48 protein-coding genes and 1 tRNA gene (2 of these 49 running past the window's edge) are annotated in these 57,671 nt (G+C 60.5%); 23 read left to right on the forward strand and 26 right to left on the reverse strand.

The features are described from left to right. The 5 genes from ACQK2L_RS27300 to ACQK2L_RS27320 all read right to left on the reverse strand — a co-directional run. On the reverse strand, positions 1 to 294 hold the 5' portion of the coding sequence (locus tag ACQK2L_RS27300) for a helix-turn-helix domain-containing protein (RefSeq protein WP_425400214.1). 564 nt of this gene lie to the left of the window's left edge; the window shows 294 of its 858 coding nt (coding positions 1-294); it begins with the start codon at positions 292 to 294; its stop codon lies off the left edge, out of view. Positions 295 to 1,054: 760 nt separating this feature from the next. Further along, positions 1,055 to 1,225: a hypothetical protein gene (locus tag ACQK2L_RS27305; protein ID WP_425400215.1), complete on the reverse strand. Its 171-nt coding sequence runs from the start codon at positions 1,223 to 1,225 to the stop codon at positions 1,055 to 1,057. After that, positions 1,209 to 1,772 carry a hypothetical protein gene (locus ACQK2L_RS27310; RefSeq protein WP_425400216.1) on the reverse strand — a complete coding sequence of 188 codons (564 nt, stop codon included), beginning with the start codon at positions 1,770 to 1,772 and terminating at the stop codon, positions 1,209 to 1,211. The genes ACQK2L_RS27305 and ACQK2L_RS27310 overlap by 17 nt, the downstream gene beginning before the upstream one ends. Before the next feature lie 129 nt (positions 1,773 to 1,901). After that, positions 1,902 to 2,093 carry a hypothetical protein gene (locus ACQK2L_RS27315; protein ID WP_425400217.1) on the reverse strand — a complete coding sequence of 64 codons (192 nt, stop codon included), beginning with the start codon at positions 2,091 to 2,093 and terminating at the stop codon, positions 1,902 to 1,904. 113 nt (positions 2,094 to 2,206) lie between these two features. After that, a complete protein-coding gene (locus ACQK2L_RS27320; RefSeq protein WP_425400218.1) occupies positions 2,207 to 3,415 on the reverse strand; it encodes a CCA tRNA nucleotidyltransferase in 1,209 nt (402 codons plus the stop codon). A gap of 334 nt (positions 3,416 to 3,749) precedes the next feature. Here ACQK2L_RS27320 and ACQK2L_RS27325 point away from each other — a divergent pair, with 334 nt between their 5' ends. The 9 genes from ACQK2L_RS27325 to ACQK2L_RS27365 all read left to right on the forward strand — a co-directional run bounded on the left by ACQK2L_RS27325 (position 3,750) and on the right by ACQK2L_RS27365 (position 10,758). Then, positions 3,750 to 4,787 carry a reverse transcriptase family protein gene (locus tag ACQK2L_RS27325; RefSeq protein WP_425400219.1) on the forward strand — a complete coding sequence of 346 codons (1,038 nt, stop codon included), beginning with the start codon at positions 3,750 to 3,752 and terminating at the stop codon, positions 4,785 to 4,787. Positions 4,788 to 4,852: 65 nt separating this feature from the next. Further along, the gene (locus ACQK2L_RS27330; RefSeq protein WP_425400220.1) at positions 4,853 to 6,097 is read left to right on the forward strand and encodes a glycosyltransferase; all 1,245 of its coding nucleotides are present in this window, start codon (positions 4,853 to 4,855) and stop codon (positions 6,095 to 6,097) included. 86 nt (positions 6,098 to 6,183) lie between these two features. Next, positions 6,184 to 6,903 carry a 3-keto-disaccharide hydrolase gene (locus ACQK2L_RS27335; RefSeq protein ID WP_425400221.1) on the forward strand — a complete coding sequence of 240 codons (720 nt, stop codon included), beginning with the start codon at positions 6,184 to 6,186 and terminating at the stop codon, positions 6,901 to 6,903. 53 nt (positions 6,904 to 6,956) lie between these two features. Then, complete coding sequence (locus ACQK2L_RS27340; RefSeq protein WP_425400222.1) at positions 6,957 to 7,805, forward strand: phytanoyl-CoA dioxygenase family protein; 849 nt, start codon at positions 6,957 to 6,959, stop codon at positions 7,803 to 7,805. A 38-nt stretch (positions 7,806 to 7,843) separates the two neighbouring features. Then, positions 7,844 to 8,734 carry an alpha/beta fold hydrolase gene (locus tag ACQK2L_RS27345; RefSeq protein WP_425400223.1) on the forward strand — a complete coding sequence of 297 codons (891 nt, stop codon included), beginning with the start codon at positions 7,844 to 7,846 and terminating at the stop codon, positions 8,732 to 8,734. A 61-nt stretch (positions 8,735 to 8,795) separates the two neighbouring features. After that, positions 8,796 to 9,227, forward strand: a complete 432-nt coding sequence (locus tag ACQK2L_RS27350; protein ID WP_425400224.1) for a hypothetical protein — start codon at positions 8,796 to 8,798, stop codon at positions 9,225 to 9,227. Positions 9,228 to 9,356: 129 nt separating this feature from the next. Then, a complete protein-coding gene (locus ACQK2L_RS27355) occupies positions 9,357 to 9,821 on the forward strand; it encodes a DUF6985 domain-containing protein (RefSeq protein ID WP_425400225.1) in 465 nt (154 codons plus the stop codon). Between the two features lie 168 nt (positions 9,822 to 9,989). Beyond that, positions 9,990 to 10,412 (forward strand): SMI1/KNR4 family protein, encoded by a 423-nt coding sequence (locus ACQK2L_RS27360; protein WP_425400226.1) that lies wholly within the window; start codon positions 9,990 to 9,992, stop codon positions 10,410 to 10,412. A 94-nt stretch (positions 10,413 to 10,506) separates the two neighbouring features. Beyond that, entirely contained in the window at positions 10,507 to 10,758 is a 252-nt protein-coding gene (locus ACQK2L_RS27365; protein WP_425400227.1) for a hypothetical protein, read from the forward strand. 275 nt (positions 10,759 to 11,033) lie between these two features. Here the strand turns inward: ACQK2L_RS27365 and ACQK2L_RS27370 are convergent, their stop codons facing one another. From ACQK2L_RS27370 to csrA, 16 genes are all read right to left on the reverse strand, one after another. After that, a complete protein-coding gene (locus tag ACQK2L_RS27370; protein ID WP_425400228.1) occupies positions 11,034 to 15,866 on the reverse strand; it encodes an SdrD B-like domain-containing protein in 4,833 nt (1,610 codons plus the stop codon). An 82-nt stretch (positions 15,867 to 15,948) separates the two neighbouring features. After that, on the reverse strand, positions 15,949 to 17,007 hold the full coding sequence (locus tag ACQK2L_RS27375) for a WD40 repeat domain-containing protein (RefSeq protein WP_425400229.1): 1,059 nt from the start codon (positions 17,005 to 17,007) through the stop codon (positions 15,949 to 15,951). A 174-nt stretch (positions 17,008 to 17,181) separates the two neighbouring features. Then, a complete protein-coding gene (locus tag ACQK2L_RS27380; protein ID WP_425400230.1) occupies positions 17,182 to 17,856 on the reverse strand; it encodes a hypothetical protein in 675 nt (224 codons plus the stop codon). Between the two features lie 43 nt (positions 17,857 to 17,899). After that, positions 17,900 to 20,191, reverse strand: a complete 2,292-nt coding sequence (locus ACQK2L_RS27385; protein WP_425400231.1) for a CehA/McbA family metallohydrolase — start codon at positions 20,189 to 20,191, stop codon at positions 17,900 to 17,902. Between the two features lie 161 nt (positions 20,192 to 20,352). Further along, a complete protein-coding gene (locus tag ACQK2L_RS27390) occupies positions 20,353 to 21,948 on the reverse strand; it encodes a TrkH family potassium uptake protein (protein WP_425400232.1) in 1,596 nt (531 codons plus the stop codon). A 12-nt stretch (positions 21,949 to 21,960) separates the two neighbouring features. Continuing rightward, complete coding sequence (gene trkA / locus ACQK2L_RS27395) at positions 21,961 to 23,301, reverse strand: Trk system potassium transporter TrkA (RefSeq protein WP_425400233.1); 1,341 nt, start codon at positions 23,299 to 23,301, stop codon at positions 21,961 to 21,963. A 129-nt stretch (positions 23,302 to 23,430) separates the two neighbouring features. Then, a complete protein-coding gene (locus tag ACQK2L_RS27400) occupies positions 23,431 to 25,260 on the reverse strand; it encodes a hypothetical protein (protein ID WP_425400234.1) in 1,830 nt (609 codons plus the stop codon). Next, positions 25,257 to 27,044 (reverse strand): ABC transporter permease, encoded by a 1,788-nt coding sequence (locus tag ACQK2L_RS27405; protein WP_425400235.1) that lies wholly within the window; start codon positions 27,042 to 27,044, stop codon positions 25,257 to 25,259. Before ACQK2L_RS27405 ends, ACQK2L_RS27400 begins: the two co-directional genes overlap by 4 nt. A 63-nt stretch (positions 27,045 to 27,107) precedes the next feature. After that, entirely contained in the window at positions 27,108 to 28,058 is a 951-nt protein-coding gene (locus ACQK2L_RS27410; protein ID WP_425400236.1) for an ABC transporter ATP-binding protein, read from the reverse strand. Between the two features lie 201 nt (positions 28,059 to 28,259). Beyond that, positions 28,260 to 29,537 (reverse strand): tyrosine--tRNA ligase, encoded by a 1,278-nt coding sequence (gene tyrS, locus ACQK2L_RS27415; protein WP_425400237.1) that lies wholly within the window; start codon positions 29,535 to 29,537, stop codon positions 28,260 to 28,262. Positions 29,538 to 29,575: 38 nt separating this feature from the next. Continuing rightward, positions 29,576 to 30,319, reverse strand: a complete 744-nt coding sequence (ispD, locus tag ACQK2L_RS27420; RefSeq protein WP_425400238.1) for a 2-C-methyl-D-erythritol 4-phosphate cytidylyltransferase — start codon at positions 30,317 to 30,319, stop codon at positions 29,576 to 29,578. 9 nt (positions 30,320 to 30,328) lie between these two features. Next, positions 30,329 to 30,940 carry a pyroglutamyl-peptidase I gene (locus ACQK2L_RS27425; RefSeq protein ID WP_425400239.1) on the reverse strand — a complete coding sequence of 204 codons (612 nt, stop codon included), beginning with the start codon at positions 30,938 to 30,940 and terminating at the stop codon, positions 30,329 to 30,331. Between the two features lie 102 nt (positions 30,941 to 31,042). After that, positions 31,043 to 32,017, reverse strand: a complete 975-nt coding sequence (locus tag ACQK2L_RS27430; protein ID WP_425400240.1) for an aldo/keto reductase — start codon at positions 32,015 to 32,017, stop codon at positions 31,043 to 31,045. Then, a complete protein-coding gene (locus ACQK2L_RS27435) occupies positions 32,018 to 33,052 on the reverse strand; it encodes a ferrochelatase (protein WP_425400241.1) in 1,035 nt (344 codons plus the stop codon). A 127-nt stretch (positions 33,053 to 33,179) separates the two neighbouring features. Then, positions 33,180 to 33,252 (reverse strand) — tRNA-Glu (locus tag ACQK2L_RS27440). A 225-nt stretch (positions 33,253 to 33,477) separates the two neighbouring features. Beyond that, on the reverse strand, positions 33,478 to 33,687 hold the full coding sequence (gene csrA / locus ACQK2L_RS27445; protein ID WP_425400242.1) for a carbon storage regulator CsrA: 210 nt from the start codon (positions 33,685 to 33,687) through the stop codon (positions 33,478 to 33,480). Positions 33,688 to 34,114: 427 nt separating this feature from the next. Here csrA and ACQK2L_RS27450 point away from each other — a divergent pair, with 427 nt between their 5' ends. From ACQK2L_RS27450 to ACQK2L_RS27505, 12 genes are all read left to right on the forward strand, one after another. After that, positions 34,115 to 34,669 (forward strand): 4Fe-4S binding protein, encoded by a 555-nt coding sequence (locus tag ACQK2L_RS27450; protein ID WP_425400243.1) that lies wholly within the window; start codon positions 34,115 to 34,117, stop codon positions 34,667 to 34,669. Between the two features lie 27 nt (positions 34,670 to 34,696). Next, entirely contained in the window at positions 34,697 to 35,362 is a 666-nt protein-coding gene (locus ACQK2L_RS27455; protein WP_425400244.1) for an NADH-quinone oxidoreductase subunit A, read from the forward strand. A gap of 13 nt (positions 35,363 to 35,375) precedes the next feature. Continuing rightward, the gene (locus ACQK2L_RS27460) at positions 35,376 to 35,906 is read left to right on the forward strand and encodes an NADH-quinone oxidoreductase subunit C (protein WP_425400245.1); all 531 of its coding nucleotides are present in this window, start codon (positions 35,376 to 35,378) and stop codon (positions 35,904 to 35,906) included. 48 nt (positions 35,907 to 35,954) lie between these two features. Continuing rightward, positions 35,955 to 37,154 carry an NADH-quinone oxidoreductase subunit D gene (locus ACQK2L_RS27465; RefSeq protein ID WP_425400246.1) on the forward strand — a complete coding sequence of 400 codons (1,200 nt, stop codon included), beginning with the start codon at positions 35,955 to 35,957 and terminating at the stop codon, positions 37,152 to 37,154. A gap of 122 nt (positions 37,155 to 37,276) precedes the next feature. Then, positions 37,277 to 38,524 (forward strand): NADH-quinone oxidoreductase subunit NuoH, encoded by a 1,248-nt coding sequence (nuoH, locus tag ACQK2L_RS27470; protein ID WP_425400247.1) that lies wholly within the window; start codon positions 37,277 to 37,279, stop codon positions 38,522 to 38,524. After that, entirely contained in the window at positions 38,521 to 39,105 is a 585-nt protein-coding gene (locus ACQK2L_RS27475) for an NADH-quinone oxidoreductase subunit J family protein (protein ID WP_425400248.1), read from the forward strand. The genes nuoH and ACQK2L_RS27475 overlap by 4 nt, the downstream gene beginning before the upstream one ends. Before the next feature lie 3 nt (positions 39,106 to 39,108). Further along, on the forward strand, positions 39,109 to 39,477 hold the full coding sequence (nuoK, locus tag ACQK2L_RS27480; RefSeq protein ID WP_425400249.1) for an NADH-quinone oxidoreductase subunit NuoK: 369 nt from the start codon (positions 39,109 to 39,111) through the stop codon (positions 39,475 to 39,477). An 18-nt stretch (positions 39,478 to 39,495) separates the two neighbouring features. Beyond that, positions 39,496 to 41,799 (forward strand): NADH-quinone oxidoreductase subunit L, encoded by a 2,304-nt coding sequence (gene nuoL, locus ACQK2L_RS27485; RefSeq protein WP_425400250.1) that lies wholly within the window; start codon positions 39,496 to 39,498, stop codon positions 41,797 to 41,799. 27 nt (positions 41,800 to 41,826) lie between these two features. Continuing rightward, entirely contained in the window at positions 41,827 to 43,560 is a 1,734-nt protein-coding gene (locus ACQK2L_RS27490) for a complex I subunit 4 family protein (RefSeq protein ID WP_425400251.1), read from the forward strand. Positions 43,561 to 43,576: 16 nt separating this feature from the next. Continuing rightward, the gene (locus ACQK2L_RS27495) at positions 43,577 to 45,247 is read left to right on the forward strand and encodes an NADH-quinone oxidoreductase subunit N (protein ID WP_425400252.1); all 1,671 of its coding nucleotides are present in this window, start codon (positions 43,577 to 43,579) and stop codon (positions 45,245 to 45,247) included. Next, entirely contained in the window at positions 45,244 to 45,687 is a 444-nt protein-coding gene (locus tag ACQK2L_RS27500) for a hypothetical protein (RefSeq protein WP_425400253.1), read from the forward strand. Before ACQK2L_RS27495 ends, ACQK2L_RS27500 begins: the two co-directional genes overlap by 4 nt. A 37-nt stretch (positions 45,688 to 45,724) precedes the next feature. After that, positions 45,725 to 46,495, forward strand: a complete 771-nt coding sequence (locus ACQK2L_RS27505; RefSeq protein WP_425400254.1) for a TatD family hydrolase — start codon at positions 45,725 to 45,727, stop codon at positions 46,493 to 46,495. Positions 46,496 to 46,503: 8 nt separating this feature from the next. Here the strand turns inward: ACQK2L_RS27505 and ACQK2L_RS27510 are convergent, their stop codons facing one another. Next, positions 46,504 to 46,794: a hypothetical protein gene (locus tag ACQK2L_RS27510; RefSeq protein ID WP_425400255.1), complete on the reverse strand. Its 291-nt coding sequence runs from the start codon at positions 46,792 to 46,794 to the stop codon at positions 46,504 to 46,506. Positions 46,795 to 47,724: 930 nt separating this feature from the next. Between ACQK2L_RS27510 and ACQK2L_RS27515 the strand changes: the two genes are divergently transcribed. Next, positions 47,725 to 48,153 (forward strand): VOC family protein, encoded by a 429-nt coding sequence (locus ACQK2L_RS27515; protein ID WP_425400256.1) that lies wholly within the window; start codon positions 47,725 to 47,727, stop codon positions 48,151 to 48,153. Positions 48,154 to 48,231: 78 nt separating this feature from the next. Continuing rightward, a complete protein-coding gene (locus ACQK2L_RS27520; protein WP_425400257.1) occupies positions 48,232 to 49,296 on the forward strand; it encodes a M42 family metallopeptidase in 1,065 nt (354 codons plus the stop codon). An 84-nt stretch (positions 49,297 to 49,380) separates the two neighbouring features. Here ACQK2L_RS27520 and ACQK2L_RS27525 read toward each other — a convergent pair whose 3' ends face one another. From ACQK2L_RS27525 to ACQK2L_RS27540, 4 genes are all read right to left on the reverse strand, one after another. After that, positions 49,381 to 51,252 (reverse strand): PEP-CTERM sorting domain-containing protein, encoded by a 1,872-nt coding sequence (locus tag ACQK2L_RS27525; protein ID WP_425400258.1) that lies wholly within the window; start codon positions 51,250 to 51,252, stop codon positions 49,381 to 49,383. A 318-nt stretch (positions 51,253 to 51,570) separates the two neighbouring features. Continuing rightward, complete coding sequence (locus ACQK2L_RS27530; RefSeq protein ID WP_425400259.1) at positions 51,571 to 55,980, reverse strand: CotH kinase family protein; 4,410 nt, start codon at positions 55,978 to 55,980, stop codon at positions 51,571 to 51,573. Between the two features lie 410 nt (positions 55,981 to 56,390). Further along, entirely contained in the window at positions 56,391 to 57,119 is a 729-nt protein-coding gene (locus ACQK2L_RS27535) for a PEP-CTERM sorting domain-containing protein (protein ID WP_425400260.1), read from the reverse strand. Positions 57,120 to 57,454: 335 nt separating this feature from the next. Then, positions 57,455 to 57,671, reverse strand: partial view of a PEP-CTERM sorting domain-containing protein gene (locus tag ACQK2L_RS27540; protein WP_425400261.1) — the 3' portion only. The gene runs 2,462 nt beyond the window's last position; 217 of the gene's 2,679 nt are visible here — the last part of the coding sequence; its start codon lies off the right edge, out of view; it ends in the stop codon at positions 57,455 to 57,457.

Here is a 57,671-nt window from a genome sequence, read left to right on the forward strand (position 1 = left end):
CGCCTTCGCCTTCCGCCGCTCGGCCCGCTGCTTATCCTTCCGCTCAATGAGCCAAGCCGCCGCCCGCCAATGCGTCGACGCCGCGTTGCGAATTGCCTGCAGCGACCTCAGCTCGACGCCCATCTCCGCCTTGCGAATCCGCTCGTCAAACGCCTCGTCCACGGACCTTTCCCGCCGAATCGTCTTCCGATCGCAACCCACGTACCGAGCAATGCTCGCCATACTCATCCCCGCCGAAACAAGCGCAGCGATTTCGCCTTTTTTCACATCATCCAAAACCCGTGGCCGAGCCATGTCAACTTCTCCTGCAATTCGTGGAATGTAAACACGCGTACACTATTCGTAGCACCCCGTTTATACCACGCCGAGTGTAAGAAAAAGAGACGCACGAAAGCAGAAAACCAAAAGTACTATGGCCGCCCCCGACCGTAGCCAAAACGACCCACAGGGTGCCTGGGGACGAGTGGGTAGCACGGACAGTTGGCCGGAGTTGATCCGGCCACTTGTGACGTTCACCACGGCCAGCTGTCCGTGTGCGCAGCACAGGAGGTTGTGAAGCTTCACCATGGACAGTGTGAACACCTCTTGTCGCAAGCGACACCGACAATCGGTCGAACAAGCGTGTTGGATGTAGCACTACTGCGCGCGACCGACTGTCGGTGCTACCCGCTTCGTAGGGCGTAGGAACGTGGGGTGGGCGGTTCCATCGGCGGCGACAACGTGTATCGGCTGAGGAGCATCGCTGCCGGTGGGTTCACCCACCAATGGTCATGGCTCTAGACGGTGGGTGAACCTGCGGGTGGAACATCGTGTAAAACGGCCAAGCGCCGCGCCGGCAGAACCACCCACCCTGCGGACTATCACGACATGGATTCCGTACCGAATCCGAGATCGTGCGCTCGCGAAGTTTGGTGCTGTAGACCAGATGCACCAAGTTTTTGACCAACGATTGGGCCATGTTGGGCCCCTTCGGGGCAGGATTTGGCCGGGAACACATATTCGCACGGACGCTCGCAATGGTGCGCGACTCTGGACGCGACGTCCGTCACGCGCCCTAACTCGCCTTGAGCTTCTCGATCTCTTCCTTGGCGGCGGCGATTTGAGATTCGTATTGCTGCACTTCGTCGGGGTCGTCCATTTGTTGCTTGGCCCCGGCCAGTTGTTGCTCGAGTTGCTTGAGCTTCTTACGCAATACTTCGATACGTTTCTTAGCTTTCTTGTCCATTGTCTCCGTCTGCCATTGGTTGTGCGGCGGGAATGTCTTCGATCGGTCGAGGCTCTTTAGGGAACGTTCGCATCGTGGCGCCCAGGACGAACACCAATAGGGCGGCCGCGATGCCCAGGTTGAGCCACTTTTGCAGGTCTTGTTGCATCTTGATCGCCATCGGCGACCTGCCCCCGGTGCCGGCCGCGACGAAGAATACGAACAATGCCAGCAGGAACTTGATGCCAAACAGCATGTGGTAAGCGGATGGCAGTTTCTCGTGCGCCGACGTGATGTAATACAGATTGTAGAACCCGCTCAGGATCAGCAGAGTGGTGGTGAGCATCACCAGCCCCGCCCAGGTCGAACGCCGGCCGCCGAACAACACCTCGTTGGGGTCGCCCTCGCCGGTGGCCAGCGGCGCGACGAGCTTCTTCAAGTAGACCAAGCCGCCCAGCAGCACACCGGCGCTGGCGACGTGCATCACGCGAGTCAACAGCAGCACGAACCATCCCGCATCGATTACCGGGGCCGGCGAATCGGCCAGTAGCAGTCCGTCGGTCAACAAATCACACCTCTCGCGTTTGTCGTGGTCATCACGGCGCCAGACTAACCGCCGCGCAGGCGCCGGCCGTAAACCACCATTAGAGCAAGTCTGCCGCGGTTTTCTACGGTGCGTCGTAGCAGTTCGTGCGAGCTACTTTTTAGCCGACTTCTTCTTGGCGGTGGCTAGCCCCTTGGCGAGCGTGTCGGCCAGGTCGGCCGCGTCCATTTTCGACATCACCAGGAACGCTTCGCTCAGCACGCGCTTGGTGTCGGCCACGTTAATCGCGGTCTTGGCGGTGTCGGTCCGGCGGGATACCTGGTTGTAAAAATCCGAAAGCTTCATGGCTATCTGCTCCATGCAATGAGAAAAGTAGCCAGCGCGGGCTGCCCACGCTGTGGTTGCCCTTGTTATGCACGATGAGGGGGAACCTGCCAACCGCGATGTGCAGATTGACACTACTGCTTGGCCATCGCGATCGCCTCGTCGCGCGTCGTGATCTGGCCGTCGAGTTGGGCGTCGCGGATTTGCTCGAGCAGCGCGCCGAAGTGCGGGCCCGGCTGGAGGCCCTCGGCGATCAGGTCTCCGCCGTTGACCAGGGGCCGCGGATTGAGCACCTCGGGCGGCAGCGCCAAACGCTCTCGGCAGTGTACGACGGCCGGCGAGTCGTCGCCGGCCAGCGCGGCGGCCAGCGCGACCAACTCCTGTGCGCCGTCCTCGATCAACACCCGCTGCAGCTTGGGCCACGGAGTGCTGTCGGCCGCCAGGGCAGTTGGCCGGTTGTCCAGGATCCAATCGGCGCGATCGGCGTCGCGGTTGGCAAGCTTCCAGCGCGAGGTGATGCTGTCCCCAGCGCGCAGGTCGCCAACTTGTGAAAGCACCGCCGCCAAAACGAGCGCGTAAGATGGTTCTTCGAGTCGACCGACCAAGCCGGTGAGCTCTTGCCACGTGTCGCCGGTAAGCTCCACGGTCTCAGGCAGCACGTGCGGTTCAAGTTCGCTGGTGCGAAGCAGCGTGAGCGCGGCGGCGCGGTTCGGGTGCACCAGCATCGCCCGCATTTCGGCGCCGATGCGTTCGCCGCTTACCTGGTTGATCTCGGCGGCGTGATCGCGGACTGCTTGGAGCGTTGCCGGTTCGATGGCGAAATCGAACCGCGCAGCAAACCGTACCGCCCGCAGCATCCGCAGCTTGTCCTCGGCGATCCGCGCTTCCGGATCGCCAATCGCCCGGACAATGCCCGCCAGCAAATCGGCCTCTCCGCCGACGAAGTCGTGAATCTGTTCGCTTTGCGGATCGTAGAACAGCCCGTTGATCGTAAAGTCGCGCCGCTGCGCATCGTGCTCCGGCGTGGAGAACTGCACCTGGTCGGGATGGCGGCCGTCGCTGTAGCCGCCATCGGTGCGGAACGTGGCCACCTCGATCTGCCCGGCCTTTTTAGGTCCGAGCACGGTCATCACGCCGAACGACGCTCCCACCGGAATAGTCTTCCGCCGGCCGAACACCTTGCGCACTTCATCGGGCGTGGCGCTGGTGGCGACGTCGTAGTCCTTCGGCGCGAGCCCCAGCAACTGATCGCGCACGCAACCCCCGGCCCACAGCGCGGTGTATCCGGCCTCGCGCAACTGGGCGACCACGTCGCAGGCGAATTGTCGTTGGGGGGTGGCCATGGATAAAGCGATTAGCAGTTTATCGGGAGTTTCTGTAAGAACGACATGCAAATAGCGGCAGGTGTTCGCAATTCTACACGACCAGCCGGTGAGCAACAGATAGAGCAGTGCCGGTAACTGTTGACGTACACAGGGCCCGGCCGCAGAATCGATCTAGCGGCGGCGAGGCACTTCAAGCGGATGAGCGACGGATTTCGGTCGGCCGCTTGTCACTCTGGGGATACCCCAGGGGTGTTTGAAGGATTCGCATTTCGTCGCGCGAGCAATTCTATGCTCCACATAGTGCAGCTCGCGCCCAACCCGACTTGTTGAAGTGCCTCGCCGCCGGTTTGTCATGGCCCGCAACCTGATCCGCCGTTTCCGCCTGCCGGCCATTCAAAACGACTTCGATTTGGCGGAGTGGTTTCGCATGCCACTGAAGCAACTTGCCTGGTACGCCGATTGTCGCAACATCGAGCGCACCACCCACCGCGAGCCACTGCGTCACTATCGCTATCGGTTGCTCACCAAGCGCTTCGGGCAGCTGCGATTGATCGAATCGCCTAAGCCCAGGCTCAAATCGCTGCAGCGCGATTTGCTCGAAGAGATCATCGGCCGCCTTCCACCGCACAGCGCAGCGCACGGTTTCCGCCGCGGGCGGTCGATCAAGACCAACGCCATGGAGCATGTGGGGCGGAGAGTGGTGATTCGCATGGACCTCGAAGATTTCTTCCCTTCGATCACTGCTGCTCGCGTGCGCGCGGTGTTCCTGGGAGTTGGCTATCCGCGCGACGTGGCGGAACTTCTCACGGGTCTCTGCACCAATGCCGCGCCCAGCGCGGTGTGGCGGGACGTGACTACCGGCGACCGGCTGGCATTTAATCAAGCGAGCCGCTACGCGGTGCCGCACTTGCCGCAAGGCTCGCCGACCTCGCCGGCGCTGGCGAACCTGGTCACGCTGCACCTCGACCGCCGCCTTTCGGGCTTGGCAACCGCAGTGGGCGGGGCGTACACCCGCTACGCGGACGACCTGGTGTTCTCCGGCGACGATCAACTGGCCCGCAGCGCCAAACGGTTTTGCACCCACGTGGCCGCCACCGCCATGGAGGAGGGCTTCCAGGTGAACTTCCGCAAGACACGCATCATGCACGCCAGCGGGCGGCAACAAGTGGCCGGCGTGGTGGTAAATGCTCATCCCAACGTCTCGCGGCGCGAGTTCGACCTGCTGAAGGCCACGCTCACCAACTGCCTACGCCACGGCCCAGAGAGCCAGAACCGCACCGAGCATCCCCACTACCGGCAGCACCTCGCCGGTCGCGTGGCGCACTTCGAGATGCTCAATCCCGCGCGGGGGGCGAAGCTGCGCGAATTGTTCGAGAAGATCGCTTGGTAGCTCGTTGCCACTCGATACAATGTCAAACCGGCATCAAGTCTACTCGCAAAGGATCTCCACGCTTCATGCACTACGGTCTGGTCGCCCCCGCACTACATGGGCATTTGAATCCGATTTCCACGCTTGGGCAGGAGCTCGCTAGCAGAGGGCATCGCGTCACCTTACTGAGTTCGCAGCGCGCGCGGCCGTTCGCCGAGCGGGCGGGCATCGAGTGGGCACCACTGTGCGACGTGCCCGAGATTGCCGAGGGATGGGACCAGTTGGGCGAGATGTCGGGTCTGGCGGCGATGCGTTTCACCGGGAAGCTGCTGAAGCGGTCGATGGAACTCACCTACGCCGAACTCGGCCCGGTGGTTCGCGAGCAACAACTCGACGCGCTGGTGATCGATCAACTCGCACCGTCGGCTGCGGCCGTGGCCGAGGAGCAAGGCTTGCCGTACGCGGTCGCCTGCAACGCCATCGCAATTCACTTGTGCCCCGAGATTCCGCCGCCGCCACTCGACTGGGCGTACCGCTGCGACGCGTGGGGGCGGATCCGCAATCGGTTCGGCAACTGGTTGTGCCGCACGTTGTTTGTGCGCTTGAGCGCTGCTTCGACTGCCAGCGGCATCGATCCCACGATGCTGGCCGATATCAACAGCCAGCACGGCGTAGCGATTCTCTCACAGCAGCCGGCTTGCTTCGATTTTCCCAACCACCCGCGGCCCGCGCACTTTCATTACACGGCTCCCTGGCACACCGCGGGGCGCGATCGCGATGTGCCATTCCCGTGGGAAAAGCTCGACGACACGCGGCCGCTGGTCTACGCTTCGCTCGGCACGCTGCAGAACAAGTTGAAGCACGTGTACGCGGCGATTGCCGAGTCGACCCGCGGCCTCGACATGCAGATGGTGCTTTCGCTGGGCAGTGCGGACGCGAAGCTCGGCGTCGCGCCACCTGAGAATGTGATCGTCGTGCCCTTCGCACCGCAGCTTCAATTGCTCGATCGCGCGTCGGCCGTGGTGACACACGCCGGGCTGAACACGACGCTCGAATCGCTCTCCCGTGGCTTGCCAATGCTGTGCCTGCCGATCACTAACGACCAACCCGGCGTCGCCAGCCGCGTGCAGTACCTCGGCGCGGGGCAGATGCTTCCCATCGCCAGGGCGAATGCAGATCGCGTTCGTCGGGCGCTCGAGCAACTGCTGGCTGACGATAGCTATCGCCAGGCGGCCGAGCGACTTCAGAGCCAGTTTGCTGGTGAAAATGGGCCCGCCATGGCGGTCGACATCATCGAGCGGGAAGTGGCCGCTTTCGCACAGCCGAAGTAGGCGACCGCCAGCCGGCGATGCATGACAACCACTCCGCCGCGCGGGTATACTGTCAGCCAGACTCGACTATTCCCCAGGAGGCAACCATGATTCGCAGCATCCTTTCACTTGTTCTTCTCGTTAGTGTGGCCAGCGTCGCGTGGGCGGAGGAGAAGACGGAGACCGAAGAGAAAAAAGAGACCGTGTCTTTGTTCAACGGCACCGACCTCGAAGGCTGGCACGCCGACGTGCCTGAACTCGACAAGAATCCCGATGGCAAGAACCCCTTCATCGTTCGCGATGAAAAGTTGGTGAGCCTCGGCACGCCGGGTGGGCATTTGATTACCGATAAGAAGTACGAGAACTATCGTCTGGAGGTCGAGTACCGCTTTGCGGGCAAGCCGGGCAATTGCGGGGTGCTGGTGCATAGCTCGAAGCCGCGGCGGCTCTATGGCATGTTCCCTCAGTCGCTCGAAGTGCAGATGATGCACGAGAGCGCTGGCGACTTCTGGTGCATTGGCGAAGACATCGCCGTGGAGAACATGGTCGAGCGGCGCGGCCCCCAGAGCGCGTGGGGTGTCGATGCTGGTAAGAAACGTCAGATACTCAACCTGACCGACGGCTCGGAGAAGCCGCTCGGCGAGTGGAACAACATGGTCATCGAGTGCGTAGGCGACGAAGTGAAAGTGTGGGTGAATGGCGACCTGGTGAACCATGGCTTCGACTGCACCGCCAAAAAGGGCCAGATTGCCGTGCAAGCCGAGGGCTCCGAGGTCGAGTTTCGCAAGCTGGAACTGACGCCCATCAAGGAACTCACGGCAGAGTAAGCGAAACGCATCCAACCCTCGAAACGTCCGTATTCAATCGAGGAGATTAGCGAATGGTGGATCTATCGACAACGCATGAGCCGGTATCGAATCTGTTCGACCACGGTGAACCGAGTGACGTGCTCACCGCCGAGCAGGTGGAAAAGTTTCACCAGGACGGGTACATCGATGGCATCCCGCTGCTCGACGACCAGCAGTGCGATGCGTTGTGCAACGAGCTGTCGAACTTTTTTCAGCCGGAGCACGAAGGTCGCGAGCTATGGCATGAGTACCACACCAACGAATCGACCATTCCCGAGCAGACGCTATTCCACGCGCTCGGCGCATGGCGTTTGCGGCCGGGCTTTCACGACTTGCTGTGGCACGCGCCGGTTGTGGCCGCGGCGCGTCAGCTGCTCGGCGCGCCGCCGCGGTTCTGGCACGATCAACTCTTTTGCAAGCCGGCGCATCACGGCGGCGTCGTGGCCTGGCATCAGGACTATTCCTACTGGACCCGCACGCAGCCGATGCAACACCTTACCTGCTGGATTCCGCTCGACGATTGCGACGAAGAGAACGGCTCCATCCAGTACGTTGCCCAAAGCCACCGCTGGGACTTGATCGCCAAGCCCGAACTGGCCGGCGAGATGGACGGAATTCGCGAGAATCTCACCGCCGAGCAGCGAGAAGCGATGGACCACCCGCACCAAGTGATCGCCCGGCGGGGCCACGCTGCTTTTCATCACCCGCTCACAGTACATGGTTCGCAGGCCAACGCCAGCGATCGTCCGCGGCGCGTGGCGGTGCTAAATTTCATCGCCGACGGGGTGACCAGCGCGACCGACGAACCGTTGCTCGAAGGGGTGCCGGTCGTTCCGCCGGGCGAGCCGCTCGCCGGGCAGTTCTTTCCGCGGTTGGGGTGATGGTCTGGGCGAAGTTCAATTCTGAGGGAGAGTTAGCAATGAAAACCGTGTTGGCAGTCCTTGTGTTGTCGTTATGTGCGGCGCCGTGGTGCGGAGCCGAGCCAGCGGTGGAAGTAGCTCCGCCGCAGATCGAGCCCGACGTGGTTTACGGCCACAAAGACGGCCTGGCGATGACCATGGACGTGTTTCGCCCCGAGGGCGAAGCGAACAAGGCGGCCATTCTATTCATGGTCTCGGGCGGTTGGTACTCGCGTTGGGCTCCGCCCGAGCAGACGCGCGCGTTCTTCGGCTTCTACCTGAAGGAAGGCTACACGGTGTTCGCCGTGCGGCATGGCAGCAGCCCGAAGTACACCATCCCCGAGGCGGTGTCGGACGTCCGCCGCGCGGTGCGATTCGTTCGCCAGAACGCCGAACGCTTCGACATCGACTCGGAGCGAATCGGCGTCACCGGCGCGAGCGCCGGCGGTCACTTGTCACTGATGCTCGGCACCACCGGTGAAGACGGCCAGGCCGACGCGGCCGATCCGCTGCGAAAGGTCTCGAGCCGCGTGCAGGCGGTCGTGGCGCTGGTTCCGCCCACCGACTTACGCGTCGCCGTGTGGGACTCGCCCGACTCGCTACCCGCGTACCGCAACTTCCCCGCGCTGAACCTGTCGATGGACAAAGCGGAGAAGCACTCGCCGCTGGTGCAAGTGACACCCGACGACGCTCCCACGCTGGTGATGATGGGCGGCGAAGACAAACTGGTCCCCCCAGTGCACGGCGAGTGGATCGACGAGGCGATGACCGAAGCCAAGGTGCCGCACAAACTAGTAATCGTACCCGGCGCCGGCCACAACTTGCTCACGCCGGCCAACCTGACCAAGTTGCAGCAGACGATGGTGGATTGGTTTGATGAGCATTTGCTGGAGGGGGAGGAGAAGGAGTGACCTGCGCCGCCGATCACATTTGCACCATGGTCAAGCCACTCGAAGCAGCAACCTAACGAAAATGCAAGACGCGACAATCACATTCGACTGCCCTGGTTGCGAGAAGACCATCTCATTCTCTGTTGCAGATATTGGGACCGTGCAAGAGTGCGCCCACTGCGGTGGATACGTAGACGTTCCTGGCGGCAGCGATAGCGTTTTTCCTGGCGACACGGACTACGACCGTCAAGTACGAGAATACGACAGCCAAACGGCGGAAAATGCCCGCCAGATGGAGGTCGCCAAACGTCAACAAGACGAAACGGCTCGCCAACTAGTGGAAACCGCTCGTCAGCTTGAAGTAGAGCGAGAACTTCAAGCGGCGCATCGCCATCTCAACGAGAAGTGGAGCAACACGATTGAGAAAGTCGACGCTGTTGTCGCGAAATGGAATTCACTGGCAGAGAAAATGCAGTCTCACATCGCAAAGCTTGAGGAGGATAGGTCTGAGTGAGAGGCCGCTTGGTACCCTGCGAGGTGCTTGGCCATTTTTCGCCACAATCCCCGGTCGGTTCAGGCACCATTCGACGCTTCATGCTTCAATTGAACCACATCTCGGCGAAGCCACTGGGGGTTTTTAGCGGTGAACGAGTTTGAAAAACTGAACTCAACGGTCGTTGAGCTGATATCGCACTCAAGCCGCAATGGTAGTAGAGACTATTGTGAATTGAAGATAGCCTGCCAACTCTTTCCCGACGTAGAGAGTGTTTGTGTTTTTCTTGACCAGCCATTGAAGGAGGGGATATCAGAGAGGCAGTTGGGACTGATTCGAGATTTCATGCAACTGTCTGGAGGTCTCGAGCGGATCAAAGAGGAGTTGTTCCTGCACTGGGAAAACTGTGCAGATTTTGCATCAAGCGATACAGACTATGTAGACAGTAACGCGACATTCTTCGCATCTGAGTTTCTGGGGCTGCTCATTATGCACAAAGAGCATTGCTGGGATTCGGATGCAAGCCAACTACGTTTCAAAGTGCCTTGGGATCCGGAGCACGGAGCAGGTGTATTTGTGCGAGGAGGAGCAGTAGCGGAGTTTGGTGATGTCTAGAATTCCATGGGTGACGGCTTTGTTCAGTGAGAGTTCACCCACCATTCACCTGGGTCGCCAATGGTGGGTGAACCCATCGGCGACAATGCTGCTTGGCCGATACAGGTTGTCACTGCCGATGGAACCACCCACCCTACGTTTTAAACTTCTAGATCGAGTTGTGCAGCAATGCCCGACCGTACCGATCCCATGAAAGAAGCCGAGATCAAGCGCATCGAAAAGGTCACGGAGTTTCCTCTCCCTTCCGAATACCGCAACTTACTACTACAGTTCCCGCCTGAACTGGAGGCAACCCTCAACTGCCGCCCAAAAGACGAACGCGCCATTTTTACTGACTCCGCGACCATTATCCGCTGGAACAAGTTTTTTCGTGCCCCCGATTACGAGTATGAAGACTCCAATGGAGAGATTTGCACGTTTCCTCGTCACCATGTCGTGATAGGGGCCAATGCGGGTGGTGACTTCTTCCACCTGAACACGAAACGAAAACTACCAAATGTGCTGTTGTGGTGTCACGAGGATGGCGAGTACCTTGTGCAATCTAAAGACTTGCCTGCGTTTGTTCGATCGATCCTCAAGAACAACCGGTGACTTGGTGCTCGAGTGACACCGACGAGCTTAATCGACGGATACAATAGAGATACAAGGATTGCGGAAGGAGCCTCTCTTCAGGAGGAAGGAAGCTATGAACCATCGGCGTTTTCAGTTTGGTCTGCGGGACTTGTTCTGGCTGATGCTGGTGTTTTCATTGATTGCAGCCTGGTGGCACGGTTCTCAGCGATTCTCTGCGCAGCTTCGTTCGGCCGAGAACCGAATTCAGAAGCTCGAGCAAATCTGCTTGGAAATCGACGCCCACAAGAAACTACGGGCGATGGCAGAGGCTGAGCGGCGTTTGAAGTCGCTCCCCGAATTCGAGCTGCAGGATTACCTCGATTAGTCGTGCACCTGTTCTGTCTTGGGTGCTGCTGCAGGATCGGTTCACCCACTGTTCACCTTGGTCGCCCATTGGTGGGTGAACCGATCGGCGACAATGCTTGTTGGCTGATATACGTTAACACCGCCGATGGAACCACCCGCCCTAACATCAGGCCGGGGCCAAGCAACAATGGACGACCCCGACGAGGCAGTCCCGGGGAGTTGCCCCGGGCTGGCATGTTGCGGGCCCTTCGGGCCGAATGATCTGCTTGCGGACGCAAGCGTAGTTGCCGTGCCTTACGCCGCTTCGCTTGGTGGCAGTTCTTCGGTCGGCGTGTAGATGGCCGGTTCGTCGATGCCGTCGCCGTTCCAGTCGCCAGCGATTGGTTTGTCGTCGATGGTGCCCATATCGAATACCCGGTCGACCGCGTCATGTTCGAGGTTGCCGTTGGAGTCGAGTGTCCACTGCCCGCCGGCGTACACCGCGAGGTCGTCGATGCCGTCGCCATTCCAGTCGCCGACTACCGGCGTGCCGTTGCCGCCGAACGCAACGGTGTGATCGGCGTCGGTGAAGCGGCCGTCGCCGTCGACGTCGAGTTGCCACACGCCGCCACGGAACACGCCGATCGTGGCGATGCCATCGCCGTTCCAGTCACCCGTCACAGGTTGGTCGTCCACGGTGCCGTAGCCGAACACGTGGTCGATCAGATCCTGACGGGGATCGCCCTGGCGGGTGCGTTGCAGCGTGCGGTGGCCGTTGGTTGCCTCGGCCGTCTCCGGCGGAACGTTCTTCTCCTTCGGCGCGAGCGGACCGTGAGCGTTCTGGGCGTCGGGCAAGCCCGGTTCGTACTTGATCGCCCGCGGGTCGCCGGCCCAAATGGGCCCGAAGATGGCAATGTCGGTCTTGCCATCGCCATCCCAGTCGCCGGTGGTGGGAAAGTCGCTGGAGGTGCCTAGCTCGGCCATGATGTCACCCGAGTCCCAGCGGCCGTTGCCGTTGAGATCGAGGTACCACTTGCCGTCGATGAACACGCCGACTTCGTCGATGCCATCACCATCCCAGTCGCCTACCACGGGAATGCCCCGCGGATGACCAAAGATGGCCAGCGACGAGTTCTCTTCGTCAGCGTAGTACTCGGCAACTTCCTGCGTCCACACTGCCCGGTTCAGTTCGGCCTGTTGCCAAGTGGCCGACATCTGCGTCGAGGTCAGGTGCATCAGCGCCTGGCCTTCGGCAGGCACGGAGCGTGGGAAGCCGGCGTTCACCAGACTCAAGTGCCATGTGTAACCCACTTCATCCCCGCCGCCGTAGAAAATCGGGTCGGGCCGCTCCGGCGCGATCAGCGGGAAGACAAACGGCGATATTTGGGTCGTCGGGGTCGAGAACACCGGTGGCGGTGTGCGCGGCGGCGTCTCGGGCGGGATCCAGATGGTGCGCGTGTCGACTTCGCTGAAGTTGTTCTCTATGGAGTGCTCGCCTGGTTGCAGCGGAACGCGGAAGATGATGTCGTTGCCGAACCGCTCGCGCATCTGCTCGATGGCTTGTTGCTGCTCAATGGTTTTCTGAATGGCTTGTTCGCCCAGTTGGCTTCCAGCGTTGACCACCAGGCCGCCTAGCGAACCTTCGGTGTCGATGCTGTCGATCAGGCCTTCGGGATGAATCTCCACCACCGCGTAGGTGCCGGCGGAGAGCCCGTCGAACTCGTAGTAACCGTTGGCGTCGGTCACCGTGCGAATCGGGCCGTCGCCGTAGTACCCAGAGAGCGCTTCGTCTCCGAAGATGGGGTCGCCCGTCGCTCCGTTTCGCAGTTCCAACACCACTCCGGAAAGCGGGCGGTCGTCGGGCGTGCGAAGGCCGTCCTTGATGGTCCCCAGGTCGGGCAGTTCGCCAATCACGAGGATCGGCTCGCCATCGATGAACACGTAACCCGAGAGCTTGGCCGGCGGAATCTCGCAGAAGTCGTACTCCACCAGGTGCTCGTCGGAATCGATCTCGATGTCGCCCATCGTGTCGATGCCAAAGTACGACCCGCCGCCCGATCCAAGGTGATAGCCGCCGTTGAAGTACTCGATCGGCTGGTGCTCGTGCACCGTGTAGTTGCCGGGCCGCAAGTTCTCGAAGGCGTACTCGCCATTCTCGTCGGTGTAGGTGGTGGCGATCACGTTGCCCTGCTCGTCCAACAGGTCGATCTGCACGCCAGGAATCACGGGATCGCCTTCTTCGGCGATGCAGTCTCCGTCGGGATCGACGTGTACCTGGCCACGAATGCTGCCGGGCAGCAGCTCGCCGAAGTTGTACTCCTCGCCCGACTCGCCAAAGCCAATCATGATCTGGCTGATCATGTCGCCCGGTGGCGATGGCAGCGCGGTGCCGCCCAGGTTGCCCGGCGTGTCGATGCCGTCGAGCCAGCCTTCGGGATGAATCTCCATCACCGTGTACTTGCCAGGCTCCAAGTCGGTGAACTCGTAGTAGCCTTGAGCATTCGTCACCGCGCGACGCCCAGTGTCATTGCCGTCGCCGTGGAGCAACTTGAGTGTGACCTGTGCGATGCCATCTTCGCTGTCGCGATCAAAAACGCCGTCGTTCGAGCGGTCGTGATACACCCAGCCGCTCAGCGTCACGCCCAGGTGCTCGCAGAAGTCGTAGTTCACTGCATCTTGGCTATGACCAAGCTGAATGTTGGCGATGTCGTCCGGCGCGATGCGCGTGCCGCCAGCGGTGCCGACGCGCTCTTCGCCATCATGGTAGCCGTCGGGCTGGTGCTCGCGCACGCGGTATTCACCCGCGTCGAGTCCGTCGAAGCGGTAACGACCTTGCGCGTCGGTGTAAGTCGTGGCGATCACCGTGCCGCTGGCGTTCATCAGATCGATCTGCACCCCTTCGAGCAGGATCTCGGGATTGTCGAAGTCGCAGTCCGGACCACTGGTGGCCATTACGAAGCCAGCGATCGAGCCGGGCGTGTGTTCGCAGAAGTCGTAGTTCACGCCGTGCATATCGGAGCCGACGATGATCTCGGAAAGCGAATCGGTGCCGGTCTGCTCGCCACCTAACGTGCCGACGCGGCGGCCGCCGTTCAGCCAACCTTCAGGCTGGTGCTCGTGCACTTCGTACACGCCGGGCACCAGGTTGGTGAACGCGTACTCGCCATCGGCGTTGGTGGTGGTCGTCGCGATCACCTGGCCTTGATCGTCCAACAAGTCGATCTGCACACCTTCGAGTAGCAGTTCAGGATCGTCGAAGTGGCAATCGCCATCGGTCGAACCAGTCACGCGGCCAGCGATCGAGCCCGCCAAGAGTTCGCCAAAGTTGTACTCCTGGGCCACGTCGCCAAATGCCAGCATCGCGCCCGTGATGCGATCAACCGGGCCGGCAACTTCGCTGGCCGCAGTGCCGCCATGCGTGCCCGGCGTGTCGATACCGTCGAGCCAACCAACGGGTTGGTACTCGCGGACGCCGTACTTGCCAGGGGCGAGGTTCGTGAACTCGTAGTAGCCGACTTTGCCCGCCTCCGCCGAAGTGATGGTGGTCAGACCGGTCGACTGGCCGTTGGCGTCGAGCAACTCCATCAGCACGTTGCCGATGCCTTCCTCGGTGCCGCGGTCAAACGAGCCATCGTTGGAACGATCGTGGTACACCCAACCCGAAATAGACGGGCCGATGTGCTCGCAGAAAAAGTAATCCGTGGCGTCGACGCCCGAACCGAGGTGGATCTCGGAGAACAGGCTGTAGGCGTCGCCAATGTCCGACTTGGTGCCGCCCGCCGAACCGACGCGCTCGCCACCGTCGTAGTAGCCATCGGGCTGATGCTCGCGAATCTGGTACTCGCCCGGCGTGAGGTCGTCGAACCGGTACTCCCCGTTCTCGTCGGTCAGCGTGGTGGCCAGCACGTTGCCATCGGCGTCCAACAAGTCGATCTTCACGCCGCTGAGCAGCATCTGCGGATCGTCGAAGTAGCAATCCTCGTCGCGCGAACCACTCACTCGACCAGAGATCGAGCCCACCAGCAGTTCGCCGAAGTTGTACTCCACTCCGTCGTCGCCGTACGCCAGTACCGCACCGGTGATGCGGTCGACGCGGCCCGCCGATTCGTCGGCCGCGGTTCCGCCGTGGCTGCCGGGGGTGTCCTTGCCGTCGAGCCAACCGGAAGGCTGAATCTCGCGCACGCCGTACGTGCCAGCTTCGAGGTTGAGGAATTCGTAGTAGCCTGCCTGGCCGGGTTCGCTGGAGGTCACTGTGGTGATGCCGGTCGAGTTGCCAGCGGCGTCGAGCAACTCGAGTGTCACTCCGCCGATGCCCTCTTCGGTGTCGCGGTCGAATGTGCCATCGTCCGAACGATCGTGGTACACCCAGCCGCTGAGCGTCGCCAGCGGAATTTGCGCGGCGTGGGCCACCGCGCCCGCGGTGCGGTCGGTGTAGTCGTGCGACGTGGAATAGATGTCGTCGGGCAGATCGAGTTCGAGGCCCGTGGCCGACTCGGCCGTCTGGCGGCGACCGTCGAATGCGTCCCAGTAGATTCCCTCAAGCGTGAGATCGACGAAACCAACTACCGAGAACTCACCGACCATCGTGCTCCGCTCGAACTCGGCACCTTCGACCAGCGAGTTAACGCTATCGCCCGCCGGATCGACGAACTGCAGTTCATCGGCATCGACCGAGAACTTAAGCGACTCGCCTGCGTCGAAGCCGCTGAAGGTGAAGACGATTTGCGTGCCGCCGTCGGCAACCGAGATGCTATCGATCACGAAGCCATCGGCTTCTTGCACCGTGAGGCCCACCGACTTGAACGCACCGTAACCACCATCGGCAGTGTCGAAGAAGATGTCGCCATCGGTCAAACCATCGAGGCGCTTGTCACCATCGATAGTCAGACGATTCAGCGTGGTTCCTTCGGCTCCGCCCATGAAGGTGACTTCGATCACGTCGGGCTGGCTGTCGTCGCCGGTTGCTTCCTCGAAGTACACGCTGCCCAGCAGCACCTCGGGCGCGAGTCCATCGGCCGCCAGTAGTTGGCGTGGTTCGAGCACCTCGACGTGCCCGCGCACCGGCGTCGAGCGACCGATGCTGCTCGCGCGAGGGGCGACAATAGTTTGAGCCGTCTTGGGTCCGAACAGGCGGTGAAGAAGTCCCACGGTATGCCTCCTTGCAGGCGTGGTGCCAGGTGCGCGTTATGCGTTGGTCGAATCGCTGCTACGAGAGCGGCGGTGCGAATGTCTACCTCGTCGCCGTGCCGGGTGCGCCGGCCGTCTTGGGGCTATTGGGCTTTGCCAGATTCCAGATGCGAATCGTGGTGTCGAAGCTGCCACTGGCGAGCACCTGCCCCGAGGCGTCGGTCGCCAGCGAGGTGATCGTGCCGGTGTGCCCTTCCAAAATCTTCACCAGCGAAGGAGCCCCGGTGTGCCAGATCTGTACTCGGTTGTCGCTTCCGCCGATGGCCAATTGATCGTCGCTGAGGTACTTCAAGCAAAACACCTTTGCCGGCCGCGTGGGGATCTGTCCCACCAAGGTGCTGGCCGTGGCGCTGAACACATTCACCGTCGCTCCATCGCCGCCACAGGCCACGTTTTGTCCATCGCTGGTAAACGCCACCGCGCGAAGCCGGCGAGTGTCGGCTGCGATCTGATGCTGTAGTTGGCCGGTCACCGCGTCGAACAGTCGCAGCGTTCCATCACCGCTTCCCACCGCCAGCGTCGACCCATCGGGCGAGAACGCCAAACAGGTGTAGTCGTTGCGCGGCGACTGCAATTGCAGCGACTGGTGACCGCCCGACAGGTTGAATACCTGTGCACAGCACTGATAACCCGCCGCGGCGAACTGCACACCGTTGGGATGAAACACCACGGTCCGCAAAGGTCCTGCGCCCGGCGTGGTGGTGTTGAGCTTCTGGCCCGTTTGGGAGTCCCACGAAGTGCAGCAGCAGTCGGCGGCGGCCGAAACCACCGTCTTGCCGTCCGACGACATGGTGAGCCCGCGAATCCAATCCTTATGCCCGTGCAACTGATGGCTCAACGACGCGGTCGGCACATCGAACACCCGCACCACATGATCGTCGCCCGCGGCCGCCAAACGCTGCCCGTCGGGCGAGAGCACCACGGCGGTTACCACCGCGGTGCGGCGCTGCGGATTGGTATCCGCTGCGTCGGGGTCGCCAAAGGAAATCACCTTGACTGGCGTGGTCTGTGTTTCGTCCGCCACGGCCAGCGCGCCAGTGCAGCAGGCCACTGCTAGCGTCGCGAACACGCGGCGATTGATAGAGAAAAGCGTGGCGTCCATGCCCATATCGATCCTTCGTTCCGCCGAAGCAAAAAAGACAATCCCTCCTCTCCTCTATCGACCACCAAGGCAAGCGGCTTTCAGCAGAATGTCGTGAGATCCGCAAGACGCTAGCACGTGGGCCGGGCTGTCAATGAGCAATAGGTGGCAGCAACTGCCATAAAGCGCAGTCGCCTACTCCGCTTGTTGGTCCACCTCGCCGAGTGTTCGCCGTGCTTTGGCATTCTGGAGTCGTCTAGCAAACAAAGTCGCAAACAGGGTCGAGAGCCCCAGAAGCACGAGTCCGCCAGAGGCGAATATCCACATCTCTCCGTGCCAAGACACGAACTTCCCCACCGCTGATAGCACGCACACTACCGTGGCCAGCAGCAGCAGGGTAGTTACTCGAAACTTCAGCAGTGGCCCGGTTACAACGTAGTCGTCCAGCCGCTTGGCGACCGACCAGGCTACGGCCGCGTAAAGCCCCGTGATCATCAACGCACAAACGGTAAGCAAGTTCGGCACTGTTGGAACCGCCTCGGAAGGCCCCAAGTTGAATGCAGCAATGACCAGTGCCACGATGGCCACACTGCACAGACCCGACAACCCATAGCAAAGCAGCAGCCAAGAAGTACGCCGCATGGCTAGCCAAGTCACGATGAGTCCGAGAATTACGATCACCGGAAGTGTCCCGACGATCGACTCCACTTCAAGCCACGACAAACCCGCCGCTAGCCAACCCGACAGGCAGTGAAATAAGCAAAATAGCCGCAAGCCCAGAACTTGACCGTTTTGCGCTGGAGTAGACTCCGCCTGCTGCGTGGCATGCGGCAGCGCGTTGGCTGTGTTGGGTAGGTGCTCGTCGGACATGGGCGGTGGATATCCCGATTTGGGGCCAACGCCATTCTATCATCTACTCTTTGCTTTCTTCCAGAATGCGCGAGTACGTACGCTCCGCGTGGCCGTAGGCGTGCTCGAAGTCCTCCACTTCATCCGGTGCGATGAAGCGCCGCTTCGACGCACGGCAGCGGGCCACTGAATCCAGGCACCATTGGGCGCTGGCTCGCGAGGCGCGGATCGGTTGGTCGTCCACCAGCACAAACACCGGGTTGGTATGCGAAGAAGGTAAAATGCGTAGCGCAATCCAACTGCTGCGGTCGATCGCCACGACGAATTTCACTTCGTGAGGCGAGCCGTCGGCGACGATCTCTTGGCGGGCGACGGGCTCGCCGTTGACGATCAGCTCTACCGGCACGGTGCGGCTTGTGTCGATTCGCGCCCGCTCGATATGCCAATACGGCTTCTGCGTGTAGTGCAGGTTGGCGAGCTCAGCGTCGGGCTCCTCCGGTAGGTAAGCGGTGGCCGTGGCGGTGACCGTCACCTGTTGGGCATCGTCGAGTGACAACTCGCTCCCGTTCTGCCCCATGGTCACCCGGTTTCCATCGCCATCGGTGACCGAAAAGTCCATCAAGTGGCTGCGGCCATCGCCCACGTAGTTGGCGCCCTGGCGAAGGCCTTCGCACCAGGCGTCGAACGAGAGATCGCCAGCGAGCTTGACGTACGACCGCCCGAGGCCAACGCGTTCGCCGTAGATGCAGGGAAAGTCGGTCTCGCCGCTGATGCGTGTGCGGAAGCCGCAATTCAGCACGTGGTACCAAATATTCAACTCCCACACATACGGCGTATCTACCATGGATAGGAAGTCGACCGCTGGCACCAGCGCTTCGTCCGGCCCCGGCACTTCGTGCGTAACATCCACGATGAACTCGTTCGCCCCAATCCCGTCATAGGGTGGCACCTCGTTGCTGGGCAACTGGTCGTCGGAGATTTGCAGCCCCCAACCCGTGTGCGCAGGTCCCACGACCGCCCCCTGCTGTTTGGCCCACTTCAGCGTGTTCAAGCAGAGCGTGGGCCAGTGATGGGTGGAGTCGCCGCCTTGAGGAATTTGCTCTTTCAATCGCAACAGGCAGAGGTGACCCGATTGATGCGAACCAAAGCCGCTCACTTCCACGTCGTAACGCAACAAGTACGGCGGCTTCGAGACTTCGTCGATCTGACCGGTGAAGAACTGCTTCTGGTAATCGAAGCAGGGTCCCCAAGTCAGGTTACAGCCCACTTTCAGGTCTTCGCCCAAGCAGTGCCGCATCATGTCGGGTGCGTGCACGCCTTGGGTGGGCCGCGCGTAGTGGGCGCAGCCGGCGGCGTGAATGTGATGATCGCCCGACCACCAACCCGACAGCGACGGATCGATCCAACGCTTCACCTGAAAGCTCGCCTCGGCGTCCGCGTCGCCGATGGTCACGGTGCGCGCTTCGGGGATCGACTCCGGCCCTCGCCAGAACCGTACCTGGTACTCTCCGGCGGGCAGCTTAAGCTTCTCGCCATCGCCGCGATAGACCTGTGGATGAAATGCGAAGTCGGGAGCCAGCCGTTTGGATTGCGATGGATAAACCCGTCCCAGTGAGTCTCGAATCTCAAAGCACCCTGTGGTCGGCACGCCGTTCTCGTCCACCACGTGCAGCGTGAGCGAATTGGCCGGCTGACAGTCGAACACCATGTCGACTTCATTGCGGAATCCCAGGTCTTGCGTCCCCTGCCCGACGTCCATGGCAAACTTTGCGTCCCGCTTGCCGGCGTCGCGCGAGTAGAGCGAGATCAACCGGTACTCGAGTTCCAGCCCGGTGAGCGTCGGCGTGAGCGGCTGGCCGTCCAGCATCACCAGATCGAGCCAACGATCGATCACCTCGCTCTCCGGCGAGTTGTGCAGCGACGCCGCGTTCGGGCTGGTGCACTGCAACTTGGCAGTGACGCCCGCCTTGTTGTGAACCTTCACCAGGAACACTCGCCAGCCGTTCTGCGTGAGCATCTTCTCAGCCGGCCCCGCATGCACTTTGACGCGCGACTCGGGATTGATGTGTACGTCGAGCAACACCAGCGGATCGAGCAACTGCTGCACGCGAGCCACCGCTTCGGAGGGCTCCAGTCGCGCCGCTTCGCGCAGCCCGGCGACGATTTCTTCGGGCAGCGGATCGCCGACGTACTCGCGCGCTTGAATCAACCGCCGCACCTGCGCGCCGAGCGGTTGCCAATCGACCTCTGTGACGACCGGCAAAGGAGGCTGCGTCTGAGCGACCACGACCTGTGGAACCGCCAGGCCCAAGAAAATCGCCAAACATGCCAACCGCCGCGTCACTTGGAGATTCATCGCTGACCTCGAGATACAGAACAGACCGTGCGGGAACCGAAGCGAACCACTTACCCCCGCTACACGGTGATTGTACCAAAGAGGTTTTGCAGTCGCGTGACCTTGTTGGAAAATCGCTGCTGAAATCGCGCAGTGGATAGCTACGGCGCGCGCAGCTCCAGCTAATGGCTGCGCCAGAACCCAGGTAGAAGCAGGGCCAGTACGGCGAACAGTTCCAGACGGCCGAGCATCATCAAGAAGATGAACAGCAGCTTGGAAAGCGGTTCGAAGTTGGCGTAGTTTTGCTTGGCGCCCACCGTGCCAAGGCCGGGGCCGATGTTGTTCATCGTTGCGGTCACGGCGCTCGCGCAGTCGATCAGCTTGTTCTCGACCGGTTGGCCGACTTCGGTCCAGGTGTGCTCTGGCTCGATGGCTACCAGCGTGATCCAACTGAGCATGAAGATAAATGCCACCAAACCGAAGTACAGCAGAATCTGGTTTCGCAGTTCGGGATCGGTTGTCACGTTGTCGCCGAGCTTTAGCGGTCGAACGACCGACGGGTGGTAGGAGCGCTCGATTTCCATGCCGAGAATCTTGACGAACAGCACGTGCCGAATGACCTTGATCCCACCGCCCGTGCTGCCGGCGCAGCCGCCCACGAACATCAACAAGAACAGCAGCGCCCTGGCCAACTGATGCCAGTTGTCGAAGTTGTGCGTGCCATAGCCAGTGGTGGTCATGATGGAGACCACCTGGAACGACACGTAACGGAAAGCGATGCCGATCTCTCTCAGCCACGGAATTTTGTCGTTCGGGTCGAACTCGTGGTACGTGCCAAGAGACATGGCCATGATGGCGAAAGTCACCAACGCCATCCCGCCCAAGTAGGCACGCCATTCGATGTCCTTCCACATCGCCTGCCAACGACCGATGAGAACCAGATAGATGAGCGCGAAATTCATCCCGGCAATGATCATGAACACCATAATGGTATAGTCGACCAGCGCGCTGTCGAACGCGGCCACGCTGTCGTTGTAGGTGCTGAAGCCGCCCGTCGCCATGGTGCCGAAGGCATGGCACAGCGCGTTGAAGAGGTCCATCTTCTCGCTTTCCAGCATCAATATCACGGTGAGTATGAGATTCAACGCGACATAGATGGCAGCGAAATTCCACGCGGTGTGCTGCATGCGTTCCTGAGAGCCCTCCTTGCTGGGCCCGGGCATTTCGGCTCGCATGAGCGCCTTGCCCGCGGAGCCTTGCCCCAACACGGCGACGAACAACACGATGATGCCCAAACCGCCCAAGAAGTGCGTGCTGGATCGCCAGAACAGGATCGACCGCGGCACAAGCTTGGTGTCTTCCAGATCGGTGATCACCGTGGCTCCGGTCGTGCTAAAACCCGACTGCGACTCGAACAGGCAGTCGTACACGCTCATGGGCACGCCTTTGCTGCGGTCTTCCGGCAGGTGCTCGCGGCACGTACCACTGAGCCAGAACGGCAGCGCGCCGAGCACCGTAGCGAGCACCCAACTAAGCCCGACCACAGCCATCGCTTCCTTGCGAAACAAGTGCATCTTGGCATCGCGTCCGAGCCACCTGAGGAGCGCGCCGGTTGCAAAGCAAACGACCATCGACGCCAGCAGCGCGAAGCATCCAGCACGCTCGAATTCGGGCGCAACGCCCATCGCGGGGAACGCCCAAGGCACACTGAACAGCATGGTAATGCCCATCAGCCAGCAGAGCACGCCGAGGAGTCGGGCAACGAGTGGATAGTTCATCGCAACTGCTCGTTAGTCGTTGCCAAACATGCGAATCGCGGCCTCGGCATGGTCTTCGTCGACCATCACCACAACAGTATCGCCCGGCTTCAGGCGATCGTCCGCGCCTGGCACGAAAGCAAACTCGCTACGAATCACGGCCGCGACCAGACAGCGCTCCGGCAGGCTAGTATTCGCCAGCACTTGCTCGGTGATGGGCGCGCCTTCGTTGACCTCGATCTCGAGAATGCAAATGCCGCCTTCGCCAAGCGAGGTGCGGGAGATCACCGGACCGCTATTCAGATAGCCGAGAATCTGCTTGGCGACCACCTCCCGCGGACTCACCGTCAGGTCGATGCCCAGCTTACCGACCACATGAGCGTAGTCGGGGCGGCTGACCAGCGCCATGACCGTCTTGGTGCCGATGTCACGGGCCTCGACGGCAGCCATGATGTTGTTTTCATCTTCACCCGTGCAGGCGACGAACACGTCGGCGGCGCCAACGCGCTCCTCTTCCAAACTGGCGCGACGCGTGGCGTCGGTGAACACCACGGTGGTGTTCTGCAGCTGACTGGCCAGCAGGTCGCATCGCTCGCGGTCAGTATCGAACAACGAGACATTAAACCGTTGCGTCTCGAGAATACGCGCGAGATGATAACCCGTTTCACCACCGCCGGCGATCACCACGCTCAGGCGGCTTCCGGTGCCGCCGCACAGCATGCTCTTGACCGAGTCGACCTCCTTGCGCGAGCCGATCACCGTGAGTCGATCGCCGCTTTCCACGACGTCGTCGGCCGAAGCGATGCGACTTTCGCCTTCGCGGACAATCGAACCAACTCGCACCCCGCCTGGCAGGCCGAGTTCGCGAATCGATTTGCCCAGGCTCTTCGACTTGGGCGAGACGAGCATCTCGTGCACTTCGATTTCGCCCCGGGCCAGATTTTCCACCACCACCGAGCCTGGATGGCGAATGCCGCGGGCGAGTTCCATCGCCGAAAGGTGTTCGAGGCTGATCAAGCGGTCGATACGAAAGTGCCGCTGGTAGTCGAACGTGCTCAGATCGCGAAACACGGGGGCGTACACACGGGCGACGGTCCTGCGTGCGCCCATCGCCTTGGCCATGCTGGCCGAGACCAGGTTCACCTCGTCGTCGCCGGTAACCGAAAGACAAAGGTCGCAACTGGTAACGCCCGCCTGGAACAGCACGCTGGACTGCGACGCCGAGCCGCACAGGCCGCGTACGTCGAGTGTCTCGTTCACCCGGCGGATGTGGTCGGCGTCATGGTCCACGACCGTCACCCCGTGGCCGTTCTGGCACAACAGGGCGGCAATGGACTCGCCTACCGTTCCGGCTCCCAACACAACGATTCGCATCAAAGCAATCCTTGGCTACCCATCGAACCAGAACGAACAGCTCCCCCGATATGCCTAACAACGTTAAACGCCGCAGGGACTAGACGCAACGGGGGGCGCTGCGGTGGATGGAGAGACGATTGGCAAGAATCAGTTAGGATTGGCCGCTTCGGCGGGCTCATCGCTGGAGGGCTCGGCGGCGGTCGACTCGCTCTCGCTGGAAGGTTCTTTGGGTTCGGCGGCAGGTTCCGACTCCGGTTCGGCGGGCTGATCGCTGGACGATTCAGCTTCCTCCATCGCCTCGGGAGTTTCGGTCTCCGCGGGCTCTACTTCGGTTTCCTCGGCCGGCTGCTCCTCGCTGGGAGTCTCCTCCGCAGCTTCCGTATCGTCGTTGGCGGATTCGCGATCCTTCATTTCTGCCCGGCGGCGGATCTCCTCTTCGAACTCGCCTTCGGAGTCGAAGTCCTCGATCACGTCCCACAACACGAAGTCGTCGGGAATCTCTTCGCCCAGCGAGTCGAGCACTTTGCGATAGTCGACCACGAACACCAGAATATCGTCGCCCGTCACGCCATCGGGATCAAGCAGGTCGGGGTAGGTGTCGAGCACTTCTCGCCACTTCTGGAAGCCCTCTTCGTACAGCCGCTTCGCCTCATCGTCCGCCTGGCGCTCAGTGAACTGCTGCTTGGCTTCGAACATCTTGCGTCGTGCCTCGACGGCAGTATCGGTCTGCTCGAACTCGGCGCGGAGCGCCCAATAGTCGTAGTTCGCGTCGTTCTTGTATCGACGGGTGTAAATGAGGTTCGTTCGCTCGTCCACCAACTTGCGGGCGAGGATGCCAGCCTCCTTGTTTAGCTCGGGCTTGTCCTTGGCAAGTCTTTCGACGAACTCCATGTCGGAGACTTCGATTGTTTGCTCCGCTTCGTAGGCAAGTTGAGCCTCGTCGTTGTTGCGTTGTTCGATGGGCTTATCCAAGGCAGCACGCTGCTCGTCGGATAGTGCGTCGCGCTTCTCTTGGACCATCTTCTCGCGCAGACCCGGCGCCAGGTCCTCTAATTCCTGCTCGAGCTGCTCAACCAACTCGGCCAACTCGTCTTCATGGCCAAGACGCAGCACGCGCCCCGTTGAGTGCTCGATCTCCAGGTCGCCAAAGTCTTTCCACTCGTCGGCCGCAACTCTCCAGGCCGCTTGCCCCTTGGCGAACTGCCCTTCCTCTTCAATCGCCTCGGCGTAACTCATCTGCGACTTGGCAGGCGATGAGTAGAAGATTTTTTCGCTCTTCTTGCCAATGCTCTTGTTGCGATCGCGAACGGCCGAGATACCGTTCAGGTATTCCATCTTCGCCACCAGCCAGTTATCGCGTTCGTCGGCCCCTTCGGGAACGTCCTCGCCGTGGAACTCATCGTCGTTCTTGAACAGCTCGCGGTATTGCACGTACTCGTCGGCGCGGCCGATTTTCTGGCCGATGAACCAGCCCAACTCCCACAGCAGTTGGGGAATGTCGCGATTCTCTTTGTTCTTATCCACGCCCTGCTTGAGGAACTCAATGCCCTCGCGAACGTAGTAGTACCGGTCGCGGTAGTCGTCAAACTGCACCGACACGTTGTAGCTCACATTCCACGACTGGTATTTCCAGAACGTGATAAAGTTGGGCTGCAGGCGGGCCAGTTGCTCAAGCGTGGCGGTCAGGTTGGTCCAGTCTTCCTTCTTTTTGTACTCGTCCGCCTTGTTCCACAGCAAGTTTACCGCCACGCCGCGAAGTCCGAGTGTGGCGAGCTTCATGGTTTCGCTGGCGGGGTCGATCTCGCCCAAATTCGACTGAGCGAGTTGGTGCTTGACCTTCATCCTCGCTAGCGAATAGTCGCCGCCGTTGGGATTGGTAACCGTCGCAGGCAAGCCCAACACGGCGATCGGTGCGAGCAAGATAATGAGGGCGACCGCGTAGCCCACTTTGCGATTGAAAGAACTTTGTTTGTTCATTTCGCCACCTCGCGATTACGCAGGAGGAAGTACCCCACAATCACCAAACCAACAACGTACCCCAATCCCGTGATGAGTTGCTGCGCGACCAGGTTGCTAGGAATGTCGAACCCGTAGGCCACGTAGTCGGCGGTGCTCAGACTACTGAAATCGGGCAGGATGCTGGCGAGCACGTACATCAACCCTTGCAAACAGTCGTCCGCGAACCGCATCAGCGTAATACCAAAATGCTGATCCTTGAAATCGGATATCAGGTTCATATGCGTGGGGATGCGGACCAACGCCTCGATTGGACCGCCGCCTTTCACGTCGCCGGTCGCGACTCCCATCAGGAAGTCCCGCTGGAATCCTAACAGGATGAACGAAACCGTGAAGAGCATGGCGATGGGGCCACTCAGGACCGTGCTGCCGGTCACCGCGATCGCGATCACTACCACCATCTGCACCCAGATGCTGAGGTAAGCCTTCACGAAGTTCCACAACGGAGAGCCGTCGCTGAGGTGAATGTAGCAGTCGCCCCGCGCAAAACCGAAATACTGCGCGCGATCGAGACACTGCACCACCACCTCCAAGCGGCCCTCGTCGTCTACCAGGTCCTCCAGCAGATTGACCGGCTGGTTGTTGGTATCGGTGAGTTCTTCAGGAAAGTACTTCAGGTCGATGGTGTTGTCGTCGGCATAGAAGAACTCGGGCGCAGTCTTCAGTTCGCTGCCGGGACGCTTGAGTTGAATGGTTCCTTGCACCGGCGTGTTGATGTCGGCTTTCCAGGTTCGGAACACGCGCACGACGATCTCGATGGGCAGAAACCTTCCCTCGTCCTTCTCATCGATCAGGGTATCTTCGTCGATGCCTTCGAAGGTCCAAACGGCTGCCGCCTGGGTGCCGCCCTCGATAAAGCTACGGTAGCCCCACTCCTTGCCGACACTCACGCCACGCTCGACCTTCACACCTTGGCGATTCAAGAAGCTGAGCTCTCCGTACATGGGCTCCCGGGCGCGCAACATACCTTGCGCACCAGACACGACGTACTGATCGCCCTGTTGCTCCACGGTATGCTCGTGACCATGCTCGTAGACTGCCACGATTTGGCCGTCTTCACGCACTTCCAACTTGTGCGAATGGCCCTTATTGGTCGAGGTCCGCTCCGGCAACTCTCGCTGGGCGGCAATGGTGTGGGTGTGCTGCAGCGCGCGATAGACAAAGACGTAACTACTCGCCCCCATGAGCAACAGCAACACGCTGCCCACAACCGTAAAGCCGAGAATGCGTCCGAGGATGATATCGCCAGAGCGCACTGGCTTGGTGACTACCGTATAGATGGTCTTGGATTTGAAGTCGTTCGGCAGGCTAAACACCGCAAGCAACAGCGCGATAAATAGCCCCAGGAACGAAGTGGCCGTGAGCACGAAGCTGAAGAACAGCTTCGCCGGTTCGCGGTCGGTTTTCAGGAACCATCCAGCGAACAACAGCAGCAGCACGAACACCGCAATCGCCACCCACACGCGGCGACGGAACGCTTCCTGCATGGCCACTTTGGCGATGGCCCAGATGCGGCGGGGAGAGATGTGGAACAACTCGCCAAAGGCGTTTGCCACCACGCGATACACCTTCTCGCCAGCCTTCACCGGGCCGTAGAGGATGCTGCCGATGACCAAACCGATCACCAGGCTCAGCACGCCCAACACGACCATCACCAACAAGAAGTGTGGCAGTGCTCCCCAACGCTCTGCATCCAATTGCAGCAGCCATTGCTTAAACGGCAGTAACGGCTCTTCCTGAATCATGGCGGATGGGGAGGGGCTATCGGAGGTCGGCTACTGGATGAAGAGGAGGTACGAATGAACGTCTTAACTAGCGGTCGAAGGGGATTCACTGGACTCGCTAGACTCGCCGGAACTCTCCGGTAGGCTCGCATTGTCCTCGCGTACGATGCGACGGCCCGGTCGAGCTTCACTGTCGCGAACGATCGAGAGGAACAAGTCCTCGAGTGTCGTCGTGGGGTTGTCCATCGAGAGCAGCTCACCTTTGTGGCGGGCGATGACATCGCGGATCTCGTTCTGGCATTCTGCCGAGAGCCCACGCGCCGAAACCTGAGTGACGTCCTCAACCTTCAACAGGTCTTCAACGCGGCCCAGTTCCTTCAGCTCGCCTTGATGCAGGATGGCGATGCGATCGCACACGTCCTGCACATCGGCCAGCAAGTGGCTGCACATCACGACGGTCTTGCCCTGGTCGCGCAGTTCCAGGATCCAGTCCTTCATCTCACGGGTGCCGATCGGGTCGAGGCCACTGGTCGGCTCGTCGAGCAGGATGAGGTCGGGCTCGTTAATCAACGCCTGCGCCAGACCGATGCGACGAGTCATGCCCTTGGAGTATTCGCGAAGCTGACGCTTGCGGGCGGCGTCGAGCTTGACTTGCTTGATGAGTTTGTCGATACGCTCGCGGCGAACATCCGGCGGAATGTCGAACAACCGGCCGTAGAAGTCGAGTGTCTCTTCGGCGTTGAGGAACCGATACAGGTACGACTCTTCCGGCAGGTAACCGATCCGCTCGTTCTTCTCCACATCAGTCGCCGGCTTGCCGAGTACGAGGGCTTCGCCTTCGGTTGGGAAGAGCAAACCGAGTAGCAACTTGATGGTCGTGGTCTTACCGGAACCGTTGGGTCCCAAGAGACCAAACACCTCGCCGCGGTAGATCTCCAGATCGAGTGCCTTGAGGGCCCGAACTTTTTGCCGGCCCCAGAAGTCACGGTAAACCTTCGACAGGGCACGTGTTTCGACGACTACGTTGTCCGCCATCCGGAATTCCTCGCCACTGGCCGGTCTGCGTGAAAAAGCTGAAGTTAGACGCTATGGGGTACGCACTCCAGCGGGGTTGGGTTCGACCCGACGAGAATGCGGCACCCCCCTTGGCTGGTGCAACACCAGCGTCAGGAACGACCTACTATAAATACTGCAAGACAGCGGAGCAACCGGCCAAACCCGTTTGAGAGTAACGGCTTACACGAACCGGACCAGGGCATATTTCTTTTTTCCGCTGCGGAGCACCATGACGGTCTCGCTGGCCAAGTCGGCTTCGGTTACCTGAGCCGCCGCGTCCTCCACTCTGCGATTGTTAACATACGCCCCGCCCTGCTGGATGGTGCGTCGCGCCTCGCCCTTGCTCTTGGCCAGCGGCGTCGCCGACATCAGGTCCAACAGCGGAATACCTGCCGCCAGATCGGCCCTCGGCATCTCGCAGCTGGGCACGTCCGCAAAAATCGCCCCAAGCTCCGCGTCGCTCAAATCGACAATCTCCGCCCCGAAAAAAATGTCGGTCGCCCGCAACGCGGCGGTGAGCCCATCGGCCCCGTGCACCAACTTGGTGAGCTCTTCGGCCAACCGCCGCTGACTCTCCTTCTTGCCGGGTTCCGACTCCCGGCTGGCGTCGAGCGCGGAAATCTCGTCGTGCGACAGCTCCGTCAGCACCCGCAGGCAATTGCCGATGCCGTCGTCGGCTGCGTTGATCCAGTACTGGTAGAACTGGTAGGGGCTGGTCCGATCGGCCGCCAGCCAAACCGCGCCCGACTCGGTCTTGCCCCACTTAGTGCCATCGGGCTTGAGCAGCAGCGGCGAGGTCATGCCGCGCAACTGCACCGAGTGCATCCGCCGCCCTAGATCGATGCCGGCGGTGATGTTGCCCCATTGGTCGCTGCCGCCGACCTGCAACTCACAACCAAACTCACGATTCAGATGCACAAAGTCGTACGCCTGTAGCAGCATGTAGCTGAATTCGGTGTAGCTGATGCCAGCATCCTCGCGACCCAAGCGACCCTTCACCGAATCCTTGGCAAGCATCACGTTCACGGGAAAGTTTTTACCCACATCACGCAGGAACTCGATGTAGCTGAAGCGGCGAATCCAATCGAGGTTGTTTACCAGCTCGGCCGATTGGCTGCCGCAGTCGAAGTCGAGGAACTGTTGCATCTGCTCGCGAATGCCGGCGACGTTCGCTTCCAACACTTCGGGCGACAGCAGATTCCGCTCGGCGCTCTTGCCGCTGGGATCGCCAATCATGCCCGTCGCGCCGCCCACCAGCGCGATCGGCTTGTGACCTGCCTTCTGGAACCGCCGCAGCAGGAGCAGCGGCAGCAAACTCCCCACGTGCAAACTGTCGGCCGTGGGATCGAATCCCGCATACACCACGCGAGGCTTCTCTTCCAGCCAGGTATCGAGGTTCTCATCGTCCGTCGTTTGATGGACGAGGTTCCGCCAGCGCAGGTCGTTGAGCAGGGTCATGTGGATGTGGTCTGTCTTTAGAGTTTAGACTGGAGTGCTCAACGCCAAAGATCGTCGTCCGCAAACGGGTGCGACGCGCCATCGGGCTTCTTGGGCGGGGCGGTTTTCAGTATCTGTTCGGCCAGGCGGAGGTCGCGGCGCCGAGTGATTTTGATGTTCAGCGGCGAATCTTCCACCAAGGTCACGGGGTGGCCCAGCCGCTCTATAAGTTGCGCATCGTCGGTGGCAGGTTCGCTGCCTCGGCGGGCGTAGGCGTCGATAATCCAGTCGCGGCGGAACACCTGCGGCGTGCCAGCCGCCCACAGCGACTCGCGCGAGACCGTCTCGCCAATAGTCGGAGGCTTGCCGGTTGCCCGTTTCAGTGTGGCCGCCACCGGAGTCGCCAGGATGGCCGCCCCAGACTTGGCTGCGGCCGCGAACACCGCGTCGATCGATCGATCCTCGACGCACGGCCGGGCGGCGTCGTGGATCGCCACAAACTCGGCCTGCTCGGAGACTTTCTCCAACCCAGCAGCGACCGAGTCGGTACGCTCGGCCCCACCGATAGCCACATCGATCCCCATGAACGCCAGGTTCGCACCGAACTTGGTGTTGAACGACTCGCGATCCTCTTCGGCGATCACCAGAATCGTCTGGCACACGTCGCTGCGATTGGTGAATCGATCGACCGTGTGCAACCACACCGCGCGGTCGGCGAGCGGCGCAAACGGCTTCTTGTAGTTATTGTCGCCAAACCGCTGGCTACGGCCGGCGGCGGGCAGAATCACGGCGTACTTGGTCATCCCGCCAGCCTACCGAGTTGGCACGCAGGCGGCAATGTCGTCCAGGATGAGCCGCACGCCATGCGCGGTTAACTCCAGCGGCTGCGACGCCGTGGCCACCGCTCGATCGACCACCTGCGACGGATCGAGCGGCAGATGCAGGAAGGCCGACTGCACGCCCAGCTGGCGTTCTGCCGACAGGTGTTGCGACATGTAGAGAATGGCGTTGCATAGATAGGTGCCCGCGTGGTGCGACACCTCCGCAGGGATGCCCTCCTTGCGAAGCATCTGCGCCCACTTGGCCAGCGGCAACTCGCTGGCGTATGCGATCGGGCCGTCCGGCGCAAGCGGCCAGGCCTCCTCCGGACGCTGATCCCGCTCACGACCGCAATTGATGGCCACCGCTTCCAGATCAATCCGCGCATTGCCCGGCGCTTGTCCCAGGTGCAATGCAACATCGACCTCCGAGGTGAGGTCCTCCTCCAACCGAGAGATCATCTCTGCGAACTCGACCGGATACAGCCGCGTCACCACATCCACATCGCTGGGGAGATGACGAGTCAGCTCCTGCAGCACCATCCAACTGGCGTTGGCCGACCAGTCGTCATAGGGCCCGTAGGCGGTGAGCAGCACTCGCGGCATGAGATTTGAACCTCGCGGAGTAAAGGGGATATGCCGCTACAGTAACCCCGCGTCACGGGTTTGAATAGCATTGCCGCGAGAAAAACGACCTTACCCAAGCGACTATTTGAAGTTCCGGTTGCTAACCGCCTCGCCCCGTTCGGCGAGCGCCTGGTCGATTTCGGCAAGCTGCACCCCGGTGAGCTCTACGTCTAGCGCCGCGGCCGACTCACGAATCTGGTCGGGCCGTTTGGCGCCGCACAGCGCGGCGGTAACCCCGCTTTGGGCCAGGGTCCACGCAGTGACCAGCTGGGGCACGCTCCACCCTGCCGAATCGGCAATCTCTCGCAGTCGATCCACCAGGTCCTGGTTCCGCTGCCACTCGTCGCCTTGATACATGGGGTACTTCAGCCGCGAGTCGGCCGGGTCGAACTGGTAGTCGCGCGGCAGTTTGCCGGCCAGCAGGCCCTTCATCAGCACCCAATACACCATCACGGCTACGCCCTGCTCGCCACACCATGGCATGGTCTCTTGCTCGATGCCGCGTTGCAGCATGTTGTACGGCAGTTGTACGGCGGCCAGCGGACAAACTGAGTGAAACGCCTGGATCTGCTCGAGCGACGCATTGCACAAGCCGGCCGAGCGAACCTTGCCAGCCTCGATCAGTTCTCGGATCGCCGCGGCCGACTGCTCGATGGGCGTCACCTCGTCCGGCGAGTGCAGATAGTACAGTTCCACGCGGTCGGTACCCAACCGGCGGAGGCTCTCTTCGCACTCGCGATGCAGCGTCTCGGGCCGAGCGTCGCCCGCCATCTTGTCGCCCTCGAAATGGATACCGCCCTTGGTAGCGATCACCATCTCGTCTCGCCGTCCTTCAATGGCCTTGCGAATGAGCATTTCGCTCTCGCCGTTGGGACCGTAGACGTAGGCGGTGTCCAGGTGATTGATGCCCAGATCGAAGCAAGCGCGAATGGTCGCTAGACTGTCCGCATCGTTGGTGCCGAGCGTGGTGACACCAGCGATGGGCCAGCAACCCAGCGCGACGGGAGCAATCTCGAAACCGGAATTGCCCAGGGGACGTCGATCGGTGTTGGACATCTAGCCTTTCCCCGCCGCTGGAGGTCGCCGGGGCGTATACAGGCAGCAGTCGGTTGGGCAAACGTCGTGGCTGGGGCCCAGTGTGCCAAGCGCAGGGCGGTCGGCGTGTTGCTCCATCCGCTCGACGACCAGTTCTCGCACCATCGACACAAAGCGAGGATGCACGCCCACCGTTGGCACCCGCACTAACTGGATGCCGAGTTGATCGCACAACTCGCGAGCCTCGGTGTCGAGGTCGAACAGCACCTCCATGTGGTCGGACACGAAGCCGATGGGCACGATGACGACATCCCGCACCTCGCTCGTATCGTGCAACTCTTGAATCACGTCGCACACATCCGGCTCGAGCCAAGGCTGCGAAGGTGGGCCACTGCGGCTTTGATAAACCAGACGCCAACTCGCTATTCCAGCACGCTCCGCGACCAACTTCGAGCACTCTGCGAGTTGCACCTCGTAGCGGCAGTTCTCCGCCATCGATAGCGGAATGCTGTGTGCGGTGAAAAGAACGGTAGCCTGCTGCCGCCGCGGTTCGTCGAGCGAGGACATGGCCTTGTTGGTGAGCTCGACCATTGGCTCGATGAAGCCGGGATGGTTGAAGAACACCCGCAGCTTGCTGACTTCTGGTGCACCGTCTCCTACTTCCTCCTGCGCCCGAGCGATGTCCTCACGATACTGCCGGCAGCCGCTGTAAGAACTGAACGCGCTGGTGAACAGCGCCATCGCCCGGCGAACTCCATCGTCGGCCATCTCTCGTAGCGTGTCGGCGAGGAAAGGGTGCCAGTTGCGGTTTCCCCAATATACCGGCAAGTGCATGTCGTGATCTGCGAATTCGGCTTCGATGGCGGCCTTTAACTGGCGATTCTGCTCGTTGATGGGGCTCACGCCGCCAAAGTGCTGGTAATGCTCGGCTACTTCCAGCATGCGCTCGCGCGGTACATTCCTACCCCGCAGCACGTTTTCTAGATACGGTATGACGTCGTCGGGCCCTTCCGGGCCGCCGAACGATACCAGCAGCAGCGCGTCGTATTCGGTCATCGGTGCGTGGTTGATTCAATGGGCACAGATTATCTGTGGATTCACTGCACTCTAGCCACTTCCAAGTTCGGCGGACACCCAGCGCACGAAAAAAGCGGGCGTGCTCGGCACGCCCGCTCGATGAAAGTGACCCCGACGGGACTCGAACCCGTGTTGCCGGCGTGAAAGGCCGGAGTCCTAGACCGCTAGACGACGGGGCCCTAGGAAAAATCCCAACTGAATGAGACGGGGCGAACACTTTTCAGGTTCGCCTAAAGCGATTCGGCAACGACAACTCGTTTGTCGCCGAAAACGACAGCACCTTGGTATAGAAGGCTGACGTTAGATCGTCAACCCAAGGTCGGTAAAGCGTGCCAATCGAAGCAACGAAATTACACGCCGGAAGAAAGAAATCCGGTAGAAACAACGGAACCCACGCAGCCAAATCACTCGGTAGCCGCCGAGTCATTGGCAGGCGAGGGTTGCTCTTCTTGGTGGCGACGAATTGCTTCGTACACCTCGTTGCGATGAACGGGGACTTCCTTCGGGGCTTCTACGCCCAAGCGTACCTTGTCACCACGAATCTCCACCACCACGATGGTGATGTCATCGTTAATGACGATACTCTCGTTCTTTTTACGCGAGAGCACTAACATGGTCCTGATTCCTTCAATCTGGTGGCCGGGGTCGCGCGTGGCCACCTCTCCGACGCTCTGGTCTGCGCCATGTCGGGGAAGCGCACGGACACCCCCCTTGACGGCAAGTTTCCTATCTCCACTCTACGAGCCATTCCATAGGAGTCAAGCGAGCAGTTACAGTTTGGCTTGTATTTTGCATGGAGGTTTTGGCGATTTCACCGATTCTGGCCACTTGCCGCGGCCAAAAGACGCGGAAAACCGCATTGCAGATTGCCTTTCTTAACACTTTTCCAGGAGTTACCCGACATTCCGCCCTTCGGTCCCGCCGAATCGAATGTTGCACCTATGGCCACCTCGTCGTTGGCCGACTGCTAGCGGCGGGGCTATTGGGAACGCGGCGCGCTGCGCTATAATCGCCCCAACAAGGAAGCAGCACGGGCAGCACATGGTCGCACGCGTTAAACAGTTCTGGCCCTGGTTAGGCAACATCGTCGAAGCCGTCTCGACCGTCGCTCACGGAATGTGGGTCACGGCCAGTGTCTGGCTCCGCACTTATCGCCCCGAGCGGAAGGCCTTCACCGAGCTGTTCGAATACCCGGAATTGCCAGTTCCGGTGGCCGCCCGCTATCGCGGCTTCCACCGTTTCGACCTCACCACGTGCATCGCTTGCGATCAATGCGCGAAAGCTTGTCCGGTCGATTGCATCTACATCGGCAAAGATCGTGTCGAGGGTGGCAAAGGATTTAAGGTCACCGGATTCACCATCGACTACAGCAAGTGCATGTTCTGCGCGCTTTGCGTCGAGCCTTGCCCTGTGGATTGCATCTTCATGGGCGCCACGCATGACCTGAGTTGCTACACACGCGACGGCTGCCTGGTCGACTTTTCGCGTTTGCCGCTCGATGTGGCGTGGGGTCGCGCCACGCTCAACCCAACGGCCGTTCACCAGTCGAAACAAGTCACTCAACCTGTCCACGGCGGACCCAACCAACCCGCGTAGTTTTCCATCGCGCACTTGAACGTATCGATGTCCAGCCCAACCACCATCGTTGCCTACCTTGCCTTGTTCGTCTTGGTGGGAGGTGGGTTCCTGCTGGTCAACCTGCTGGTGGGTTACTTGGTGCGTCCGCGAAAGCCAAACCCGGAGAAGTTGGAGATCTATGAGTGTGGCGAGCCGACCATCGGTTCGAGCTTTGTGCAGTTCGATCTGAGGTTCTACGTCGTCGCGCTGTTGTTCATCATCTTTGACGTCGAAGTGGCGTTCTTCTTTCCGTGGGCAACCGTGTTCGGCAAGGCCACCGAGTTGACTGCGCCCAGCGCCGTGATCGTGGCGGCCGACGAAGCCGACTTCGACGCTCCGCCCGAACAGCTATCGGCGTTCGCTCGCCACAAGTTTCGCGAACTTGGCGTCGATCGACTTGAGAACCCCAACCTGTCCGACGAAAGGGCCGCGGAACTGGGGATCTCCAACGACCCTCGCGAGCGAACGAAAGTCGCCACGCAGGGCATAGCGAGGAAAATCGCCTGGACGTCACTAGCCGACATCGGAGTGTTCTTTGCCGTGCTGCTGGTCGGCTTCGCCTATGTCTGGAAGCGAGGCGACCTCGACTGGGTGCGCGCTGTCTCGCCCAAGAAATCTTCCGCTTCTCCGGTTTCCGCCGACGAGGCAACCGCTGTCCGCCGCTCCGCCTAACGATCCTTCCACCATGAACTTCGACAGCATTGACCAACGACTTCGTGATGCGTTCCGCGAGGATGTCGTCCACAGCGAGACCGAGACACTCGATCCCTGGGTCGAAGTAACCCCGTCCCGCTGGCTCGAAGTAGCCAAGTACCTCAAGAGCGACCCCGAGTTGTCGTTCGACTACCTGAACTGCATCACGGGCATCGACTACTTTCATACCGACCCCAAAAAGGCCGCCAAGGCGAAGTGGGAGCCGCACCTCGAACTGGTGTATCACCTAACGAGCATCGCGCATCGCCATCGATTAGTTGTCAAGCTCATGCTGCCGCGGTGGAGCGACGAAGCGGCCGAGCTGTTGCCGCAAGTGCCAAGTGTGAGCAGTGTGTGGAGCACCGCCGATTGGCACGAGCGCGAAGTGTACGACCTGGTGGGCGTCGAGTTCACCGGCCACGCAGACCTCCGTCGCATCTTATGCCCCGAAGACTGGCAGGGGCATCCGCTGCGGAAAGACTACGAGATGCCGCTGGAGTATCACGGCATTCGAGGACGTTAAAGCGGTCCCGAAGAATAGTCCTGTTGAAGAAACCCGAGTTGTTATCCCATGCCTTCCGCCGCCACTAACGTCATCGAACTCGACGTTCGCACCGATGAGATGCTGGTCAATATGGGACCACAGCATCCCAGCACCCATGGCGTGCTGCGGCTCGTGCTGCGGACCGATGGCGAGGTGGTCAGCGAAGTGATGCCGCACATCGGCTACCTGCATCGCTGTGCGGAAAAGATCGGCGAGAACCTCACGCCCCGGCAGTACATTCCGTACACCGACCGCATGGACTACCTGGCCGGGATGAACATGAATCTCGGCTGGGCCCTCACGGTCGAAAAGCTCATGGACTTGGAGGTCCCCGAGAAGGGACGTCACCTGCGAGTGATCATCGCGGAGATGGGCCGAATCGCCAGCCACCTAGTCGGCATGGGCGCCTACGGTCTCGATCTAGGCACGTTCAGTCCGTTCCTGTACGCATTTCGCGAACGGGAGAAGATCCTCGACTTGTTCGAAGAAGTCTGCGGGGCTCGGCTCACCTACAGCTACCTGACCGTGGGCGGCGCCACGGCCGACTTCCCACCCGGCTGGATCGACAAGTGCCTGGCGTTTCTCGATCAGTTCGTACCGGTCATTGCCGAGTACCACACGCTGCTCACCACCAACGCGATCTTCATTAAACGGACCGCCAACATCGGAGTGATGTCCGGCGAGATGGCCATCGACTTTGGTTGCAGCGGTCCCGTGCTGCGAGGCAGCGGCATCAACTGGGACCTCCGCCGCGACGGAGAGCCGATCTACACATCGATGTACGAAGGATACGACTGGGAGGTCGTTTGCCAAGCCGGCGGTCACTACCCGTCGGTCTACGCCGCCCCGGACATTCCCACCGAGGCCGTGCTCGGCGACTGTTGGCACCGCTTCTACGTCCGCATGCTCGAAGTGTTGCAGGCGGTGAGCCTCGTGCGGCAAGGAATCGAAAAGTACCGCACTGCCGAAGGCGACTTCGGCCAGCCGATCAAGCTCACACAGAAACTACCAGCGGGCGAAACGTATTTGGAAACTGAGTGCCCACGCGGTCAGATGGGCTTTGGCATGGTAAGCGATGGTTCGGCCATCCCGTGGCGAGCACGCGCGCGAAGCAGTTGCTTCGCCAACCTGTCGGTCGTGCCCGACTTGTGCCAAGGCTGTTTGATCGCGGACGTGCCAGCGATCGTTGGTTCGCTCGACTTGGTGATGGGCGAAATCGACCGTTAAGGTCCACATTAACCAGTGGCCCTGCGGCGCGCGGCAATCCCTCGACACTTGTCGGGACGTGTGCGATATTCACTGCAAACATAAGGCTCCAGAGGTAACCTCTTCGGTGCACGGAAAGCAACGTGGCTGAGCTGCTCAACAAAGGTCTCGACTGGTTATTCAGCTGGGTGGGAGGTTCAATCCCAGCCGGCTCATCGGTGGGATATGTCGTCGCCGCTCTGATCTACGTCAGCCTCCTGCTTGGCTTGGTAGCCAATGCGGCTCTCATCTTCATTTGGCTGGAGCGTAAAGTCTCGGGCCGCATTCAGGATCGACTTGGCCCTACCCGTGTGGGCGGTAAATTCGGTTGGCTGCAGACCTTGGCCGACGGGATGAAGCTGCTCACCAAGGAAGACCTGGTGCCGGGCGACGCCGATAAGATGCTGTTCCGCATCGCGCCCTACGTGAGCTTTTGCGCTTCGCTGGCGGCCTTCATCGCGTTGCCGTTCGCGGGTCGCGATTTCCCCTTCGTCGCCCAGCATATGAACATCGCGGTGTTCTTCGTGCTCGCGGTGATGGGCCTCGAAGTGTTCGGCGTCATCCTGGCAGGGTACGCGTCGGCCTCCAAGTGGTCGCTGTTCGGCGCGATGCGCGAAGCGGCCCAGGTCGTAAGCTACGAAGTGCCGATGGGTCTGTGCGTGGTGGTGCCGGTGATGCTGGCCGGCTCGATGGATTTGGTTTTCATCGGAGATAAACAGCAAGGTTGGTTCACCAATTGGTACTTATTCAACGACCCGTTCACGTTCCTGGTGTTCTGGGTGTACTTCACCTGCGGCACCGCCAGCGTGAACCGCGCTCCATTCGACTTGGCCGAGGCCGAGAGCGAACTGGTGGCCGGCTTCCACACCGAGTACTCGGGACTGCGGTGGAGTTTCTTCTTCATGGCCGAGTACGGCTCGATGCTGGCCGTGAGCATGCTGGCGGCGATCCTGTTCCTCGGTGGTTGGAACGGTCCGATTCCCATCGCCAGTCTGCTGGGTCTTACCTGGGAGAATGGCGATGTGCCGGGCTACATCGGCAACCTGCTGGGCATGATCAATGTGATTGCCAAGGGCTTCCTGCTGGTCACGGTGATGATCTGGGTGCGGTGGACGCTGCCACGGCTACGGATCGACCAGGTGATGACCACGTGCCTGAAATACTGCACTCCGCTGGCCGCGGTGATGTTCGTCGGCGCGGCGATCTGGCACACAGCGATGCCCGACCGGGTGTTCCTCGGCCTGCTGCAATCGCCCGCGGTGAATCGCCGGCTGACCGAGCAACTCCCCGACAATTCGCTCAACGTGCAAGCCATCGAGCAAGGCGCCATCGCGCAGGGGGACCGGCCATGATCTGGGCGAACTTCCTGTTCCTGCTGTGCAGCGCTTTCGCTGGCGTGTTCGCGGTGGCGGTGGTGCTGAGTAGCAACATCGTACGCATGGCGTTCTACCTGGTGCTGTCGCTAGCGGCCACCGCGGGACTGTTCTTCCTGGCTGGCGCGGACTTTGTTGGCGCGATGCAACTGATGATCTACGTCGGCGGCACGCTCGTGCTATTGGTGTTCGGGGTGATGCTGACCGCCCAGTCGCAATTCGTCTCGATGCGAACTTCTAGCGGCGAGCTACTGACGGCGCTGATGCTCGGCGGGGCGCTACTGTTTGTGTTGGTGTTCACTGCGATGAACGTTCCCATGTGGGAAACGACCAATCAACCGAGCGTCGCCGAGAACACGCCCGTCCTCACCGCCACGCCCATCGGCATGGCCCTGGAAGGCTATCGCGTCGACCAGCTCGAGCAGCCCAACCCAGCGCTCCGTCGCGGCATGTCGGGCTATCTGTTTCCGTTCATTATTGTTTCCGTCCATCTGTTGGTGGTGCTCATCGGAGCGGCTTACCTGGCCCGCGCACGCCGCCACCACACAGAAAGCGTTTAACCAATGCTCATCCTCGCCAACCTGCTCACCGAACCAATCGGCGTCGCCCACTACATGGTGGTCGGGGCGGTGTTGTTCGTGTGTGGTGTCGTTTGCATGGCGACTAAGCGAAACGCACTGGGCGTGCTGATGGGCATTGAGTTGGTGCTCAACGGCGCGAACGTCAACCTCGTGGCGCTCGGCAGTCCCTACTTGCGTGGCGAAAGCACCACGCTGCTGGGTGGCCAGTTGATGCTCGACGGTCAGTTGATGGCCATGTTTGTCATCGTGCTGGCGGCGGCCGAGGCTGCCGTGGCCCTGGCCATTGCCCTGAACTTCTACAACAACTTCGGCTCCATCGACGTCGACCGCGCCAACCAGCTCAAAGGATAGCACCGCGCTGCGAACCTCATGAATCCCGCCACCACACTACCGACACTGCTCGCCATCGCCTGGCTGTTGCCACTGGCGGCGTTCGCGGTTGTGTGGATCGGGTACTCGCTGCCGCAAATGGCCGGAAGCCGCGCCAGTTACGGCGCGCAGCGCTTCGCCGGTTGGCTCGCCACACTGGCGATGGGCACTAGCTGCTTGCTGGCTTTCGTCGCGCTGATCATTTGGCTGAGTCATACGTCCGCGCCCGATGCTGCTCACGAAGTGGCCGGCGCCCACCATACGGCGTCCGACCACCACCACTCCGCCGCGCCCACCAGTTACTCCGGTGTATACTATACATTGGCTAAGTTTGGTGAGCTGCGGCTATCGATCGGCTACTACATCGACGCGTTGACCATCTCGATGTTCGCGCTGGTCACATTGATCAGCACCTGCGTGCATGTGTACTCCATGGGGTACATGCACGAAGAGTTGGACGACATGGTCGACCGCGAGGTGGCCACGCCCGACGGCAACTACTACCACCGCCCAGGCAGGTACCACCGGTTTTACCAATACCTGTCGCTGTTCTCGTTCAGCATGTTGGGCCTGGTGCTGGCTGGCAACCTGGCGATGGTGTTCATGTTCTGGGAGCTTGTGGGCATCTGCTCGTACTTCCTAATCGGCTTCTACTTCGAGCGCCCCAGCGCCAGTTACGCGGCCAACAAGGCGTTCATCGTTAACCGCGTCGGCGACTTCGGCATGCTGATTGGCTTGATGGCCCTGTGGTCGTGTCTCGGCACGCTGGACTTCGGCGACTCCGAAACGCCCGGCATGTTTTCGCAACTGCGAAGCGCCGAGCACCACTACCACCTCGACGCGGAAGCCATGGGGAGCGAGTCGGCCGACACCAATTACTTGCTGCTGTTCGTGGCCGGAGTGGGACTGTTCTGCGGTTGCGTCGGCAAGAGTGCCCAATTCCCGCTGCACACTTGGTTGCCCGACGCCATGGAGGGCCCCACCCCAGTGTCGGCCTTGGTGCACTCGGCAACGATGGTCGCCGCCGGTGTCTATCTGGTCGGTAGGTGCTATCCGGTTTTCGTTCCCGAGGCGCTGTTGGTCGTAGCGGTCATCGGTGCGATTACTTTGGCGCTGGCGGCCACGATTGCGCTCACTGCGTACGACATGAAGCGGGTACTCGCTTACTCCACGATCAGCCAACTTGGTTACATGATGCTGTCGCTCGGTCTCGGCGGTTGGGCGGCTGGGCTGTTCCACCTGATCACGCACGCGTTCTTCAAGAGCCTGCTATTCCTCTGCTCCGGCTCGGTAATTCACGCAGTGCACACCAACGATATGCGGCAGATGGGCGGGCTACGGCACAAGATGCCTTGGACCGCCTACACGATGCTGATCGGCTGCCTGGCGATCATCGGCGCAGGACTGCCCGCTTTGGGAATCGGACTTTCGGGCTATTTCTCGAAGGACGCGATAATCGAGCAAGCGTGGAGCTTCGCCCGAGTGAACGAGTCGCCCGTTTATCAGCTACTGATGTGGCTGCCTCTCGGCGGCGCCTTTCTGACCGCTTGCTACATGTTCCGGTTATGGTTCATGACCTTCACCGGCATGCCAGCCAACACCGAGCGCTACGATCACGCCCACGAATCGCCGCGATCGATGGTCGGCGTGTTGGTGCTGCTCTCGGTGTTCGCAGTGGGCGTCGGTTGGCACGTTCCAGGTTCGGAGCTCTCGGTCACCAGCTTGCTGGAGCAAGCCCGACCCGCCGGCACCTTGGAAACGACCACTGGCACGTGGCTGCCAGAACTCACTCTGCCCGACGAACACTTGAGCCACGAGCCAACAATCGCGATGCCCGCCGGCTGGTCGGCGTTCGCCATGGCCATGGGAGGTCTGCTGCTGGCAGCCATCATCTACGTGTGGCGGTGGCTCCGAGCGGAGGAAATCCAGCAGTCGTTCTCGCCGATCCACCGGCTTTTTGCCAACGCCTGGTGGTTCGACCAACTGTACGACTGGATGTGGGTCCGCCCGGCGTTGTGGAAGAGCAAGTTTTTCGCTGGCATCGATCGCTACGTGATCGACCCGATTGTCAACTCGCTGGCGCGCGGTGTGGCGTTCGTCGCCCGTGCCCTCGATCTGGTGGTGGATCGCAAAGCGGTGGATGGATCGATCAACGGTTTTGCACGGTGGACTTGGGAGTTCGGCAACTCGCTCCATCGTTTGCAAACCGGTAACCTCCGTCAGTACGTCGTGTTTATTGTGGTTGGCCTGCTCGGCTTGTTCGCCGCGGCGAGCCTGTGTTGGAAGTACGCATTAGCGGGTTAGTCCGCCACAAAGAAAACTCAACTCGATATGAACCTCGATAACCCCGTTGTTTTTCTCAGTCTGCTCACGTTCCTGCCCGCCGTGGCGGCCGTGGCGATTGCTTGCTTTGCGCCCCGGGACAACCCCGAAGCGATCAAAAAGGCCACACTGGTCGTGACCATCGTGACCTTCCTGCTGTCGATGGGCATGCTGGTCGGCTGGCCCGGAATCGAGTTCGACGCCGGCCAAGCCGAGATGCAGCACCTATTCTCGGTCGACTGGATCCCGTCGTTTCATGTCGACTATCTGATGGGCATCGATGGCATCAGCCTCCCGCTGATCGTATTGACCACGTTCATCACCATGCTCGGCATGGGAGCAAGCTGGCCAATCGACAAGCATGTGAAAGCGTACTGCGTACTGCTGCTGCTACTCGAGACCGGCATGATCGGCGTGTTCCTCGCCCTCGACTTCTTCCTGTTCTACGTGTTTTGGGAAGTGATGTTGCTGCCGATGTACTTCCTGATCGGCATCTGGGGCGGGCCGCGCCGCGAGTACGCTGCGATCAAGTTCTTCCTGTTTACGCTGTTTGGCAGCGTGCTGATGCTGGTCGCCATCCTGATGCTCTATTTCTCCAGCGACCTGCGTCCCCTGGGCGCCGACAAGCTGGCGGAGTTGAAGATCCCCGAAGCCCGCATCGAACAGATTCTGGCCGCCGACAGCCCGCAACACACGTTTAACATCCTGGCGCTACAGCAGCTTGGACAGTCGACCGACCAATTCAAGACCAAGCTGTGGGGTTGGACCTATGAACATTGGGCGTTCCTGCTGCTGTTCATCGGCTTCATCATCAAGGTGCCAAGCGTACCGCTGCATACGTGGTTGCCCGACGCTCACGTGGAGGCTCCCACGCCGATCTCGATGATCCTGGCGGGCGTGCTGTTGAAAATGGGCGGTTATGGCATCATCCGCATCTGCTATCCCATCTGCCCCGAGGCCGGTTACGACCTGGCATGGCTCGTTTGCACACTGGGCGTGGTGAGTATGGTGTACGGGGCGTTCGCCGCGCTGGCGCAGAGCGATTTCAAACGCTTGGTGGCGTACAGCTCGGTGAGTCACATGGGTTACGTGGTGCTGGGCTTAGGTGTCTGGAGCGTCGCGAGTCCCATCTACAACGCCGACTACTGGAAGATGGGCATGAACGGCGCGATGTACCAGATGATCGCCCACGGCATCAGTTCGGCCGGTATGTTCTTTATGGTCGGCGTGCTCTACGAGCGCGTGCATCATCGCCAGCTCGACCAGTTCGGCGGCATCTTCGCGCGGATGCCGGTTTATAGCGGCCTGGCGGTCGGCATCTTCTTCGCCGGCCTGGGCCTGCCTGGCTTGTGTGGTTTCATCGGCGAATTCTTTGTCGTGCTGTCCACCTGGAAGTACAGCATCGTACTGGCAGTGATCGCCGCCGCGGTGGTGATCCTCACGGCCGCTTACATATTGTGGACGTTACAACGGGTCTACCTGGGCACCACCTACAACGGACCACACGGCGAAGCATTGACCCCGATCACGCGACGCGAACTATGGATCGCCACTCCGCTACTGGCCTTGGCCATCCTGTTCGGAGTCTACCCGCGCGCCATCCTCGACTACATGGAACCTTCGGTAAGCTTGACCGCCGACCGTTTGGCGCCGATGACCCAGAAGTTTGAACCGGAAACGGAGCCGGTAGATCCAAAGGTCGCTGAAGCCGGCAGCGGCGCCACGAACATCACCAAACTCTGATTCTCGACCTCGCCACGTGCAGCATCTCGTAGAAAACCTGGTTACCGACACCCTCACGGTGAGCTTGCCGCTCTACTGGCCGGAGTTGGTGTTGTGTACGACCATCGTACTGCTGCTGTTCGTGAAGTTGTTCAGTCGGCTGGACTGGGTCGATCCGTTCTACATCGCCGTGGTGGGAACGATCTTCGCCCTGGGAACATGTGCACCCGCCGAGGGATTTGGATCTCTCTCAACGATGCAGCCCACCGAACTCTTCACCGGTATGCTGATCTACGATGGCCTGACCATGTTTCTCCGCATGGTGCTGCTGCTGTTTGTACTGTTGCTCATCGTCCTTTGTAAACTCACCGGTTTGGCGCGGCGTTATGACGGGCAGGATCTGTACGTGCTGCTGCTGGGAGCCACGCTCGGCATGTGCATCATGGCCGCGGCCAATCATCTGATGACCGTGTTCCTGGGCATCGAGATGGCCAGCGTGCCGTCCTACGTACTGGTGGGGGCGGTGCGAAATAGTCGGCGCACGGGCGAAGCCGCTCTCAAGTACGCGATCTACGGAGCGGGCGCAGCGGGCGTGATGTTGTACGGAATCAGCTTGCTCGCTGGTATTGCGGGAACTGCCCATCTGCCGACGATTGGCCATCAACTCGCAATGGCTGATCTACCCGGCCTGATCGCTGAAGGACAAGATCTGGGTGTGCTCGCCGCCCTGGTGCTGGCTGGTTTGATGATCGGCGTCGGTCTGGCATTCAAGCTGTCGGCCGTGCCGTTCCACTTCTGGTGCCCCGATGCGTTTGAGGGAGGCACCGCCGAAGTGGCCGCGTTCCTGTCGGTCGCTTCGAAGGCGGCTGCCCTGGCGCTGTTGGTGCGGGTGACCATGGCCATGTGCTCGCCGGTCGCCGAAGCGGGGCCCGATGTGTTGGCCATAGTGGAATCACCTCCGGTCGTCGCGGTGTCGACGCAATCGGTGGCTGCCGCCGGGTCCGAAGCACCCCTGACCCCAGTGCGCACGTATTTGGCGACGCTCATCGCCGTGGTGGCCGCAGTGACTTGCACGTTCGGCAACCTGGCTGCCTATGGTCAGTCGAACATCAAACGCATGCTGGCCTATTCCACCATTGCGCACGCGGGCTACATGATGATGCCGGTGGCTGCGATGGCGCTACTCACAGGGCAATCCGCCAGCGCCGCCGATCAGGCCGTGGCGAGCCTGCTGATCTACATCGGCGTCTACTTGTTCATGAACCTTAGCGCGTTCGCCATTGTCGCGTTTCTCAAGCAAGCGATGGGTAGCGAAGAGATTCACGATTACGCCGGATTGGTCCGCGAAGCCCCGTTGCTCACCATCTTGATGGTGTTGACGCTCGCCAGCCTGCTGGGCATTCCTCCGTTGGCCGGATTCCTGGGCAAGTTTGCCGCATTCGCGGTGCTCGCCGAGGCTGGAACTCCGATGACAATTGCTCTATTGGTGATCGCCGGCCTCAACACGGTGATCTCTTTGGTTTACTACTGGCGTGTGGTACGGGTGATGTGCTTGATGCCCGAACCTGTCACGCGAGGCCCGCTGCAACTTACCGCTTGGCCAACGGCCTACGCCGTGCTGGTCACGCTGCCCCTGCTGCTCATCTTTCTGTTTCCGAGCGGCCTTACGAACCTGGCCCAATCGGCCGCCGAAACCCTGTTGCCGTGAACTTCGCCCCCGCTATGCCGCAAGTCGACGCCATTGCTGCCCTGCACGAGCTGCTCGCCCTCACACAGCGGTCGTTCCCGCAGTACCTGCGACATGCGCGGCCGTACCGCCATGGCGATGACCAAGAGGTGCTCACGACACTCGACGAAATTGTCGCCGACCAGGATTTGCTGGTTGAGAAGATCATCGGGCAACTTGAGCGGAGTGGGCATGTACCACCGAGTGCTGAGTTTCCGATGGAGTTTACCGGCCTACACGATTTAGCGCTCGACTACCTGCTCGATCGGGCTATCGACTATCAGAAGCGCGACCTAGCGGCTCTTGAACTGTTGTCCGAGTCGCTTGCCTGCCACCAAACGATTCGCTCGCTAGTCGACGAAGCCACCGGCATGGCTCGCGGGCACTTGCAATCGCTCGAGGAGTGTTGCGCGAACTCGTAACTCGCTGGCCATCTCTCCATCAGCCTCCGACTGCATCTTGTACTTCGATACCCACGCCCATCTCGACCAGGAAGAATTCGACGCCGATCGAGACCAGGTAATTGCGCGGGCTCAAGCAGCCGGGGTGGCCGACATTATCGCCATGGGAGTGACTGCCGACTCCAGCGCAGCGTGCGTGAAGCTCGCCCAGCAGTACGACGGCCTGCATGCGGCGGTCGGCATTCAACCCAACTACGTGCATGAGGCCGCAGTCGGCGATTGGGACACGATCGTACAGCTGACGAGCGAACCGGGCGTCGTGGCACTGGGCGAAACAGGGCTCGATCGCTACTGGGACTTCGCCCCGTTCGACGTGCAGCAGGATTACTTCGATCGGCACATTCGATTCTCGCAAGAAACCAACTTGCCGTTCATCGTTCACATGCGAGAGTGCGAGGAGGACATCCTGAAGATGCTTCGCGAAGCAGCCGCGCGCGCGCCGCTGCAAGGCGTAATGCACTCCTTCACTGGCTCGGAGGAAATGGCTGCCGAGTGCGTGGAGTTGGGCATGCACATCAGCTTCGCTGGCATGGTGACTTTCAAGAAGTCGGACGAGTTAAGAGTGGTGTCGGCCGCGGTGCCATTGGATCGACTGTTAATCGAGACCGACGCGCCGTATCTCTCACCGGAACCGATGCGCAAGGTTCGTCGCAACGAACCCGCACACGTCGTACACACCTGCGCTTGCCTGGCGGAGGTACGCAAATTGCCCGTGGAAGAACTGGCCACCGCCACCACGGCCAACGCCAAGCGGTTGTTCCAGGTCTGAATCCTTAGCTAAGGACAATTGTTGTCGCAACAATGGCTGTTGGGACAGAGGTTGCACTCGCAGAACAGCGCGTACATCGAGTCGAAGAACGTCTCTCGTCCCCAGCGACACTGGTCACACGCGTTCGAGTCGCAGCAGGTGGGGTCCACTGGTTCGCAATACACGCAGGGCTCCACCGGCACGCCCCGCGGGTCGATCACGCAGGGGCCACGCTCGTAAGTGTATCCCGCCAGCCGTGCACACCCGGTGTTCTGCACGATCGCGCACAGTAGCAAGACTATCGCTGCGATGCGAACCACGATTCCCCCCTCTGGTCGTTCGCGTTAGGATGCCGCTGTTTAGCGAAGCAGAGGCCCTTCGGTCACCGGCCGTTTGGCTACCGGTGCAGGCGCCCGCGACTTGGATCCCGCGGCGTACGCGCCAGCAGGGTTGCAGTGTTGGCAGGCGCCGCTGGGGCAGTTGTATCCCGGAGGACCGTTCCACTGGCCACAGCGATCACACGGATCGCAGCAGCGTGGCGGATCGTTGTGCCACTCGCTCCAATACAGTTCGCCGTCACATCCGGTGCAACCTGGGCCACAAATGGCGCGGCGGATTCTTCCCAAAGCGCGAACCAAGCCTTCACCGCAATGTTCGCACGCTGCGGTGTTACAACAGCCACCGCCACAGCAGCCATCCGCACAGCCGCAGGCTGGTTCGCAACCACAAGCAGGCTCGCAACCACAAGCCGGCTCGCAACCGCAAGCGGGTTCACAACCACAACCGGGCTCACAACCGCAGCTTGGTTCGCAGCCACAGCCACAACAGTCGGGGCCGACGCAGGGATGCAACGAGAATTCCTTGCAACCACAGTCGCCGCAGCCCTGGTACTTCTGGAAGGCGTAGGTGCTGCCACATCGACTGCCGCAGCACGAACCGCACGAGTCGGCACAGCAAGTGTTGCCGCAGCCAACACAAGGTCCGCCACCACACAAAACTGCGCACCCGGTGGACATGAGAGCGGCAGAACACAGCAATACTGCAAACGATAGATGGCGGCCGGACATGCGAGGCCCCTTTCCCTACTGTTGATTCGTAGTCCGATCCCCGCGCGTACGCACCTGCGCCCGCTTAGGGGTTCTTCGTGGTTTCTATCGGCCGACGCTCGCCAGGCGGTTGATAAAATCGTTACAATCGAACGAAATGTCCCCCGAAGTGCGAATGCCTAACCTATTACGACCATTTTCCCCATGCCCGAATCGATTCCCGTCGCCCGCTTCAATCACGCCGCGGTGAACGCCTCGGATGTCGCTGCTAGCATTGTGTTCTACACCCAGGTGCTGGGCTTCTACGAAGTGCCTCGCCCCGGTTTCAGCTTCGCGGGTAGCTGGTTGTACAGCGAGGGCCTGGGGATGATGCTGCATTTGATTCACGACGAGCGTTTCGAGCCCATCCCCACCCGCGACAATACGCGCCGCAGCCATCTGGCGTTTCGGGTGGAGGACATCGATCGCACGCTCGAGTTGCTGGCCGAGCAGGATGTTCCGGTTATCCAGCGACGGCTTCCCGACTATGGCTACCGGCAACTGTTTATCCATGATCCCGACGGCAATTTGATCGAACTCGGAGAGTGGCCGGACGTAGAAGAAATGGACATCCAGCCAATTGGTCAGGCGTAGGCCAACCGTTGTAATCTCCCTGCCACTGGCGATAATCAACCGTTTTCCGGAATCGCAATCTTCCCCCCGAGGCTACCCATGGATCAGGCTGCCAAAGAGTTTTTGGTTAACATTCTCGAAACCCCCAGTCCCTCGGGATTCGAAGTTCCCGTGCAAGATATCGTGCGTGAGTACGTCGGCAAATTTGCCGACGAAGTACGCACCGACCTGCACGGCAATGTGATTGCCAGTTGCAATCCGAGTGCGGAACTGCGGGTGATGTTCGCTGGCCACGCCGACCAGATCGGCTTGTTGGTGACCTTTATCGACGAGAACGGCTTCATCTACACCAACACCATCGGCGGCTGGGATCCGCAGCAATTGATCGGTCAGCGGATGACGATCTATACGGCCAACGGCCCAGTGCCAGCGGTGATCGCTCGCAAGCCGATTCACTTGCTCAATGAAGAAGAACGTAAACAGGTGGTGAAGGCCAAAGACCTGTGGCTCGACATCGGCGCAAAGGACCAGGCCGAAGCGAAGGAGGTCGTGGCGATTGGCGACCCGGTTACGCTGGAACTCGGCTACCAGGAGATGCGCAACAACCTCGCAAACTCACCTGGCATGGACGACAAGACCGGCCTGTGGGTCTGCGTCGAAGCGGGGCGTCGCGCCAAGGAGCGTGGCGGGCTGAATGTCGGTGTGCACGTCGCCGCGACGGTGCAGGAGGAAATCGGCTTGCGTGGCGCGACGACCAGCGCCTACGGTGTCGATCCTCATGTCGGCATTGCTGTGGACGTAACCCACGCGACCGATTGCCCGACCATCGAAAAGTTTCAGGAAGGCGAGGTGAAACTCGGCGGCGGACCAGTGGTCTACCGCGGAGCCAACATGAATCCGGTGGTCGTCGATCACCTCCGTGCCGCAGGCGACAAGGCGAAGATCGAACTGCAGTGGGGCGCCATTGGCCGCGGCACCGGCACTGACGCCAATGCCATGCAACTCGCCCGCGGTGGCGTTGCCACCGGTTTGGTGAGCATCCCGAACCGTTACATGCACAGCGCCGTGGAAATGGTCTCGCTGGACGACCTCGACGCGTGTGCCGACCTGTTGGCCGAGTTCGCCCTGGGCATCGCCGCCGACGAGGACTTCACACCGCGTTAGTTCTCGCGCGCAAAAAAACCGGCAGCAGCGAAACAACTCGCTGCTGCCGGATATGATAAAACCGAGTTATCGGTCTCGGTTGCGTTAACCTAGCCGACGACGCATTGCCACAACCGCGAGTCCCATTCCGCCGAGCAGCAGGTAGCTGGCAGGTTCGGGGATCACGTTGGCCCGCAGCCACACGTCTCCAGCGACACTGTAGTCGATGGTGTATTCCGTCAGGCTGCCGGTGGGAACGGGGGCTCCCTGGGCCAAGTTGGAGAACTCGCCCATGCTGCTCAGTCCGTCGATCAATAGCAGATCGTCAGAGCCGGCGTAGGCTGAGAGATCGACGGTCAGCATGTCGTTGCCGTTGACCATGTTCACTTCGTTGCCCACCAGAATGGTGCTGATGCCACTGGCGTCGGCTTGGAAGTGCACTGCCCCTGGCCCGACTTCGTTGGAGAAGAAGTTGCCAGCCACGTCGATCACGGCCGTGCTGCCCAAGACGTTGAGCGTGCCGTTTCCATCGCCACCGTGAGCGATGAGCAGCGATCCCTCGATGTCGAGTTCGCCACCGCTGATATTGGCGACCGCGGTCCCGTTCTCAGCCAGCCAGAAGTCGTTGTTGGTGTTGAAATCGCCAGCGGTGATGTTCAACTCGCCTTGGCTGCCGCCAAACGCTCCGACCACGGTGTTTCCGTCGCTGTTCTGCACCGCGTTCACGGTGCCGCCGTCGAGGTTGTACTTGCCCAGGTTCGGGCCAGCACGACCAATGGCGAACCAGCGATTGCTCGAGACGGTACCACCAGATTGGTTGACGGTCGCCGTGCCGGCGTCGCCGACAAAGAATTCGCCGCCCGAGGTCACACTGGCGTCACCAGAGACGTTAAGCGTACCGGTCGTGTCGGGGTTGTCGGCAATCACGAAGTTGCCTGTTCGAGTGGCACCATTCAGTTGTCCGCCGGAGATGGTGTAGATGGCAGTGCTTCCGCCGCTGCGGGCAATGGCTGCCCAGTTCTCCGAACTGACACTGCCACCGGACTGTTCGAAGGTAGCATCGCCGAACTGTCCGACCCACAACTCACCGGTGGTGGTCACCACGCTGTTGCCAGAGATGTTGGCATAAGCGGTGGTGTCGCCACCGTCGGCGAAGATCAGGTGGCCATCGTTCACCGTGTTAGCGTGGAGTTCGCCACCGGTCATGTGCAACTCGCCGTGGGCGGTGTCGTTGCGGCCGAACACGGTCCAGCGGCCAGAATTCAAGGTGCCGCTGGAGATCTTGAGAATGCCTGTGCCCGACTTGCCAATCCAGGATTCGCTGTCGAGGTTATTGAGGGTGCCGCTGTCGATGTTGAGGGTACCCATGCTGGTGGTGGAGCGTCCGACCTGGAACGCGGCCTGCCAGTCGTCCATAAAGGGCCCCTGCCCTGTGAGATTCACGGTTCCCGTGGTGTGCATGTTCACGGTTCCCGTTCCGGTGCCAATGACGTCGCCGCCGACGGGGGCACCGCCGATCCAGAGCTTGCCGGCGTCGAGACTGCCACTACCCTGGGCAAAGCCGGTGAACGCGCCGCCTGCGCCAGCGGTATCGGCCAGATTGTAAGTGCCGGTACCGGAGTCGCGGCCGACAACCACCCAGTCGGCCATGTCGCCGGTCAGCGTGGTCTGGCTCAGCAGGCCGGCCGTGTGGTCGACTCGTCCAGTGGCTGCATTGCCGATATAGATGTCTTCAGGCGTGATCAAAGAATTGGAACTGATCACCGGAAATACGCCTGGCCCGGCGGTATCGTTGATCGTCAGATCGCCGGTCGGCAGGGCGGGTGCGGTGTCCCAATTGTCGCCGTTGTTCCAATCGCTGTCGGACCCGCCTACCCAAATGCCGGCTGCTTGAGCCGGATGGGAGATTACGCCAACCGCGAGGGCGGTTAGCAGGCACATTCTCAAAGAAAATGCGCCCAGAGATGTCATCCTCATTTGATGCCTCACTAGAGCTCTCTCAGGGGGGAAATGTACTGTTAGCGTGTACGGCACTGCGTACGAGTACTGGATGAAAAGGCCTGCAACGATGCAGGGGCGCTCGACCACCTGAGTCCAGCGCTCCGCCTACCCGCAATATCGTTAGCCCGCAGAGTGTCGCCAGGAAAATTGGAAAAATCTGGCAATTCTGCTAGGCATCCCTAGCGGCTCCCCGGCCGGGAGCAGTGCCCATCCCCCTACTTCACTGGAGGGGGGAGTGCGGCTGAGCCCCCAGAAAGACGAAATGGTCGTCTTGAAGTCGGGAGAAAAGCGATGTTACGACAAGGCTGACAGATGCACTTCGAGGGCGTCTAGCCCATCCGAGTCGCGGTCTGCTGAAGATTCGTCTTCACCCATGGCACTTGGTGGTGATGTCCCACCTTCCAACTCCGCGATGGCCGTATCGAGCAGCAGCAATTCGTCACTCCAAGCCACGGCCGCAGCACTGGCCGGAACTGAGGAACTAACTGTTTGTGGCGCGGTTGGTTCTTGATCGGATTGAGTGGTGCTCCAAGCGGCGAACGCTGCAGCAACGTGTTCTTCGTCGGTAGTGCTGGAGGTCGTTGCGTCCGGCGGGTCGTTGCGGACAGACTCATCGTTCGATGCCAAGGCCGAGAACGCTGCTGGCGGAGTTAGGGTGGCGCCCAAGTTGTTCCGCCAGATTGTGTAGTCGGCGAGGCTCACGCGGCCGTCCCGGTTTCCGTCTGCCGACAGCAAAGTGGTGGAACCGAATGTCGACTTCCAGAGTGCATAGTCCGCCTGATCGACCGTTCCGTTCCCATTGTAGTCGCCGCGCAACGTGGTCTGGACGCCGGGCGTACCGCCGATAGCGAAACTTGCACGCCAGTTACTGGCAGAGGAGTAATCGCCGAACAGGTCAATCACCTCGAGCGAGGGCCCACTGCCATCGGCTCCCTCCGCCCATGGTGCGACATCGTCGTAGGTGAAGTCATGGATGATCTGGCTCGAGCCATCGGAGAGTACGATCTGCTCGCCACCGTTGGACAGCTTGCCCGAGTACTCGCCAGCAATGGTGACGCCTGTTCCATAACGAACCAAAAAGGCATCGATATTCTCCACCACCACCAGCGATTGCCCTGGTAGCAAGGATGTAACATCTCCCAGAGTAAAGTCGAAATCGATTCCACCACTGAGTTGCACGCCGTTCAGGCTGATCGTGTTACTACTCGTGTTCACTAGTTCGATGAACTCGAAGTTGTCGGTATCCACTCCCGGAATGAGCTGCGCTTCGCCGGCTGTTGGGTCTGCCGGATGGTAGTGAAGTTCGCTAATCCGCAGGCTCGAAGAATCCGCCGGCAGTTCGATGGAGAACAGGCCCGAAACGAGCGAACTCCATGGGGTCTGGCCGTCCACCACGGCACCTGCCATTACGTGCACAGCGAGCGCCACATCGGAGGAACTGAGGATCTGCTGCCCAGAGCCATTCGCAGATTCGTAGAACCGGATATCGGCGACTTGCATCGGGCCGCCGTTATCCTTGAGAGATGGGAACATCAGTTTGTAGGAGGTATACACCGTGGAGTTGTCGACCATCACCACCTGGCCGTCGGTATATCGAGTGCTGGGCAACGAGAGGCTTCCGGAGTCAATAAGCGTCCAGTTCTCCGCCAAGCCTGAGCTATTGTCGGTGCTCTGGATCGGATCGTTGGTGCCGTACAGCTCCCAGGATGTGGGATCACGGCCCTCCGCATCGTTGGCGGTCGTCAGCTTGAAGCTCTGTACAACTGACTGTCCAAAATCGGGGGTGATGATGATGCCTGAATTGGGGCCGCCGAAGTTCAGGTACTTGGTGAACTGATTCGAATCGAGCGCATTGGAAGGCGTTTCAAAGAAGCCAGGACCGTTCGGATAGCTGCTGTTAGAGGTCGTGCTCCCACCAACTGTGCCAAATGATCGGGCGTTGATCTGGGTGGTGCTGGTTACACTGAACGGCCCCGTGTATTCGATTGCGGAGGGGGAGATTCCGCCTCCATCGGTGCGCGGGTCACTTCCATCAAGTGTGTAGTAGATGGTGGTTCCCGGGGCGGCTGTCAGCGTCACCAGCTCGCCTACGGATACGTTACCGGGCGTTGGAGAGAATACCGGGCTACTGATTAGCTGGTCGTCGATCCAATTCACACGTTCGACCAGCCAATTGGCCAAGTGGCTCACTTCGCCCGCCCATCCAGTGAGCCCTTCATCAGCGTACTCGCCGCCGTTGGGCGCCACTTCAGGCCACTCCTGGAAGTTGCGAACCTGTGCCTCGGCAATCTGTGAGGCCAACCCGTTCACCGTGTCGCGAAGGTTCTCGTCGCTGAGTACACCACTGCGAAGCTCCTGCCAGCGATCCACCCAACGCTGGGCAAAGTTCGGATCGTCGAACAGCGGGCCCCACCAGTCCGACTCGAAGAAGTCGACGTCCGGCAAGTACCACCCCTGTGGATTGGCTGAGCGCGAGTCGCCGTCGGCTCCCGAAGAGCGATCAAAGTCCCACACGGGGCCGAAAGCCAGCTTGCCATCTCGGTCCTTGGTAAGGAACGTACTCAACCGTAGCGAGTCGGGCTCCTTGGACAAGATGCGGAGGATGTGGTGGTCGATCGTGGTATCGACGTCGAGGTAGGCCTGATAGCCCAGCACTGGATCGGTCGAATTGGGCCCATACAGAGCATCTTCAAAGTCCTGAATGTAGCCACGAATGTAATTGACCTGATCCTCAGTCAGCTCGTTGTACTCGGGCTCTTCGTGCACGAGCGCCGAATCCAGCAGCGTGGGGACGTTGCGGTCCGTTTCCCATGCGCCGCCTCGAGGGGTCTCGCCGTCCGCTGCGTCGAGGGCGATGATATAGCCGCCGGAGATATCTGGTTCGCTATTCTGCGTAGGAGTGAGTTCATCGATATCCACGCGGTTGCCATCGCGCTTGATGTTCTCCATCAGCACGTAGACGCCCATGTAATCGTTTTCGTTCAGTACGCCGTTGTCGAAGTTGGCGTACACCTCGACGAAGCGAATCCGCGGCGCCCACTTACCTAGTTGACGACTAAGTTCGAAGAACGTCGCGTTGCGTATCATCGCCCGATCGAAATTGTAAGGCGCGTACAGAATCCAGTCGGATTCCGAAGGCATGCCCAGCAGTTCGACGTTCTTGTCCTCTCCGTTCTCGTCGCGAATCTCGATGCGGAGGTTCGTCTTAGGGTTGTTGGCGGTACTTCTGCCTCGTCGGTGCTGGCCGATGAGCGTACTGAGGTCGGCCTCCGTCGAGAGCGATGCCCGGCCGGTCAACTCATCCACTTCGTACAGCGAAAGTACCGCATCCTCAAAGTCGCCCGTGCCAGGGGTGCCACTGCCGAAGTTCTCCAGCACAACAATAGGCAGATCCGACGTGAATGCACTTGTCGAAGAGTCCGTGAGCGTGTAGCTCTCGGTATGGACGCTTCCGAGCTGACCTTCTGCGCCGAACGCTCGCGCGCGGAGCTGCGTTGTGGCGTTGATCGTTAGCGGAGCGGTGTAGAGCGGCGACGATGCGGTCGGCACTGTTCCGTCGGTCGTATAGCGTATGACTTCCGTAATGTCAGGCGTGCTAAGAGTGAGTTGGAACGAACTGGTGAACGATCCGCCCGCGTGAGAGAACTCCACGTCCGATGCCCGCAGATTGGTATTTGGCAGGCCAGGTGTGGGTTCCAGTAGTTGTCCAACGACGATCGGCTCGCGAATCGCGCCCGCTGTAGTGAGCAGTTGAATCGAGGCCAGCATGTCCGAGCTATCGCTGCCCTTGTTGAGCATATGGATAGCGAGGATATTCTCTCCGACATTCAGCAAGTCCGAGTGCGCCGAAAGATCAAAGTCGACGTACTCGACGGCCAGTCCGTCGGGATGGTCGGTCGTGGCGACAGAAAGGTAGTTCGGGTTTTCGGGAGCATTTGCGCTGGCGACTTGCGTGCCGTTGATGTACGCAATAAAGCCATCGTCGTACTTCATCTGGAGCGACTGCAGCAGTGTCGAATCGCTGGCGACGGTAAACGGGATGCGTACGTAGGCAGTAACCGTACCGGCAGGAATCAGCGTATCTAGCAGCCCGGCGGCTGCGAAATCGGTCCCAGAGCTCTCATAACCCAAACTGGCGACGCCCGACTGCCAAGTGGCGTCGTTGAAACTCGGTTGGGTCCAGGTGGCGTCGACCGAGCTATTCGTGGGCACCAAATACCGAACGTCACTTTCCGGCGTAACGAGGGCCTCGGAACCGGAGTTGAAGGCCACGCCGTACGATACGTTGGAGGTCTGGGCCGGATAGTCGGTTCCCGCGGGGCCAAACTCCGAAAGCACGACTCCACTTGGATCGACCAAAGCAAGGTACTCACCGCCAGCCGCAAGCGAGAAGTTGGTGTGCTCATGCCCGGCCGAGTCTGGCTCGTCGTTTCCACTAGCGAAGACAACCAGAAAATCACCCGGGTCCAGCACTAGGGTAGTAGAGAAGCTCCACTTATTGAGGTCTGCAGGATCGTCGGTCAGGTGGTAGCCCAACAAGTCGGCGGATTGGTCGCCGTTGTTGTAGATCTCGATCCAATCGGAGGCTGCCCCGTTGCCGTCCTCTAAAACGCCCCCGTTGGAGGCCATGAACTCGGTGATAGTCAAGTCCGCCGCAAGAAGTTCGCGAGGCTCTAAAGCCTCAAAGCCGAGTTGCTTCCTCATCGATAGTCGCCCAGTACTCTACAAGATATCACGGTCCCGAATCGCCGCGTTCCTCGTGCCTAGTCACTATCGAATCGCGATTAAGCTACGCTCGCTAGTCCAGACAAGCATCCAGACTTGCGCACGTAGATCAGGACATCATCGGTAAATCAAAGCTATCAAGAGTTTGCAATTTAAGCCAACCCCGTGCTGCCAATGCTCCTGTACCTATACTAGCCACCGCCCAAAGCGCGTTCGAGCAAAACGCTTCCCAAAAAAACAAAGCGTTCTACTCAAAGTACTCGATGGGCCGTAGCACCGGCCGTCGGACAACCGCAACACGTAATTACCGCACGAAAGCAAAAGAGAGCAGGTCGTCGGGGTCGGCTAGCACCTTCCCCAACGACCCGCCTCGTACCCCCTGACTATGGTTACCGGCGACGGCAGACGCCGAGGCCCATGAGCGCTCCGATGGCCACAAGGCTCAACGTGCTCGGCTCGGGTACGGCCTGATTGAAGCTCAGGTTGTCGATCGCGTGCCGGCCGTTGAGTGGGTCGCCAACTCCAGCGAGGATCAGCGTGTAACTCTCACCCAACTCGCCCGTGAAGTTCGGCGTGATCGTCATCACGTCGCTATCGGGGTTGGTGAGTGTAACTTGCTGGCTCCATACCACCGCGTCCGACGAGTCGGTAAGCGACAGGTCCCAAGTGCTGGAATCCACGGTTTCCTCGGTGTTACCGAAATCGAACGAGTTCAGCACCAAGGCGTAGCCGGGATCGGCGGCAAATCCGATTGAGTGGTAGTCAAAGTCGAGCTGGGCAATGCGCTCATCGGGACCTTCGTTGTCCCAATCACCTCCGCCGACGGTCTGATTCTCGATCTCGGCGAAGTGATCTGAGGTGTGGATGTCCCAGCCGTTGCTGTTAGCGTCGCCGTTGTTGTCCTGGCCGTCGATGTCCCAAGTCAAAGCGATGTTCGGCGTGGCACCATTGCTGACGACCAGACCATTGGCATCAGCGGCTGCGTTGGAGCCAAAGTCTTTTGGAATAGTTGTGTTGCTTCCACCAATCTGGCCGAAGCCGAGGATAGTGGCATGGCTGAGGTTGGCCATTGCGAGTACAGCGCCCGCAACTCCCAGAAATGTGATGTGTCGAATCATTAGTCTTGTAGTCTCCCTTGGTGTAACGAAAAAACGATGAGTCAAAGCGATTACCTGTGGAAGGCGACCCACGCCACGAAATGTGCCATTCGTGCCGAAGTGGCCTTCCTACCTGCTCTCTTCACTATTCCGACGAAACCGCATGTCTCATTGAACTGAAAACTGAGTTGTACTTGTCTCCTGGTGCTTAGGCCGTCTTCGAACAAGGAATCAACATGATTAGTTAGCTGACTACTGGGGCGTGTGTATCGTGGTAAGTGGGCTAGATCGCCCTTCACTCCGCCCAGAGGCGCAGCGGCTGCCCATTGGCGATCTGCCCACTTACCAGCGATTCGTTAACCCTTGGCTCTCTTGCACGCGCATCGCACCCAAAACGCAGGCACAGCCGCGCCGATAATCAATAGTGCGGTGGCGGGCTCGGGAACGTTGGCAGTGGACAGGCCGCCGATTGCTGAAGCAGTCGCGCCGAAGTTGCTCTTCCACGCGTCGTACTGGGCGGTTCCGATCGTTCCTCCAACGCTGTCGTTGGGCAGCGTACCCGCCGGGGCACCC

The sequence above is a fragment of the Aeoliella sp. genome, assembly GCF_965227375.1.
Taxonomy (GTDB): domain Bacteria; phylum Planctomycetota; class Planctomycetia; order Pirellulales; family Lacipirellulaceae; genus Aeoliella.

What these genes read in the sequence shown, in the direction of transcription:
- ACQK2L_RS27305 (WP_425400215.1), bottom strand. Translation starts at nt 1,225, where the DNA reads ATGGACAAGAAAGCTAAGAAACGTATCGAAGTATTGCGTAAGAAGCTC.
- ACQK2L_RS27315 (WP_425400217.1), bottom strand. Translation starts at nt 2,093, where the DNA reads ATGAAGCTTTCGGATTTTTACAACCAGGTATCCCGCCGGACCGACACC.
- ACQK2L_RS27320 (WP_425400218.1), bottom strand. Translation starts at nt 3,415, where the DNA reads ATGGCCACCCCCCAACGACAATTCGCCTGCGACGTGGTCGCCCAGTTG.
- ACQK2L_RS27325 (WP_425400219.1), top strand. Translation starts at nt 3,750, where the DNA reads ATGGCCCGCAACCTGATCCGCCGTTTCCGCCTGCCGGCCATTCAAAAC.
- ACQK2L_RS27330 (WP_425400220.1), top strand. Translation starts at nt 4,853, where the DNA reads ATGCACTACGGTCTGGTCGCCCCCGCACTACATGGGCATTTGAATCCG.
- ACQK2L_RS27335 (WP_425400221.1), top strand. Translation starts at nt 6,184, where the DNA reads ATGATTCGCAGCATCCTTTCACTTGTTCTTCTCGTTAGTGTGGCCAGC.
- ACQK2L_RS27340 (WP_425400222.1), top strand. Translation starts at nt 6,957, where the DNA reads ATGGTGGATCTATCGACAACGCATGAGCCGGTATCGAATCTGTTCGAC.
- ACQK2L_RS27345 (WP_425400223.1), top strand. Translation starts at nt 7,844, where the DNA reads ATGAAAACCGTGTTGGCAGTCCTTGTGTTGTCGTTATGTGCGGCGCCG.
- ACQK2L_RS27350 (WP_425400224.1), top strand. Translation starts at nt 8,796, where the DNA reads ATGCAAGACGCGACAATCACATTCGACTGCCCTGGTTGCGAGAAGACC.
- ACQK2L_RS27360 (WP_425400226.1), top strand. Translation starts at nt 9,990, where the DNA reads ATGCCCGACCGTACCGATCCCATGAAAGAAGCCGAGATCAAGCGCATC.
- ACQK2L_RS27365 (WP_425400227.1), top strand. Translation starts at nt 10,507, where the DNA reads ATGAACCATCGGCGTTTTCAGTTTGGTCTGCGGGACTTGTTCTGGCTG.
- ACQK2L_RS27375 (WP_425400229.1), bottom strand. Translation starts at nt 17,007, where the DNA reads ATGGACGCCACGCTTTTCTCTATCAATCGCCGCGTGTTCGCGACGCTA.
- ACQK2L_RS27380 (WP_425400230.1), bottom strand. Translation starts at nt 17,856, where the DNA reads ATGTCCGACGAGCACCTACCCAACACAGCCAACGCGCTGCCGCATGCC.
- ACQK2L_RS27385 (WP_425400231.1), bottom strand. Translation starts at nt 20,191, where the DNA reads ATGAATCTCCAAGTGACGCGGCGGTTGGCATGTTTGGCGATTTTCTTG.
- ACQK2L_RS27390 (WP_425400232.1), bottom strand. Translation starts at nt 21,948, where the DNA reads ATGAACTATCCACTCGTTGCCCGACTCCTCGGCGTGCTCTGCTGGCTG.
- trkA (WP_425400233.1), bottom strand. Translation starts at nt 23,301, where the DNA reads ATGCGAATCGTTGTGTTGGGAGCCGGAACGGTAGGCGAGTCCATTGCC.
- ACQK2L_RS27400 (WP_425400234.1), bottom strand. Translation starts at nt 25,260, where the DNA reads ATGAACAAACAAAGTTCTTTCAATCGCAAAGTGGGCTACGCGGTCGCC.
- ACQK2L_RS27405 (WP_425400235.1), bottom strand. Translation starts at nt 27,044, where the DNA reads ATGATTCAGGAAGAGCCGTTACTGCCGTTTAAGCAATGGCTGCTGCAA.
- ACQK2L_RS27410 (WP_425400236.1), bottom strand. Translation starts at nt 28,058, where the DNA reads ATGGCGGACAACGTAGTCGTCGAAACACGTGCCCTGTCGAAGGTTTAC.
- tyrS (WP_425400237.1), bottom strand. Translation starts at nt 29,537, where the DNA reads ATGACCCTGCTCAACGACCTGCGCTGGCGGAACCTCGTCCATCAAACG.
- ispD (WP_425400238.1), bottom strand. Translation starts at nt 30,319, where the DNA reads ATGACCAAGTACGCCGTGATTCTGCCCGCCGCCGGCCGTAGCCAGCGG.
- ACQK2L_RS27425 (WP_425400239.1), bottom strand. Translation starts at nt 30,940, where the DNA reads ATGCCGCGAGTGCTGCTCACCGCCTACGGGCCCTATGACGACTGGTCG.
- ACQK2L_RS27430 (WP_425400240.1), bottom strand. Translation starts at nt 32,017, where the DNA reads ATGTCCAACACCGATCGACGTCCCCTGGGCAATTCCGGTTTCGAGATT.
- ACQK2L_RS27435 (WP_425400241.1), bottom strand. Translation starts at nt 33,052, where the DNA reads ATGACCGAATACGACGCGCTGCTGCTGGTATCGTTCGGCGGCCCGGAA.
- csrA (WP_425400242.1), bottom strand. Translation starts at nt 33,687, where the DNA reads ATGTTAGTGCTCTCGCGTAAAAAGAACGAGAGTATCGTCATTAACGAT.
- ACQK2L_RS27450 (WP_425400243.1), top strand. Translation starts at nt 34,115, where the DNA reads ATGGTCGCACGCGTTAAACAGTTCTGGCCCTGGTTAGGCAACATCGTC.
- ACQK2L_RS27455 (WP_425400244.1), top strand. Translation starts at nt 34,697, where the DNA reads ATGTCCAGCCCAACCACCATCGTTGCCTACCTTGCCTTGTTCGTCTTG.
- ACQK2L_RS27460 (WP_425400245.1), top strand. Translation starts at nt 35,376, where the DNA reads ATGAACTTCGACAGCATTGACCAACGACTTCGTGATGCGTTCCGCGAG.
- ACQK2L_RS27465 (WP_425400246.1), top strand. Translation starts at nt 35,955, where the DNA reads ATGCCTTCCGCCGCCACTAACGTCATCGAACTCGACGTTCGCACCGAT.
- ACQK2L_RS27475 (WP_425400248.1), top strand. Translation starts at nt 38,521, where the DNA reads ATGATCTGGGCGAACTTCCTGTTCCTGCTGTGCAGCGCTTTCGCTGGC.
- nuoK (WP_425400249.1), top strand. Translation starts at nt 39,109, where the DNA reads ATGCTCATCCTCGCCAACCTGCTCACCGAACCAATCGGCGTCGCCCAC.
- nuoL (WP_425400250.1), top strand. Translation starts at nt 39,496, where the DNA reads ATGAATCCCGCCACCACACTACCGACACTGCTCGCCATCGCCTGGCTG.
- ACQK2L_RS27490 (WP_425400251.1), top strand. Translation starts at nt 41,827, where the DNA reads ATGAACCTCGATAACCCCGTTGTTTTTCTCAGTCTGCTCACGTTCCTG.
- ACQK2L_RS27515 (WP_425400256.1), top strand. Translation starts at nt 47,725, where the DNA reads ATGCCCGAATCGATTCCCGTCGCCCGCTTCAATCACGCCGCGGTGAAC.
- ACQK2L_RS27520 (WP_425400257.1), top strand. Translation starts at nt 48,232, where the DNA reads ATGGATCAGGCTGCCAAAGAGTTTTTGGTTAACATTCTCGAAACCCCC.
- ACQK2L_RS27525 (WP_425400258.1), bottom strand. Translation starts at nt 51,252, where the DNA reads ATGAGGATGACATCTCTGGGCGCATTTTCTTTGAGAATGTGCCTGCTA.
- ACQK2L_RS27530 (WP_425400259.1), bottom strand. Translation starts at nt 55,980, where the DNA reads ATGAGGAAGCAACTCGGCTTTGAGGCTTTAGAGCCTCGCGAACTTCTT.
- ACQK2L_RS27535 (WP_425400260.1), bottom strand. Translation starts at nt 57,119, where the DNA reads ATGATTCGACACATCACATTTCTGGGAGTTGCGGGCGCTGTACTCGCA.